This is a genomic window from Saprospira sp. CCB-QB6 (assembly GCF_028464065.1).
In the GTDB taxonomy this organism is placed as follows: domain Bacteria; phylum Bacteroidota; class Bacteroidia; order Chitinophagales; family Saprospiraceae; genus Saprospira.
Genome location: NZ_CP116808.1, coordinates 1038086 through 1095270, shown reverse-complemented (window position 1 = coordinate 1095270; position 57185 = coordinate 1038086). Strand labels below are relative to the sequence as shown.

General features: G+C 45.2%; 51 protein-coding genes and 1 tRNA gene (2 of these 52 running past the window's edge). 30 read left to right on the top strand and 22 right to left on the bottom strand.

Translation table 11 applies throughout. The features are described from left to right. Together PPO43_RS04200 and PPO43_RS04195 are read left to right on the top strand one after the other, a co-directional pair. Nucleotides 1-321, top strand: partial view of a RelA/SpoT family protein gene (locus PPO43_RS04200; protein ID WP_272620558.1) — the end only. The gene continues 1977 nt to the left of window position 1, outside the view; the window shows 321 of its 2298 coding nt (coding positions 1978-2298); its start codon lies off the left edge, out of view; it ends in the stop codon at nt 319-321. A 3-nt stretch (nt 322-324) separates the two neighbouring features. Continuing rightward, a complete protein-coding gene (locus PPO43_RS04195) occupies nt 325-1455 on the top strand; it encodes an aminotransferase class I/II-fold pyridoxal phosphate-dependent enzyme (RefSeq protein WP_272620557.1) in 1131 nt (376 codons plus the stop codon). 578 nt (nt 1456-2033) lie between these two features. Here the strand turns inward: PPO43_RS04195 and PPO43_RS04190 are convergent. From PPO43_RS04190 to PPO43_RS04160, 7 genes are all read right to left on the bottom strand, one after another. Next, nucleotides 2034-2729, bottom strand: coding sequence for a response regulator transcription factor (locus tag PPO43_RS04190; protein ID WP_272620556.1), 696 nt, complete (start codon nt 2727-2729; stop codon nt 2034-2036). Continuing rightward, a complete protein-coding gene (locus PPO43_RS04185) occupies nt 2713-3459 on the bottom strand; it encodes a sensor histidine kinase (RefSeq protein WP_272620555.1) in 747 nt (248 codons plus the stop codon). The genes PPO43_RS04190 and PPO43_RS04185 overlap by 17 nt, the downstream gene beginning before the upstream one ends. After that, the gene (locus tag PPO43_RS04180; RefSeq protein ID WP_272620554.1) at nt 3435-4079 is read right to left on the bottom strand and encodes a hypothetical protein; all 645 of its coding nucleotides are present in this window, start codon (nt 4077-4079) and stop codon (nt 3435-3437) included. The genes PPO43_RS04185 and PPO43_RS04180 overlap by 25 nt, the downstream gene beginning before the upstream one ends. A 104-nt stretch (nt 4080-4183) precedes the next feature. Then, nucleotides 4184-4993: a hypothetical protein gene (locus PPO43_RS04175; RefSeq protein ID WP_272620553.1), complete on the bottom strand. Its 810-nt coding sequence runs from the start codon at nt 4991-4993 to the stop codon at nt 4184-4186. 531 nt (nt 4994-5524) lie between these two features. Beyond that, on the bottom strand, nt 5525-6610 hold the full coding sequence (locus PPO43_RS04170) for an OmpA family protein (RefSeq protein WP_272620552.1): 1086 nt from the start codon (nt 6608-6610) through the stop codon (nt 5525-5527). Nucleotides 6611-6901: 291 nt separating this feature from the next. Next, complete coding sequence (locus PPO43_RS04165) at nt 6902-7570, bottom strand: spermidine synthase (RefSeq protein ID WP_272620551.1); 669 nt, start codon at nt 7568-7570, stop codon at nt 6902-6904. Continuing rightward, nucleotides 7561-8760 carry a putative sugar nucleotidyl transferase gene (locus PPO43_RS04160; protein WP_272620550.1) on the bottom strand — a complete coding sequence of 400 codons (1200 nt, stop codon included), beginning with the start codon at nt 8758-8760 and terminating at the stop codon, nt 7561-7563. The genes PPO43_RS04165 and PPO43_RS04160 overlap by 10 nt, the downstream gene beginning before the upstream one ends. A 123-nt stretch (nt 8761-8883) precedes the next feature. Between PPO43_RS04160 and PPO43_RS04155 the strand changes: the two genes are divergently transcribed. After that, entirely contained in the window at nt 8884-9363 is a 480-nt protein-coding gene (locus tag PPO43_RS04155) for a 2'-5' RNA ligase family protein (protein WP_272620549.1), read from the top strand. 164 nt (nt 9364-9527) lie between these two features. Here the strand turns inward: PPO43_RS04155 and msrB are convergent, their stop codons facing one another. After that, the gene (gene msrB / locus PPO43_RS04150) at nt 9528-9923 is read right to left on the bottom strand and encodes a peptide-methionine (R)-S-oxide reductase MsrB (protein WP_272620548.1); all 396 of its coding nucleotides are present in this window, start codon (nt 9921-9923) and stop codon (nt 9528-9530) included. Between the two features lie 815 nt (nt 9924-10738). Between msrB and metK the strand changes: the two genes are divergently transcribed. Beyond that, nucleotides 10739-11992 (top strand): methionine adenosyltransferase, encoded by a 1254-nt coding sequence (gene metK / locus PPO43_RS04145; RefSeq protein ID WP_272620547.1) that lies wholly within the window; start codon nt 10739-10741, stop codon nt 11990-11992. A 283-nt stretch (nt 11993-12275) separates the two neighbouring features. Here metK and PPO43_RS04140 read toward each other — a convergent pair whose 3' ends face one another. Next, nucleotides 12276-13325, bottom strand: a complete 1050-nt coding sequence (locus PPO43_RS04140) for a hypothetical protein (RefSeq protein ID WP_272620546.1) — start codon at nt 13323-13325, stop codon at nt 12276-12278. Nucleotides 13326-13574: 249 nt separating this feature from the next. Here PPO43_RS04140 and PPO43_RS04135 point away from each other — a divergent pair, with 249 nt between their 5' ends. Next, nucleotides 13575-14912: a flavin-containing monooxygenase gene (locus PPO43_RS04135; protein ID WP_272620545.1), complete on the top strand. Its 1338-nt coding sequence runs from the start codon at nt 13575-13577 to the stop codon at nt 14910-14912. On the opposite strand, the gene PPO43_RS04130 is transcribed toward PPO43_RS04135, so the two are convergent. The 4 genes from PPO43_RS04130 to PPO43_RS04115 all read right to left on the bottom strand — a co-directional run bounded on the left by PPO43_RS04130 (nt 14875) and on the right by PPO43_RS04115 (nt 17903). Beyond that, complete coding sequence (locus PPO43_RS04130) at nt 14875-15360, bottom strand: hypothetical protein (protein WP_272620544.1); 486 nt, start codon at nt 15358-15360, stop codon at nt 14875-14877. The genes PPO43_RS04135 and PPO43_RS04130 overlap by 38 nt on opposite strands. Before the next feature lie 183 nt (nt 15361-15543). After that, nucleotides 15544-17031, bottom strand: coding sequence for a glyceraldehyde-3-phosphate dehydrogenase (locus tag PPO43_RS04125; protein ID WP_272620543.1), 1488 nt, complete (start codon nt 17029-17031; stop codon nt 15544-15546). A 280-nt stretch (nt 17032-17311) separates the two neighbouring features. Continuing rightward, complete coding sequence (locus PPO43_RS04120) at nt 17312-17758, bottom strand: hypothetical protein (RefSeq protein WP_272620542.1); 447 nt, start codon at nt 17756-17758, stop codon at nt 17312-17314. Further along, nucleotides 17730-17903, bottom strand: coding sequence for a DUF2256 domain-containing protein (locus tag PPO43_RS04115; RefSeq protein ID WP_272620541.1), 174 nt, complete (start codon nt 17901-17903; stop codon nt 17730-17732). The genes PPO43_RS04120 and PPO43_RS04115 overlap by 29 nt, the downstream gene beginning before the upstream one ends. Before the next feature lie 295 nt (nt 17904-18198). Here PPO43_RS04115 and bshA point away from each other — a divergent pair, with 295 nt between their 5' ends. After that, on the top strand, nt 18199-19350 hold the full coding sequence (bshA, locus tag PPO43_RS04110; protein WP_272620540.1) for an N-acetyl-alpha-D-glucosaminyl L-malate synthase BshA: 1152 nt from the start codon (nt 18199-18201) through the stop codon (nt 19348-19350). On the opposite strand, the gene PPO43_RS04105 is transcribed toward bshA, so the two are convergent. Beyond that, on the bottom strand, nt 19347-19727 hold the full coding sequence (locus tag PPO43_RS04105) for a DUF1573 domain-containing protein (protein ID WP_272620539.1): 381 nt from the start codon (nt 19725-19727) through the stop codon (nt 19347-19349). The two genes, bshA and PPO43_RS04105, sit on opposite strands and share 4 nt — an antisense overlap. 34 nt (nt 19728-19761) lie before the next feature. Between PPO43_RS04105 and PPO43_RS04100 the strand changes: the two genes are divergently transcribed. From PPO43_RS04100 to PPO43_RS04055, 10 genes are all read left to right on the top strand, one after another. Then, nucleotides 19762-20493: a peptidylprolyl isomerase gene (locus PPO43_RS04100; protein WP_272620538.1), complete on the top strand. Its 732-nt coding sequence runs from the start codon at nt 19762-19764 to the stop codon at nt 20491-20493. 101 nt (nt 20494-20594) lie between these two features. Continuing rightward, nucleotides 20595-21416 carry an SDR family oxidoreductase gene (locus tag PPO43_RS04095; protein WP_272620537.1) on the top strand — a complete coding sequence of 274 codons (822 nt, stop codon included), beginning with the start codon at nt 20595-20597 and terminating at the stop codon, nt 21414-21416. A gap of 434 nt (nt 21417-21850) precedes the next feature. Then, nucleotides 21851-22390 (top strand): GNAT family N-acetyltransferase, encoded by a 540-nt coding sequence (locus PPO43_RS04090; protein WP_272620536.1) that lies wholly within the window; start codon nt 21851-21853, stop codon nt 22388-22390. A gap of 102 nt (nt 22391-22492) precedes the next feature. Beyond that, a complete protein-coding gene (locus PPO43_RS04085; protein ID WP_272620535.1) occupies nt 22493-22858 on the top strand; it encodes a hypothetical protein in 366 nt (121 codons plus the stop codon). Then, nucleotides 22855-24000, top strand: coding sequence for a DUF6575 domain-containing protein (locus tag PPO43_RS04080; protein ID WP_336298914.1), 1146 nt, complete (start codon nt 22855-22857; stop codon nt 23998-24000). Before PPO43_RS04085 ends, PPO43_RS04080 begins: the two co-directional genes overlap by 4 nt. A gap of 431 nt (nt 24001-24431) precedes the next feature. Further along, nucleotides 24432-24920, top strand: a complete 489-nt coding sequence (gene rimP / locus PPO43_RS04075) for a ribosome assembly cofactor RimP (protein ID WP_272620533.1) — start codon at nt 24432-24434, stop codon at nt 24918-24920. A gap of 16 nt (nt 24921-24936) precedes the next feature. Further along, nucleotides 24937-26247: a transcription termination factor NusA gene (nusA, locus tag PPO43_RS04070; protein WP_272620532.1), complete on the top strand. Its 1311-nt coding sequence runs from the start codon at nt 24937-24939 to the stop codon at nt 26245-26247. A gap of 297 nt (nt 26248-26544) precedes the next feature. Beyond that, nucleotides 26545-29559, top strand: coding sequence for a translation initiation factor IF-2 (infB, locus tag PPO43_RS04065; protein ID WP_272620531.1), 3015 nt, complete (start codon nt 26545-26547; stop codon nt 29557-29559). Between the two features lie 104 nt (nt 29560-29663). Continuing rightward, nucleotides 29664-30530 (top strand): glycosyltransferase family 2 protein, encoded by an 867-nt coding sequence (locus PPO43_RS04060; RefSeq protein ID WP_272620530.1) that lies wholly within the window; start codon nt 29664-29666, stop codon nt 30528-30530. Nucleotides 30531-30532: 2 nt separating this feature from the next. Next, nucleotides 30533-31288 (top strand): glycosyltransferase family 2 protein, encoded by a 756-nt coding sequence (locus tag PPO43_RS04055; RefSeq protein ID WP_272620529.1) that lies wholly within the window; start codon nt 30533-30535, stop codon nt 31286-31288. A gap of 164 nt (nt 31289-31452) precedes the next feature. Here PPO43_RS04055 and recO read toward each other — a convergent pair whose 3' ends face one another. Continuing rightward, nucleotides 31453-32169 carry a DNA repair protein RecO gene (recO, locus tag PPO43_RS04050; RefSeq protein ID WP_272620528.1) on the bottom strand — a complete coding sequence of 239 codons (717 nt, stop codon included), beginning with the start codon at nt 32167-32169 and terminating at the stop codon, nt 31453-31455. Between the two features lie 457 nt (nt 32170-32626). Between recO and PPO43_RS04045 the strand changes: the two genes are divergently transcribed. The 6 genes from PPO43_RS04045 to PPO43_RS04020 all read left to right on the top strand — a co-directional run bounded on the left by PPO43_RS04045 (nt 32627) and on the right by PPO43_RS04020 (nt 39110). Next, nucleotides 32627-33283 (top strand): hypothetical protein, encoded by a 657-nt coding sequence (locus PPO43_RS04045; protein ID WP_272620527.1) that lies wholly within the window; start codon nt 32627-32629, stop codon nt 33281-33283. Nucleotides 33284-33294: 11 nt separating this feature from the next. Next, a complete protein-coding gene (locus PPO43_RS04040) occupies nt 33295-33858 on the top strand; it encodes a hypothetical protein (protein WP_272620526.1) in 564 nt (187 codons plus the stop codon). 152 nt (nt 33859-34010) lie between these two features. Further along, nucleotides 34011-34670: a zinc ribbon domain-containing protein gene (locus PPO43_RS04035; RefSeq protein ID WP_272620525.1), complete on the top strand. Its 660-nt coding sequence runs from the start codon at nt 34011-34013 to the stop codon at nt 34668-34670. Between the two features lie 205 nt (nt 34671-34875). Then, the gene (locus tag PPO43_RS04030) at nt 34876-36744 is read left to right on the top strand and encodes a M61 family metallopeptidase (RefSeq protein ID WP_272620524.1); all 1869 of its coding nucleotides are present in this window, start codon (nt 34876-34878) and stop codon (nt 36742-36744) included. A gap of 285 nt (nt 36745-37029) precedes the next feature. Beyond that, nucleotides 37030-37425: a RidA family protein gene (locus tag PPO43_RS04025; protein ID WP_272620523.1), complete on the top strand. Its 396-nt coding sequence runs from the start codon at nt 37030-37032 to the stop codon at nt 37423-37425. A 296-nt stretch (nt 37426-37721) separates the two neighbouring features. Further along, nucleotides 37722-39110, top strand: coding sequence for a dipeptidase (locus PPO43_RS04020; protein ID WP_272620522.1), 1389 nt, complete (start codon nt 37722-37724; stop codon nt 39108-39110). A gap of 276 nt (nt 39111-39386) precedes the next feature. On the opposite strand, the gene PPO43_RS04015 is transcribed toward PPO43_RS04020, so the two are convergent. The 5 genes from PPO43_RS04015 to PPO43_RS03995 all read right to left on the bottom strand — a co-directional run bounded on the left by PPO43_RS04015 (nt 39387) and on the right by PPO43_RS03995 (nt 42839). After that, entirely contained in the window at nt 39387-40385 is a 999-nt protein-coding gene (locus PPO43_RS04015) for a CobW family GTP-binding protein (protein ID WP_272620521.1), read from the bottom strand. A 77-nt stretch (nt 40386-40462) separates the two neighbouring features. Next, nucleotides 40463-40702: a Fe-S cluster assembly protein IscX gene (gene iscX, locus PPO43_RS04010; protein WP_270100047.1), complete on the bottom strand. Its 240-nt coding sequence runs from the start codon at nt 40700-40702 to the stop codon at nt 40463-40465. 12 nt (nt 40703-40714) lie between these two features. Continuing rightward, entirely contained in the window at nt 40715-41053 is a 339-nt protein-coding gene (locus PPO43_RS04005) for a 2Fe-2S iron-sulfur cluster-binding protein (RefSeq protein ID WP_272620519.1), read from the bottom strand. A 307-nt stretch (nt 41054-41360) separates the two neighbouring features. Further along, complete coding sequence (locus tag PPO43_RS04000; protein WP_272620518.1) at nt 41361-42362, bottom strand: succinylglutamate desuccinylase/aspartoacylase domain-containing protein; 1002 nt, start codon at nt 42360-42362, stop codon at nt 41361-41363. 21 nt (nt 42363-42383) lie between these two features. Continuing rightward, nucleotides 42384-42839, bottom strand: coding sequence for a hypothetical protein (locus tag PPO43_RS03995; RefSeq protein WP_272620516.1), 456 nt, complete (start codon nt 42837-42839; stop codon nt 42384-42386). A gap of 79 nt (nt 42840-42918) precedes the next feature. Between PPO43_RS03995 and PPO43_RS03990 the strand changes: the two genes are divergently transcribed. Both PPO43_RS03990 and PPO43_RS03985 read left to right on the top strand, forming a co-directional pair. Further along, on the top strand, nt 42919-43587 hold the full coding sequence (locus PPO43_RS03990) for a hypothetical protein (RefSeq protein ID WP_272620515.1): 669 nt from the start codon (nt 42919-42921) through the stop codon (nt 43585-43587). Between the two features lie 82 nt (nt 43588-43669). Then, nucleotides 43670-43746: transfer RNA gene (locus PPO43_RS03985), tRNA-Arg, on the top strand. Nucleotides 43747-43965: 219 nt separating this feature from the next. Here the strand turns inward: PPO43_RS03985 and PPO43_RS03980 are convergent. Further along, the gene (locus PPO43_RS03980) at nt 43966-44922 is read right to left on the bottom strand and encodes a DUF6089 family protein (RefSeq protein WP_272620514.1); all 957 of its coding nucleotides are present in this window, start codon (nt 44920-44922) and stop codon (nt 43966-43968) included. A gap of 322 nt (nt 44923-45244) precedes the next feature. Between PPO43_RS03980 and PPO43_RS03975 the strand changes: the two genes are divergently transcribed. The 4 genes from PPO43_RS03975 to PPO43_RS03960 all read left to right on the top strand — a co-directional run bounded on the left by PPO43_RS03975 (nt 45245) and on the right by PPO43_RS03960 (nt 54080). Continuing rightward, nucleotides 45245-46567: an HTTM domain-containing protein gene (locus tag PPO43_RS03975; protein WP_272620513.1), complete on the top strand. Its 1323-nt coding sequence runs from the start codon at nt 45245-45247 to the stop codon at nt 46565-46567. 464 nt (nt 46568-47031) lie between these two features. After that, nucleotides 47032-49491: a TonB-dependent receptor gene (locus PPO43_RS03970; protein WP_272620512.1), complete on the top strand. Its 2460-nt coding sequence runs from the start codon at nt 47032-47034 to the stop codon at nt 49489-49491. Nucleotides 49492-49735: 244 nt separating this feature from the next. Next, entirely contained in the window at nt 49736-51220 is a 1485-nt protein-coding gene (locus PPO43_RS03965) for an Ig-like domain-containing protein (RefSeq protein WP_272620511.1), read from the top strand. Nucleotides 51221-51371: 151 nt separating this feature from the next. Continuing rightward, a complete protein-coding gene (locus PPO43_RS03960; protein WP_272620509.1) occupies nt 51372-54080 on the top strand; it encodes a D-alanine--D-alanine ligase family protein in 2709 nt (902 codons plus the stop codon). Nucleotides 54081-55337: 1257 nt separating this feature from the next. Here the strand turns inward: PPO43_RS03960 and PPO43_RS03955 are convergent. Next, on the bottom strand, nt 55338-56246 hold the full coding sequence (locus PPO43_RS03955; protein ID WP_272620508.1) for a PASTA domain-containing protein: 909 nt from the start codon (nt 56244-56246) through the stop codon (nt 55338-55340). 156 nt (nt 56247-56402) lie between these two features. Between PPO43_RS03955 and ruvX the strand changes: the two genes are divergently transcribed. Further along, nucleotides 56403-56813 carry a Holliday junction resolvase RuvX gene (ruvX, locus tag PPO43_RS03950; RefSeq protein ID WP_272620507.1) on the top strand — a complete coding sequence of 137 codons (411 nt, stop codon included), beginning with the start codon at nt 56403-56405 and terminating at the stop codon, nt 56811-56813. 39 nt (nt 56814-56852) lie between these two features. Beyond that, nucleotides 56853-57185 carry the 5' portion of a peptide deformylase gene (gene def / locus PPO43_RS03945; protein WP_272620506.1) on the top strand. 225 nt of this gene lie beyond the right edge of the window, so 333 of the gene's 558 nt are visible here — the first part of the coding sequence; the start codon lies at nt 56853-56855; its stop codon lies beyond the right edge, outside the window.

Sequence of the window (57185 nt, the reverse complement as noted above, 5' to 3'; positions counted from 1 at the left end):
ACGACCTGTCCCAATGCCGAGCATATGCAGGCTACTTATGGCTATCGGATTAAAAAGGCGGAATGGATAGAGTCTGGGGAAACCTCTTTTGTAGCCGATCTCTTGATTACAGGTATGGATGATATGGGCGTAGTGCAGCAGTTGTCCAATATTATTACCAATGAGTTGGGCGTGAATATGCGCTCGTTTTCTATGGAGGGCCTTGAGGGTCATTTTGAGGGCCGAATTAGTTTGATGGTACAGAATAAGGACCAGCTCAAGCAAATCATTATGTCGATTAAAAACTTGGATGCGGTAAATACTGTGGCCAGAATTGAGTAAGTCATGAAGCATGAAGAACGGCTGCAAGAACGCCTTGCCGCCTATGCTAAGCGGGGGATGCAGCGCAGCTTGCGTTATCAGCCAGACCTAATTAGCTTTAGCTCGAATGATTATTTGGGGCTGGCCAAGAATCCTCAGCTATTAGCTGCTTTGGGGCAAGAAAAATATGAGCAAATGGGAGCCACGGGCTCTCGTTTGCTTTCTGGCCATCACCCCGCTATGGAGGAGTTGGAGCAGCAGCTGGCCCAATTTCATGAAGCAGAAACGGCTTTGCTTTTCAATACAGGCTATTTGGGCAATTTGGGCCTGGTCTCAGCGCTTTTGCAGCGGGGCGATACCTTATATTATGATGCCTTGGCCCATGCGAGTCTGCATGATGCCCTGAAGTTGGCCAAGGGGGAAGCTTTTGCCTTTGCCCATAATGATATAAAGGACTTGGAGCGGCAGTTGGCCCAAGATCGAGCTGGATTGCGCTACATTTGGGTCGAATCGCTTTATTCTATGGATGGCGATCAGGCGCCTTTGTTGGCTCTTGTCGATTTAGCCGAGCGTTATGAGGCGGCCCTTTTGGTAGATGAGGCGCATGCAACGGCTTGTTTTGGTCCTAATGGGGGCGGTTTGGTTCAGGACTTAGGTTTGAGTCAGCGCATTTTTGCTCGTCTGCATACTTTTGGCAAGGCGATTGGCGCGCATGGGGCTGTGATTTTGGGCAGCCCAAGTCTGCGTAATTATCTAATCAATTTTGCACGTCCCTTGATTTATAGCACGGCCATGTCTCTGCCCCAAATTGGGCATTTGTCCTTGGTTTATCGCTATTTGGAGCAGGAGGGAGCGCGCTTGCGAGCCGAACTTAGGCAGCGGCTAGAGCATTACTTAGCATTAAGAGAAAAACTATCTCTATCCGATTATCTGACGGCTAATCAGGGGCCGATTCAGGCTATTTTTTGGCCTGGAAATGCAGAGGTCATGGCCCTTTCTGCGCATTTGATGGGGGCGGGCTTTGACCTGCGCCCAATCCGATATCCTACGGTGGCTAGGGGACAAGAACGCCTGCGCATTTGCCTACGGGCAGATATGGATGTAGAGGATATTTCGGCTTTGTTGCAGGCTTTGGCGGCTTATGTTCGGCCTTAGTGCTTGGGATAGTCCTTTTTAGTTCTAGGCTATTTTATTGAGGGAGGATGAGGGGCCTCCGCTGCGGCTTCGCCTTGCGGCGCTACGCTTTGGGGCTCGCAGTTCTGCTCGGCCCTGCGGCGGCTTTGCCGCCTGGGTCTGGCCCTTCGGGCCACCCCGCCGCATCGCTAGGCCGTTCTGGCCCTTGGGGCCAGAGGCGGCTTCGCCGCCTAATTGGTCTGGGGAAAATTGTAGCAAGTGGCCAGCCAGCCCGAGGGATTCCGTAAGGAATCCTGTAGAGGGGTGGGTGGGCGGGGACATATTGAAGCAGGCCGAGCGAAGCGAGGCCTACCGCTTAAAAGGGGCAGACAAAAGGCCGAAGCAGAAAGAATTAAGTGAAAACAAAAGTGGAGCGGCCCAGCGCTGCGCAGCGGTGGCCGCAGGCCAGACCGAGCTTTTGAGCGCAGCGAAAAAGCGAAGGGCCGAGCGATGAGCGAGCCGCGCAGCATAGCGGCGGCCAAGCCGGGCATTCTGCCTGGCTTGGCCGCGGGCCCCAAAATAAAAACAAGAGGGGAAAAAAGAAATAATGCTTGGGAAGGTTAATTCATCCGAATACAGTCGCTAGGTTTAATTAGGCCTTGTTCTATGGCATAGACGACAAGGCCAACGGCATTTTTAGAGCCTGTTTTAGAGAGTAAATTGCTTTTATGGGCCTCAATGGTTTTGACCGTTAGGCAGAGTTTTTCGGCAATTTCTTTGGTGGTATATTGTTGAGCGATGAGTTGGAGGACCTCCAATTCTCGGGGGCTAATTGCTGTAGTGGGGTCGAGTTGTAGTTTGGGTGATTTGGCTGTAATTTGGGCGCGTAGGGATTGCATTTGTTCGGAGGTAAAATAGTGGCCTTTTTTGTGGACCTCCTCCATAATTTCGACCAGTTGTTCCTTATCAATTTCTTTGGGTAAGAAGGCGTGGGCGCCTAGGCTCATCATTTGGCCAATGTAAGCTGTTTTATAGTAAGAAGTTAGGACAATAATTTTTGCGGTGAACTGCTGTTTGTTCAATTGTTCGAGGACCCAGAGGCCGTCGCCATCTTTCATGCGCATATCGAGGAGGATAATATCAACCTCTTGAAAGCTAGGGAGCTTTGTTTTTTCGATAAATTCTTGGCCGCTATTGGCGGTTAGGCTGACGGTGCAGGGAAGCGGAGAGAATTTTTCTAGATATTCGGTGAGTAGTTGGACCACTAGAGAGTCGTCATCGGTAATTGCAATGTTGATATTAGTGAGTTGGCTCATAGTTGAGGAAAATAAAAGTAGTTCCGTGTGGATAATGGGGTTTAAACTTAAATTGGCCATTGAGTATTTGGCTGCGCATAGCGATATTCTTTAGGCCGAGGCCAGCTTGTTTATTTGGGCTAAAGCCTTGGCCATCATCTTGGATGAGGAGGACCAAATAGTTGTTTCGGTAGCGATAATAAATATCTATACGGCTAGCCTTGGCGTGTTTATCAATATTGGTAATAAGTTCTTGAAAGATGCGGAAGAGTTGGAGTTTTGCTTCTTTAGAAAGCTCCTTATTATTACCGGCATTGAGGTTAGATATAATTTTATATTTCTGTCGAAAGGGTTCGATAAAGTCGAGGAAAATTGTTTCCATATTCACTTGATCGATCATGGGGGGGCTCAGGTCGTGAGAGAGGCCTCTAGCTTTTTGGATACTTGTTTTAAGCATTTGGTTAATTTGGGGATTAAAGTTAGAGAGCTTAATGCGGTAGAGTTGGGCGATAAGGTCGTCATGTAATTCTTCGGCAATTCGGGCGCGTTCTCTTTCTTGGATTTCTACGGTAGCGGAGGCGAGGGCTTTTTGGTGGTTAATTTCGAGTCGGTGTTTTTCTTCTTCGGCGGCTTTAATTCTTTTGAGGTGGATGCGGAGGAAGAAGAAAAAGAGAAAGAGGAGGAAGCCAAGGAGGAGGGTTCCTACGGCAAGGAGGATAAAAATGGTCAAGGCGTCTTGCTGCGTACCCATCCGTAATAAATTAAGGCGATATAGAATAATTGAAGGCAGATAGCTCTGATCGTCCAGAAGCCAGAGACTAAAGTAAGGCTTTCGCTAATTAGGTATTTAGTGGCGAGGGCCAGAAAGGCGTCTAGGCTAAAAAAGAGGAGGATACTGGCGTTGAGAAGAATACTAGATTTTTTGCTGGGTTTTAGTCCACTGACTAGTAAGTAGAAGTAGAATAAGCTAGCCAGCATAATGGCGATCGAGTAGGGGAGTCGGTCATAATATCTTAGTTGCTGATAGTAGGGGGCTGGCAAGCTGAAGATGAGGAAGGGGAGGAGGCCGAGGCTTGCGGTCAGTAGTATTTGTATAGGGGGGCGTTTAAATAGGTAGTGGTTATAATATATATTGAGGAAAGAAAAGTGAATAAAAAAAGAGAGGATAAACATAAAGAAGACGCTTTCCTGTCGGTAGAAGCCGATATAACTGGCTAGGCCTTCTGTGCTGAGCAGGGCTAGTAGGTAAATGCTGAGCCAGGTTTTTTCATTGTATCTCTTTCCGAAAAGTTGAACTAAGCAGCCGATGCTAAGAATTAGAATAGCCGAAATGGCGATTAGTCGACCGACTAACTGTATAAACTCCATCATAAGTAAATAGCCCCAATTTGATTGGGGCTAATGTACTTAAAATCTAAACGTAGTTAGATAGACTGGGGGAAAAGTTTGGGGAGGGATTACAGAGTTCTGGGGATTTAGGAAAGCAAGGGGAAATTAGTTATTGCGCTATATGGGGGGCAGGGGGTACTAATATCTGCGGTACGATTGGCTAAGACAAAGTTAATTTCTTCGCTAGAATCTTTTTTGGGGTCGTATTGGGCCAAAAAGACATCGATGGCGTTGCGGTAGTTGTCGTTGGGAGTGTTTTTGAGGGCAAAAAAGAGGAAGACTTCTTGGCAATTCTCTTGATTAAAAAGAAACTCGAAGTCTTGGAAGGGGATTTCAAAAGCTTGGACTACTTGTTCGGCCTGTGCTAATTCTTCGAACCATTGGGGGGCATACATCAGCCATCGGAAGCCTGGAATAACGGCATCTACATGGTTGCGTAGGTTTTGGTGAAACTGGGCAAATTCTTCAGGCGTCTTCAATTGATCAATGATTTGGTTAAAGCTTGCTTTGATTAGCTCTTTTTGTTTATTAGTAGAGGTGTTGGGTTCATCATCAAGTACTTGGAGGAGCTTTTGAATCAGTTGGAGTAGTTCGTTCGGTTTATGTTGTTTTAGGGGAGGCTGTTGTGGTGGAAGACTAGGTTTAATGTATTTTTTTTCAAAAATAGTTTGGCCGAGGATATATTCTTGGGCTTGGTCGTGGTATTCATCAATGAGGTAGAAGCAGGGTTCATTATTTTTATTGGCTAAATAGAGGTGAACACAAGTTGATTGCTTATTCCATTGTTCAAACTCCTCTTTACTAACACATAATCCACTGCCAGCTTGTAAAAATTGAAAGCCTTTGGAGCTATTTCGGATATCGTTCCAAGCTTGGATATATTCTTTTATCTGCATAATTAACGATTAAAAGGATGAAATATCAGTATTTTTAATAACAAGGGTGGCTTGTCCATGAATGTATTGAATGCGTTTTCTGGTGTAGCAGCCATTGATAAATAGGTGAATATATTGGCTGATTGTTGTTTTACAATATCGATTACTCTGAGAAAGGTCTATACATTTATTGGGGCCTAGAGGAATAAATACATCTTCTGTATTGCCTTTTTGGGAGCCAACAATAGTAAGTCTATGTTCAGATTGATTATCTATTAGATAGACTTTGGTTTGTAATTGTATAACTTTTTGGAGCTGTTTAATATAGCTTTGGAGGGAACAAAAAAGAGAGTATATAATTCTTTTGGGAGTAGGTTGCATAACAAAAGGGTTGAAGTAATAGGGATTTGCTTATGTCACAAATATATTCAGAGAGGAGCTAGTTTTTGTTAGGGTTTCCCCTAGTCTTTTTGTTTTTAGGGGTTTCCCTAAAACAAAAAAGCAGCTATTCCAAGACTGGAATAGCTGCTTTGGGTTGATTAGCAGAAGGGGTTATTCTGTACAGATAGCTTCTGCTTCTACGCGTCGGTTTTCAATACCGCCCTCTTCTAGGCCTTGTAGTGGTTGGCGACCACCATAGAACAAGATTTCAATTCGATCTCGTTCAATTCCCATTTTTACTAGTTCTAGTTTAACGGCCATTGCTCGTTCTCTAGAGAGTTGAAGGTTGCGAAGGTCATCTCCAAAAATATCTGTATGTCCGTGTAAGCGAATCATTGCTGTGGGATAGTTCTCGAGATACTGGCGAAGTGTTTTGATATCTTGCATCGCTCGAACTCGTCCATTAAAGTTTACATCATCTTCTTTAAAGGAAATAGATGGAAGAATCACTCTTTTATTACAACGAATATCGGCTAAGTCTGTCATTGCTTGAGGACGGTAGTCGATAGGCTCTGCCATGTGGCTGCTGCCGTTATTTGGTTCTGGAGTGTTATCTTCTGTTGTGGTGGCTAGTGGCTGACTAGTCGTTTGAGGTTGTAGGTAAGTGAAGGTAGACTCAAAGCGTTGGGTGTTCTTTTGGGCCTCGTTTTCTTTTCCGAGCAGAGGGCTCTGAGCCGTTTTTATAAGAATATCAAAACAGTTGAAACGATCATTGTCCATATCACCATCAGCTCCTTCAATAAGGTCTAGCATACGGATATAATGAGGAATGCGAGCAAAGTGCATTTCGCAGGTGACCACATCACCTCTCTTCATTTCGTATTCGATTTCTGGAATATCTTTGAGAATATCAACCTTAACTTCGTTATTGACGCGGATATCAGTGATTTCCATAAGTTTGAACTGGACCTCAATACCGCGCATACGTGGAGGTGTACGGAGGTACCAAGCATTGGGGTGTGAGCCGCTGTAAAAGGCGACATTATTATCTTCTTCAACAACAAAGCGGAAGTAAATTACTGTGCGCTTCTCCCTGTATTCAATCTTATCAATCTGATAATTGGAATTGAACTTACGGTACTTTGGCAGGTAATCAAAAAACTTGTCGTTGGCCTTTAGCTCTGCATTGCTTCCTAAAAGTAGCAGGCTACAGATAAACAACAAGCTAAAAAGTGAGTGGTTGTACAGTGCTTTCATATTCCCTAAAATATTAAGTGTATCTAGTTTTTATCTTTGCTTTTGCTTTGGTTTAGAATGACTTGAGGCCTGTTTAGCCAATGAATATCGTGAAAATTAACAGTTTTGGAAAATTAATTCTTATCAGCTTGCTTATCTCTGCCTTGTTAGCCTATCTGTCTTTGGATTTTATCGAAATTTTATTTTAATATAAATAAAAATAAGCAATAAAAGCCTAATTGCAAAGGGCTTAAACTAGCCTAATAATTTTTTAATCTGTTGCTAGGTAAAATACCTAATGTTTGTGACAATTTATTTGGGCAAATTAAATAGGAGTTGATTTTTCCCTATTTGAAGACTATGCATTTTGGGAAACACTTGCTGAAATTGTTCCAAAAATGCTGAATGGCCCTTTTGATCGGACATACTATTATATATTATACGTCCATTAGGAGCTAAATGTTCCTGTATACTCAGTAGAAAATCCTTTGTTCTGAACTGCTCAGGGGCTTGATTATCAATGAATAAGTCTATGAGTATTAGCTCAAACTTGTCTGCATTTTCTTGCAAAAATGCAATGGCATCAGTCTGTTTTAAGCTAATGTTAGCCGCCAATTCAGGCAAAATATATTGCTTGGTCCACTTAATAATTACAGGATCTATTTCAATGCCTAAGTAGTTGGCATTGAGCCCTCTATTCTCTAAAAGTTGACAGACACTCCCCATGGCAAAACCTAAAATAAGTACTGATTTTAGTCCTTTTTTTTCAGGTTCTAGATAGTCAAATGCAAGCCGAAAGTTGTGGTAAAGGTCTTGGTAAGAGTAAATTGCATGCTCAGTACTCAACATATATCGCCCTTCTCTATACTGAAGCTCTAAAGGGCCACTAATCGAACTTTCTTCCTGCTCTAACCGAAAACTATAAAAGTAGCTCGCTAATTTTTTAAGTAAATTAGGTTTTCTTGTGACAGCTACTCCCATTTTCGATAATTTTGAGTTCGGACAAAAAGCTGCTCAAAAAGCTGGCTTTCATTTGCATCAAAGGGAATGTTTCTACGCTGCATCATGCGCTCCGCGGTTTGCATGGCTTTGTCAAGGCTGTAGGTTTGCCAGTTGCCTTTGCTTCCCCAAGCAAAGGAGGGAATAAATTTTTCTGGAAAATCAGCTCCATAAAGATTGGCCGAAAAGCCTACTGTGCTGGCCGTATTAAGCATGCTGTTAATGCCTGTTTTGCTATGATCGCCCATAAGCAGCCCACAAAATTGTAAATCAGTTTGCTCAAATTGTTCTTGGGCATAGTTCCATACTTTTACTTTGCCATAATTGTTTTTGAGGTTGGAGCTATTTGTATCTGCCCCCAAATTGCACCATTCCCCCAAAACGGCATTGCCCAAAAAGCCATCATGTCCCTTGTTGGAGTAGCCAAATACATTGACATTGCTGATTTCTCCACCCATCTTAGCATGAGGACCCAAAGTTGTCGCGCCATAAACTTTTGTGCCCATTTTTAAGGCAGCTCCCTCGTTTAAAGCAATTGGTCCACGTAACATACAACCTTCTAAAACTTGGGCCTCTGGACCAATATATATAGGTCCCGTTTGTGTATTCAAAATACTGCCTTCTACATAGGCCGTTGGATGAATATACAGCTGATCTTCTGGCCCAATCAAACGATTGCTGGCCGAAAGTTTTTTCCCTTCGCCCTTCAAGCGCTCAAAGTCTTGCCGAAGCTGATAATCATTGAGCTGAAAGAGATCCCATGGGCCTTTTAACTCGACTAAGTCCGCCCGGTATTCTTGCTGAACTAAGGGCTCTAATAACTGTCCAGCCAAATATTGTTGGGCCGCTAAGCTACCTAACCGTAATGCAATAGATTGCCCCTGAGCATCAGCTAGACTTTCGCCCGCCTGTAGCTGCCCAATGGCCGCAATCAAATCTGCAGAGGGAAGAATGGTAGCCCGAATCAATAAGTTTTCTTCCTCAACTTGGCAGGGATATTTTTGGGCCAAATAAGGAGCCGTAAAATGAGAAACCTGTCCGCCAAGCAAAGCTTGCCATTTTTCCGCTAAGCTATCTATACCTAAACGAAATGCCCCAATCGGACGGCTATAACTAAATGGGCGTAGCCGCATACGGCTGGTCTCTGTACTAAATAAAATGATGTTGAGCATATAAATCCCTGTATTTGAGCGTGCAAAATTGCCGCAAATTTAAACAAAACTCTTTAAGGACCGAAGCTAGCCCCAAAATTCCCTAATAAGTTTGTATCTTCCTTTCCCTAATCTCTATTTGCTATGCTTTCTCTTTGGTTAATCCCCAATCATCAGGCTTATCAGGAACTGGCCCAACTCATTACGGGCCTATATAGCCTAGATGATTCTCCGCGCTTTTGTCCCCACCTGACGCTTTTGTCGGGCTTGTCGGAGCCCGCCGAGCAGCTAGCTCCAAAATTAGCCGCTTGGGCCGAGGCTATTTTGCCCATTTCGCTAGATTTTCATCCCTGTGGCGAGCTAGAGGCACATTATCGCTGTCTATTCCTCAATAAACAAGCAAATTCCAAAATTGACCAGCTTCGAGCAGAGGCCCAAACGCTTTTTGAACATCTGGAGCTGCACCCTTTTGTCCCTCAACTCAGTTTTTTATATGGAGCCTTGCCCATTTTTAAGGAGGAGGCCAAGGACCAAAGCATTCCTCTGCATTTTGACCGCCTGCAGCTGGTGCATACGGCTCCTCGGCCCAATGAATGGGAGTTGTTAGCCGAAATTAAGTTATAAAATGATTGGGGGCTGCCCCTCCCTTCGGTCGGGTCGGGCCATTGCGCAGCTCGCTGATCGCTCGGCCCTGCAGCGCTTTCAGCGCTTTGGTCTGCCGCCTAGGGCGGCCCTGCTACAGCCCCTCAGCCTGCGGCGGCTTTGCCGCCTGTAGGTCGCCAAGGACCTTATTCTTTTGGGCTAAAGTTCAGGCTAGCCGAATTGATACAATAGCGAACTCCCGTGGGGGCTGGCCCATCATTAAAAATATGGCCCAAATGCGATTCGCACTGCGGGCAAAGCAGCTCGATGCGTTGCATACCATGGCTATAATCGGGCCGTTGGATGATATTGGCGCTGGCTAGCTCGGTCCAGAAGCTGGGCCAACCACAGCCCGAATGATATTTTTGTTGGGCATCAAAAAGGGGCCAATTGCAGGCTTTGCAGCTATATTGGCCAGGGCGTTCTTCTTGGTAGTAGGCTCCTGTAAAAGGGCGTTCGGTTCCTGCCTGCCGCAAAATGCGGTATTCTTCTGGCTGAAGTAGGGCTCTCCATTCAGCCTCGGTTTTTTCTACTTTTTTCATGGCGTTTTTTTCCTTAAACAGTCTTTTCTGCTTTTGGTTGGCCCAAAGCGGTATTCCTCGCTTCGCTCGTCATCCGTACTGATGACCCGCCCACCCACCCCTCTACGGGATTCCTTGCGGAATCCCTCGGGCTGTCTGGGCAAAATTGGTCCAATCCAAAGCGGGCTAAAGCCCGCTTTATATTAAATAGGCGATAGCCTGCCGCTTTTATGCAGGCTAGGGCCTGCATCGGCTGAGGGATGGAAAAGGGTGGCCGTAGGCCAGACCGAGCCAGCTTGCTGGCGAAGGGCCGAGCGAATAGCGAGCCCTGACACAGCCCGACCCGAGCCGCAGGCGAGGGGCAGCCCCCAAAAAAGAAACTAATGATAGTGTTTTACAGCTTAAGCCACAAATTGTATGTGGTATTCATAATTACAGCCGTTTTCTATGCAATTTTCATCAAGGGGAAGTGATTTTCGGGGCATTTAGTTGTAGAAGCTGTTTAAAATTTTGTCTTTCCCCTTTTTGCTGCAGAAACAGGATTTTGGACCCCAATTGTTAAAAATGAAAATAATGTAACAAAATGAAAAAGGGCAAAAGTTAGGGCTGGCTGCTAGCTGAGTAGGTCTAGCTGCTAGTTGGGTAGGATTCAGCCAATCTTTGACGCCTTATAGCTTGGCGCTTGTCTCTCAGCTTTTTTTCTAGCAAAATAGGGGTGGGTTTAACTTCCTTTGTAGAAATTTATATCTTTGCTGCATTTATGAAGCGAAGGCCGCCCAAAAGATCAATTTGGCCCTTTGCATATTTTTTGAACAACTTTAAATTAGCGAGAAATAATGCCATATTTGTTCACATCAGAGTCGGTCTCTGAGGGGCATCCCGATAAAGTAGCCGACCAAATCTCAGATGCTATCCTAGATGCTTTTTTGGCCAATGATCCTAGTTCTAAGGTAGCCTGTGAAAGCTTTGTGACCACAGGTTTGGTGGTTGTGGGCGGTGAAGTTCGCTCAGAAGCTTATGTAGATATCCAAAAAGCGATTCGCAAAACATTGCATAAAATCGGTTATACCAAGGCTGAATATCAATTTGATTACAACTCTTGCGGAATCATGTCTGCAATCCACGAACAATCTGCCGATATCGCGCAGGGCGTAGATGTGGGCCGTGAAGAAGAAGAGCAGGGCGCCGGTGACCAAGGAATGATGTTCGGTTTTGCTACCAACGAAACCGATAACTACATGCCTTTGGCCCTAGATCTTTCTCACCGTTTGTTGAGAGAGTTGGCGGCTATTCGCAAGGCGGGTAAAGAAATGACTTACCTCCGTCCCGATGCCAAGTCTCAGGTAACTATCGAGTACAATGACGATCATCAGCCTATCCGCATCAACACTATCGTTTTGTCTACACAGCATGACGATTTTGCAGAAGAAAAAGCGATGCGCAATCAAATCCAAAAGGATGTTATCGAAACCTTGATTCCTCGCGTAAAAGCTAGCTTGCCCGAGCGCATCCAAGCTCTTTTTGATGACAACATCATCTATCACGTCAACCCCACAGGGAAGTTCGTAATTGGTGGTCCTCATGGTGATGCTGGCTTGACTGGCCGCAAGATCATTGTAGATACTTATGGTGGAAAAGGTGCTCATGGTGGAGGCGCTTTCTCTGGTAAAGATCCTTCAAAAGTAGACCGTTCTGCTGCTTACGCAACTCGCCATATCGCCAAAAACTTGGTGGCTGCTGGTGTTGCTGATCAAGCACTCGTTCAGGTCGCTTACGCTATTGGTGTAGCGGAGCCCGTAGGTCTTTTTGTAGACACTTATGGCACGGCCAAAGTAGATATGAACGATGGGGAAATCGCTAAAACGCTTTCTACTTTGTTCGACCTTCGCCCTTCTGCCGTAATCCGCAACCTCGGCCTACGCAACCCTATCTATTCTGAAACTGCTGCTTATGGTCACATGGGCCGCCCTTCAGAAATGAAAGAGGTGGAAGTATTGACGCCTCAAGGTTGGGAAAAACGCGAAGTGGAAACTTTCACTTGGGAGCGTTTGGACCGCGTAGAAGATATCAAAAAGGCTTTTGGTCTTTAGGATAAACTTCCTATTTCGCTAGAAATAATAATAACCAATTCTATAATTAGGGTTGGTTATTTTTTTATGCCTTGGGGCCCGCGGCCGGCTAGCCTTCGGCTAGGGCGGCCGCCGCTATGCTGCGGGGCTCACTATTCGCTCGGCCCTTCGCCAGCTTGCTGGCTCGGTCTGGCCTACGGCCACCCCTCCGCAGCGCTGGGCCAGTCGCTTCGCTCCTCTAAACGCAAAATTGGACCAAAAAAAAGGGAGCCTAAGCTCCCTTTTACATCAAACCGAAAAATGATTATTTCGGAATATTATCGCAGCTGATGTAGCTACCATAAGGCACTTGGCCCTGGATCACTCCACCAAACTCAATTTCTGTATGGTATTTTCCACCCACATAACGCTGCTTGAGCGTATAGCCATGAAGCATGCAACTTCCGTCTTTATTTTTCTGAACAAAAGCACCTTTACACCAACGGTAAAAAGGCTTAGATGTTCGTTGGTTCATGTAAGGGGTCCAATCATTAGACTCTAGGTGAAAGTAGAGTAGGGGAGTACCGTCTTTTTCACAAAGCTCGGTCAAGTATTTTTTAGACAAAGCGCGGAGGTTGCTGTTTTTATCCATAGCCCCTTTTTTAGGCACTTGTACTTTGGCAGCCGCAGCATTGAGCTCTTCTAGTTCTTTGGCTTTCTCTTTTTCTAAGCGGATATTGATTTTAGCTTCAACGGCTTTAGCTTTGGCTAAAGAACTTTCTGCCTCAAAAAGATTTTGAGCTTTGGTTACAGTTGCTGCTCCAGCAGCAATAACCATAACTTCTGCACCAGGACGGTTTAGGTAAAGAATCCAGCTTTCGTCTTCAAAAAGAAGTTTGCGAACAGTGGCCTTATCTAGTTCTTGGTAACGGAAAGCCTTGTTCGTTTCAGGATTTTTAATGATACCACTAAGTCCAACAATAGCATAAAGTTTATCTCCAGCTTCCACCCAATCACTAGATTCAGGAAGTTCTGAGTATTGAAGGAGCTTACGATCCTCTAAGGGAGATGTTAATTCAGCATAAGTTGCGCTAGGGTGTTGCATAGCTTTCGCTGCACCAGTCACTTCTTCTGCCAGCTCACCTTGCTCAGTGGCCCAGTGTAGATAGCCAACAACAACTTGATAGCCTTTTTTTTCATACAGTGCTCGACGCTCTTCTGCTGGCAGACTATTGATGTCTACAGCTTGTTCTGTTTGGGCCTTCACACCTGCAACACCTGCTTTTGCCTTGTTTTTTAGGCGATTCATCAATTGAGCCTCTGCAGGTTGATAGAGGAACAACAAAAATAGAGGGAGAAATAAAAATCTATACATTAGATTAAGTTTTAGGTAAAAAAAATAGCCTCATAAAGATAGCTATTTCCTTGATGACAATTCTTAATGTTTTGTTACCTAAAAGGCATGATTTTTTTCAAAAAGCTTTCTATTACGATTTTTTCAATTCCTTAGATTTTTTTAACAGCAGAAATTTTCATTTTTTTTTGAAAACCGTTATCTATTGGCCGAAAGTCTATTATAGCGCAGATGCCTAGCATTTTACGCTTTCACTAAAACGATATATTTGTGCCCAATCGCAAGAATAATGTATACGGCCCCAAGCCCCTCGAGCAAACAGAAGAAAAATATGCTATCATTGGTGCCGGCCCTTCGGGGATTTCTGCGGCCAAAGCACTTAAGGAACAAGGAATTCCTTTTGATGGCTTTGAGCTAGGTGTAGATGTTGGCGGATTATGGAATATTAATAATCCCAATAGTATTGTCTACGAGTCTGCTCACCTGATTTCTTCTAAAAAGCAAACGGAGTTTAAGGATTTCCCAATGCCCGAACACTGGCCCGATTACCCTTCTCATCGAGAAATGTATAGCTATTTTCAGGCTTATGCTAAGGAGTTTGATCTCTACCCGCACTACTCTTTTCAAACAAAGGTGCTTAAGACCGAAAGAAAAGGAGAAAGCTGGGAAATTACGGTAGAGCAAAATGGCCAAAGCTCTACACATCTATACAAGGGACTCATTATCGCCAATGGAATGTTGGCCCAGCCAAGCTACCCTAAGTTTAAAGGAGAGTTCTCGGGCGAAATTTGGCACTCTTCGCAATATAAGAATGCCGCCATTTTTGAAGATAAACGAGTACTCATTATTGGAGCGGGAAATAGCGGTTGCGATATTGCCGTGGATGCTGCTCACCGTTCACCAAAAGTAGATGTCTCTGTCCGTAGAGGCTACTATTTTGTGCCCAAGTATATTATGGGTAAACCCTCCGATACCTTGGGAGGAAAATGGCGCCTGCCTCGCCCCTTACAACAATGGATTGGAGGAAAACTTCTCAAGTGGGTAGTTGGCGATCTCCAAAATTTTGGATTCCCAGCCCCAGACCATAAGGTTTATGAGTCTCGGCCCGTAATGAATACCCTTATCTTACAACATATTGGCCAAGGCGATATTACTATCCGTGGCGATGTCGAAAAGTTTGAGGGACAAATAGTCTATTTTAAAGATGGTCAAAAAGAAGAGTATGATATGCTCATGCTAGCCACTGGCTACAAACTAGATTACCCGTTTATTGATAAAAAAGAGCTAAACTGGCAAGGCCGAGCCCCCGAACTCTATCTCAATATGTTTCATCCCGAATATGATAATCTCTTCGTTCTGGGAATGGTGGAAGCTGTTGGGCTAGGCTGGGAAGGTCGCGCAGAACAAGCTCGACTAGTCGCAAACTTTATTACTGGACTTAATCAAGCTTGTCCTGAAGCGCTCGAGTTTAAAAAGAAAAAGACTGGTCCAAATCCCGATATGACCGCAGGTTATACCTACCTTAAACAAGATAATATGCCTTTCTGCGTAGATACCAGTACTTATCGCTCTATTCTAGAGAAAGAGGCTGCAGCCCTACCTCAATAAGTTGCAGATAATGCAGCCCATCTATATATATACAAAGGTATAGCTGATTACCCCTTTCTAATATACTATAGATATAAGCATCCTCATAAGCAGGAAGTAAAAGCCGAAAGCTCTGCCAGCTTTCGGCTTTTTTTTGTTCGAGCAGGGCCTCGCTTTGGTCCAAATCCTTGGCCCAGTAGCCAGCCCGAAAATTTTGGCTCAAAGCCAAAATGTACCGCTCTTGGACACCCCAAGCTAGCTGTTCCAACTGGAGCCCTTTATCTATCGAACTATTCGAAAGGAAAAATTGACCCGATCTATAGTAATAACTTCCTTGGGGAGCCAAATAAAAAATACTATCATGCGCTAAAACTAATTGCCCTCCTTCTTCAGGCAAAGGCTGCAACTGTGCCCAAAGCGGAAAACTCCAAAGGCAGATAAAACAAGAGAAAATATAAGGATACATCATTTTGGGGGACTAAGATGAAGAATAATTGGGGAGTATTTATCTGGCTTGTTTTGTTATGTATGACTAAGTTAGCTTAGTGTTCTTGTATTTACAAGTATTTACAACGTTAGTTTGCTCTAAAGCACAAAAAAAGGACTGCCGATTTCGACAGTCCTTGAGATATCTTTCCTACTAGATTTAGGCCTAGTAGTAGTGGTAGCGACGTACTTGGCTCACATATTTGGCTAGACGAAGCACTTGGCGAGTATAACCATATTCGTTATCATACCAAACATAAATGGTAATGGTTTTGCCATCTGCAGAAATTTTGCTGGCAGGAGCATCATAAACCGAACAAGCTTGAGCACCAATTACATCCGCAGAAACAAATTCTTTAGAGGTAGAGTACTGAATTTGCTCAAAAAGATCACCATGCAAAGACGCATGACGCATCGCTTGATTGAGCTCATCTAGACTGATGGCCTTGTCTAAGTTGAGGGTCATAATCGCCACAGAACCATCGGGAATAGGTACGCGTACAGATGAACCCGTAATTTTACCCGTCAAAGCAGGCAATACTTCTTTTAAGGCAGAACTTGCTCCAGAAGAAGTAATGACCATATTGGTTGCCGCTCCACGTCCACGACGCTCTTTTTTGTGGTAGTTGTCCAACAAATTCTGAGAGCTCGTATAAGCATGGATGGTTTCCATATGGCCTTTTTCAATCCCAAAATTGTCATTGAGGACCTTGAGCACAGGCGCAATGGCATTGGTGGTACAAGAAGCCGCACAAACTACTTTGTCTTCCTCACTATTAAGGTCCAAATCGTTTTGATTAATCCCGTAAACCACATTTTTAATGCCTTTGGCAGGCGCAGTAAAGAGAACGCGATCAACACCAGGACGAAGATGACGGCTCAAGCCCTCACGATCCTTCCAAGCTCCAGTACTATCAATAACTAGGGCCTCGTTGATGCCATACTCTCGGTAGTCAATATCTTCGGGCTGTCCCGCATAGATAATCTGTACCTTACAGCTATTGATAATTAACTGATTTTCCTCATGCAAAACCTGTACGGTTCCTCTCAATTTGCCATGCACAGAATCTTTGCGCAAAAGAGAAGCACGCTTGTTCAATTCTGCTACCAAATCACCTCCTTTACGAGGACGCAATACAATAGCACGAAGACGAAGCTGCTCTCCACGCCCCATCATTTCAGTAAGAATGCGAACTGCCAAACGACCAATGCGACCAAAACCGTAAACAACCACATCTTTAGGGCTAACATTTTGAGCATCTTTAGCCGCCTGACCTACAAAATCTTTTAGCTGATCCGCTACAAAATCTTCTAGACTTAGCCCTTCGTTTTGCTCTAAACTTAGCCATTGAGTAGCCAATTTTCCAATGTCAATCTTAGACGGAGCTAGATCCAATTTGGCAATCGCCTCCGTAATCGCCAAACTCATCTGAGCTGTAATCGGCTTCTTTACGTAGTTTTTGGCAAAAAGGTGGTCGTTAATAATTTGACTGGGGCGACTATCATAAATATCTCGACGGAAAAGGACAATCTCAATGGAGCGATCAAAGCGAAGTTCTCCAACTAAACGCTGAAGTTCTAAAGCCGTTTTTTCATTTTCGCGCCATTTGCTCAAATGCTCCTCAAAAGGGGCAGCAGTGGTTTTGATATCCATAGGTTCTGCAAGTAAATTGATTCGATGAAATCCTTTTTTTGGTCCAAGAAGAACCAACTTAAAGGCTTAAATTGCTGCCAAAGGTCGCTTTTTCCTAGCTATAATATAGCTTATGCTGTTTCAAGAAAATGTTAAGTTTCAATATCAGCACTAATTTTTGGGGGCCTCCGCTGCGGCTTCGCCTTGCGGCGCTATGCTTTGGGGCTCGCTGCTCGCTCGGCCCTGCGGGCCACCCCGCCGCATCGCTAGGCCAAATGAAAGCTCTGCGCTTCGGCCATTTTTAGAGAAAGCCATAATGCAGCATAATTTTACTCCAGAGCGCCTGTCCTATTTTTGGGCGGGCCAACAAACTTTGATAGCCTTTTTCTGTCCAGCGGAGGCCCTCTTCTTCAAAGCTTAGCTCTAGGCATTTTTGGCCCTTTTGATAAAAGAGAAGGCGGCAGCCATGGTCCAAACACTCTAACTGAGAGAAGGTGCATTGTCGGCGTTTGAAATTTAGGCCAAAAATCTGCCGTTCCAAGATAATTTCTTCTTGGTCCAATCTTAATTGGAGTTGAAAGGAGCGGCTGAGTTGCCAAAGTCCAAAGGCAATAAGTCCCCAGCCAAAAATCCCCATTTTGAGTAAGCGGCTGAGGTAGCTGCCGCCCAAAAGCAAAAGTAAAAGCAGGATATAAAATCCCCATTGTTGGCTAATGATTCTATCCTGAAGTTGTAGGCGTTTTTCCATGACGACAAGCTTTAGAGCAATATTTGACAGATTCCCAGTTGTTGGCCCATTTCTTCCGCCAGTTGAAGGGGCGGCCGCAATGTATGCAAATTTTAGAGGGAAGCTGCTCTTTTTTCCAGGGCTTTTTTCTCTGCTCTTTCTTCATATTTTTGGGGTTTAAACAGCTAGCGGGACCAAAGGGTTGCGTTTAGGCGGCGCAGCCGCCTTGGCCTAGCGATGTGCAGCAGTGGCCGTCAGGCCAGACCCAGGCGGCAAAGCCGCCGCAGGGCCGAGCGAGCAGCGAGCTGCGGAACGTAGCGCCGCAAGGCGAAGCCGCAGCGGAGGCCCCAAAAAATGCACAATCTTAGGCTTAAACAAGACTTAAAAACCTTTTTGGGCTTTTGATTATTATAAGTCGGGTCTTATCTTGAGGCCAAAGCATACAGAACAGAAGCGACATTATGAAAATAGGAATAGTTTGTTATCCTACCTATGGAGGTAGCGGTGTGGTTGCCACAGAATTGGGCAAGGGGCTAGCCGATAAAGGCCATAAAGTTCATTTTATTACTTATGCGCCGCCGGCTCGCTTAGATGGATTTCATGAGAATATCGTCTATAATGAGGTCCGCTTTGCTGATTATCCGCTTTTTGATTATCCGCCTTATGAGACGGCTTTGGCCTCTAAGTTAGTGGATGTGGTCAAATATGATGAGTTGGATGTTTTGCATGTGCATTATGCGGTGCCGCATGCTTCGGTGGCTTATATGGCCAAGAAAATATTGCTGCAAGAAGGGATTTATATTCCGACTGTGACTACCTTGCATGGGACTGATATTACGCTGGTGGGCAAACAACCTGTTTATGCGCCTGTGGTGAGTTTTGCGATCAATAAATCGGATGGGGTAACGGCGGTATCGGATAGTTTGCGGCAGGATACCTATGCGAATTTTGAGATAGAACAAGATATTGAAGTCATCTATAATTTTATTGACTTTGATCGCTTTAAACGCTCGAATAAAGAGCATTTTCGCAAAGCTATTGCCCCACATGGCGAGAAGATTTTGATTCATATCTCGAATTTCCGCAAAGTGAAGCGGGTAGAAGATGTGATCAAGATTTTTGCGCAGGTTCGGGCCGAATTACCTGCTAAACTACTTTTGGTGGGGGATGGTCCAGAGCGGCAAAAATTGGAGCAGTTGTGTAGAGAGTTGGGCCTTTGTGCAGACATTCGCTTTTTGGGTAAACAAGATGCCGTGGAAGAGCTTTTGGCCGTTTCTGATCTCTTTATTATGCCTTCGGCTAGTGAGAGTTTTGGGCTTTCGGCCCTAGAAGCTATGGCCTGTGAGGTGCCCGTGATTTCGACTAATGTGGGGGGCTTGCCCGAGGTGAATCTGCATGGCGTGACGGGCTTTTGTTCAGAACTAGGGGAGGTGGATGAAATGGCGGCCAATGCGCTCAAATTGCTTAAAGATGAAGCCTTGCACCAAGCATTTCAGAAAGCGGCTCTAGAACATGCCAAAAAGTTTTCTATGGAAAATATTTTGCCCCAATATGAGGCCTACTATGAGAAGGTAATTCAGCGTTCGGTTTATCCCAAAGAGGCTTTGGACTAATCCTGTTTTAGGCGCAACCAATAAGCGGGATGATTTTCCGCATTACTATATATGATAGCCATCAAATCAAAAGGCTTTTTTGGACCTTTATACTGAATAAAAAAGCGGCGGCGGCCATCTTGAGGAAGAGGAATCTGATGATAGGGCCGCAAGGTCAAACAATCGCAACTTAGGGCGATGCTATCAATTTGTAGCATCGCCTTTCCTTTGTTTTCAATCAAGATCTCAAAATTGGCGCCTTGCTCATCCCAGCTTTCAGCCACTAATTCCGCATAGGGCTGTTCGGGCGCCGGACCATCCACCAGCTGGATGCTCTGGGCCAGCAGCGAAAACGGAAGAGATAGAAAAAAGCTAAATAGAAATAATTTGCTTTGCATTTGCCTTTAGTATTTTAGGGCCAAAATACCGTTAATGATACAGAAACTATACCCGCTTAGCCTCCTCCTCTTGCTTTTTTGTGCCTGCCATCGCCCTTTAGAGATTGAGGACCGCTCTAGCCCTAAGGTTGCTGCGATAGATAGCAGCTTGCTCATTCCAGCCCCTGACCCTTTCTCTTCTCTAGTGGCTCTAGAAACGCCTTATGGCGAGATGAAGATCGAACTCTATTTTGAGCCCAGCGGCCATAGAGAAAATATGCTGCAGTTGATTCGCCAAAATTTTTACGATAGCCTGCTTTTCCATCGCGTGATCGAAGGCTTTATGATTCAAGGGGGAGATCCCAGTTCTAGACAAGCCCAAAAAGGGCAACGTTTGGGCTGGGGCGGCAATGGCCAATTGTTAAAGGCTGAAATCCTTCCGCAATATCCCCATATAAAAGGGGCTTTGGCTGCGGCTCGCCAAGGCGATGAGCTCAATCCCGAAAAAAAGTCTTCGGCCAGCCAGTTTTATATTGTGCAAGGCAGCCAAGTTCGGATGGAGCAACTGGACCAAAATGAGCGCAAATTTGATATGGTTTATAGCCCCGCCAACCGAGAACGTTACAAATATTTAGGCGGCAGCCCCCAATTAGATATGAATTATACGGTCTTTGGGCGGGTCTATGAAGGCCTCAACATCATTGATAGCATTGCCGCTCAAGCCAAAGACCAATATAGCCGCCCTCAAGAAGATATCTGGATGAAGTTCCGAATCCTCAAAGACTAAGCTTTGCTTTGCGCAAAAAGGCCAATCAATATTTTGTGAACTGCCAAAAAATGGTCAAATTCAAGCCGCTCAGCAAGAGCAACACCAATAAATCAATTCGAATGAGTTATTTTAAGAATAAAACCGTCTTCATTACAGGCGGTAGCCGAGGAATCGGCAAAGCAATTGGCCTCCGCTTGGCCAAAGAAGGCGCCAACATCGTTGTAGCAGCCAAAACTACAGAACCCCACCCCAAATTAGAGGGAACCATTTATACCGCCGCCGAAGAAATGACGGCCGCTGGCGGAAAAGGCCTAGCCGTTTATCTAGATGTACGCAGCGAGGAGCTGGTCCAAGAAGCCGTAGATAAGGCGGTGGCCGAGTTTGGTGGCATCGATATCCTCATCAATAACGCCAGCGCAATCAGCCTAACGCCCACGGAGCACACTAGCCTCAAACGCTATGACTTGATGCACTCCGTGAATGTGAGAGGAACCTTTTTGGTCAGCAAAACTTGCTTGCCCCACCTCAAAAAATCAGCAAATGGCCATATTCTCAACCTATCGCCACCCTTGAATATGGACCCCAAATGGTTCGCGAATCACGTGGCCTATACCATGACCAAATACGGCATGAGTATGTGCGTTTTGGGCATGTCAGAAGAGTTTAAGGATGACAAAATTGCCGTGAATGCTCTTTGGCCCAGAACCACCATCGCCACAGCTGCCGTGCGCAATCTTTTGGGCGGAGAGGCTATGGTCAGCCAAAGCCGCACGCCCGAAATCGTGGCCGATGCCGCTTATTTCATCTTGCAACGCCCCGCCGCAGAATGTACGGGCAACTTCTTCCTCGATGATGAAGTCTTGATGTTCGAAGGCGTTCAGGATCTTAGCCAATATGCCGTAGATAGCAGCCAAAAATTGATGCCCGACCTCTTTATCTAATGTTTTGGGCCTAATAGCATAGCAAAAGGAGTAGTAATTTTTTACTGCTCCTTTTTTGTTTTTTGGGGCCTCCCGCCTTCGGCGGGCGCTACGTTTCGCAGCTCGCTATTCGCTCGGCCCTGCGGCCTGACGGCCTTGGTCTGCGGCTGCGCCGCACTGCTGCACATCGCTAGGCCTGCGGCGGCTTCGCCGCCTGCTAAATCGCCTAAAGGCCTTGATCTCTGTCAACTAGCTTACCTAAGTTTAGCTAAGGGGTTATTGCAGAGCAGGTCCTTATCCAAAGGCCCTCTTTAGAGGGCTGTCTAAAAAAGCTAGCCTAGGGGCTTGTCCCTAGGCGCAGAGATAATAGATGAGGAGATATATGTCCCTAGGCCGCAAGAAAGGCGCAGACACAAAATTTTAAACCCTATCTTGGACCAATAAAAACAATCAAAATGAAAAACTATCTTTTTCGCTCTGCCCGCTTGGGCTTTCGTGCTTGGACCGCTGCCGATCTGCCTGAATTTGCAAAAATGAATGCCGATATAGAGGTCATGGCACATTTTCCCAGTCCGCTAACAGAAGAAGAAACGGCGGCCTTTCTGCGGCGGCTACAGGCGCATCAGGAGAAATATGGCTACTGTTATTTTGCCACGGACATTTTAGAGAGCGGAGAGTTTATAGGCTTCATCGGCTTAGCCTATCAGGATTATGAGAGCGTCTACACACCTGCGGTAGATATTGGTTGGCGCTTGAAAAAAGCGGCCTGGGGGCAGGGCTTTGCGACAGAAGGGGCCAAAAAATGCCTGGAATTTGCCTTTGAGGAGCTAGAAATAGAGCAGCTGATTGCCGTTTGCACCCTAGACAACCAAAAGTCCGAGCAAGTCATGAAAAAAATTGGCCTACAAAAGTTGGGGGAGTTTAAGCACCCTAAGCTAAAAGACTATCCAGAGTATGAAGATTGCCTTTGTTATGGGGGAAGTAAAAGGTTTTAGGGAGGATCCTTTTGTGGAGACTCGTTTTTTGAAAAAAAATTTGGTTGTAATTGTCCTAAGTTGTAATTTTTGGAATTAACTGATAAATTAAATGCATTGATAATGAGTTACAAAGAAAAATTACCTGAAGATTGCCCGCCCCCTGATGCTAATGCTGTTAATGGAAAAACTTTTTATAGACTAGGTCATTCTAGTTCGATAGTGGAAAAAGATTTTTTCTCGCATCGAAAATTGTTTCCTAATAAGAAATTCAATACAACAGAGTGTATAGCTTGTTCTTTATCAGTTTTTAGTGAGAAATTCAGATGTGATAATCTTAAAAAACTACCTGCACATAAAAAAAAGGTAGTATTTAGTGTAGAACTTTTTCCAAAAGATGGTTTAATTAAACAAACTGGAAGATATAAAGAACATCACTCATGGTGGATGAGTACTCTTTTTAACATTGAATCTTCAAAAGTATTATGAGCTTGCTGTATTTGAAAATATTAGATGTGCTTGTATACTATGATGTTCCACAGGTCTTTACTGCTAAAGATCTTTTTCAAAGTAAGTATATATGCATGATCATAGAAGAATCTCCTGAGATAAAATATCTAGGGATTAAAATTTCTAATGAACGTTATATAAAATTATTACAAGGAGAACTTGATTTAAGAATTATTTTTGAGAAACCTGAAGTTAAAGAGTGGTATGATGTAATTTGCGAAGAAGAAAACCTACATAATTTTTCAGCTACTAGACATGGCTGGGATATGATACCTGAATCATATTTACCTGATGAAGGTTTTTTTATAGAAGAAGAGTCTTGGGTAGTAGAAGGTAGCCAGCTGATTAAGGAGTCTATAGAGAGTGAGTCAACAGTTATTCATTTAGCCTTTTCTGATTCAACTAATTCGAATAGTCTGAATGCAGCATTATTGGGGGAATATATGATACTATTCCAAAAGTTGATTGAATATCTTTATAAACTAGCAGTTGGTAATGATAAATCAAAAGATGTAGATAAGAACTATGTACTAAGAATTTTTGATACTTCTAAAGGTTCTTTTAAAGTGCATATGAAGGGGGATGGGGAAAAAGATAAAAATTTATTTGGTAATAATGAGCTCGAACGTTCATTGGTTAAGCTAGATGAAATAACAGAAGATATTCAATCAAATGAGGAAATTATCAAATTATTTACTCAATACAGAGGACGTTCCATCGGGGCCTACAAAAAGCTGATTGAAAAGATGCTAGAGGAAAGTATTAGAATTAAATATGAGTGGTATTCGTTAACTGAAAGAAAAATCTATAGCAGGGAAATAAAAAGGTCTTATGCTGAGCGTGTTAAAGCAATTTTAGACGAAAAGGAAGAACTAAGTAGAATAGAGGTTGAGTTTAAGGGCGTTTTTAAACAAGTAGATGTAGATAAAGGTACTTGGCGTTTATCTGATACAGAAAGTAATAAAGAATTTAATGGATTTGCTGACTCTAGTATTTTAAAAGGTGCTGAAATTGATTCAACTAAATATATTTTTAAGTGTGAGGAAATTACAGAGCAAAAAATTATTTCTACAAAAAGTTCAACTAAATATAAGTTGATAGAGTATGTGAATTTATTGTAGGATGTCAGTTATGGGATAAAATATTTTTAATATGAGTTGTTTCTCGTCCTACAGGCCCGAAGGGCCGCAGGCCTAGCGATGTGCAGCAGTGGCCGTAGGCCAGACCGAGCCAGCGAAGCTGGCGAAGGGCCGAGCGAACAGCGAGCTGCGGAACGTAGCGCCGACGAGCGAAGCGAGGCGGAGGCCCCAAAAAAACAGTAAGCAACATAAAGAGAAGAAAACCTTTAAATCATCTTTGCTGATAGGCCCCAAAACAGTAGAAATTGAGGGAGTATAAAAGAGGGGAGAGGAGGTGGAAAAATTGGGGGCTGGGCTAACAAATCTGGAGAAAGTCCGAAAAGCTAAAGATAAATGCTTATATTTGTGGCAGCAAAACGCATTGAGCGAGGGAACCGTGAAAACGTTCCCTCTTTTTATTATAAAGAAGTCAGATGCCAACAATTACGGAAAAGCTAGCCGATTTGATAGCGGCTTATTTTGCAGAAGAGGGTCGAGAGGCTTTATTTCTGGTAGAGATTGAGTATAAGGGCGAGAACAAAGTGCAGGTTTTTATTGACAGTGACAATGGGGTCAATTTTGGAGATTGTGCGCGATTGAGTCGTCATTTGGAAGCTCAGATAGAGGAGAATGGTTGGTTGGGAGAGAAATACACCTTGGATGTGTCTTCTCCGGGCCTAGATCGTCCGTTAAAGCTACATCGTCAGTATGTGAAGAACATAGGGCGGGAGTTATCGGTAGAGATTGAGGGAGAGCACAAGCATGCAAAGGGGAAGTTAGAAGAAGTGACGGAGGAGCATATTGTATTGACTTATAGTGAGAAAGTGAAATTGGAGGGGCGGAAGAAGAAAGAGTTGGTCGAGATGCGTCAGGAGATTCCCTTTGAGCGTATTAAGAAGGCGTTAGTTAAGATTACATTTTAAAAATTATACATAAGGTATGATCAATTTGATTGATTCCTTTTCGGAGTTTAAAAATATGAAGAGCATTGATCGCCCAACGATGGTGCGGGTGCTCGAGGATGTATTCAGAACCCTTATTCGCAAAAAATATGGGGCCGATGATAACTTTGATATCATTGTGAGCACCATTGAGGGGGATTTAGAGATTTGGCGCAAGCGCGAGATCGTTCCCGATGGCGAGGTAGAGGATGATCGTTATCATATTGCGATTAGCGATGCGGTAAAGATTGAGGAGGATTATGAGGTAGGTGAGGAGTGTTATGAAAAAGTGGGGGTAGCTGATTTTGGTCGTCGTGCGATCATGGCGGCTCGTCAGACCTTAATTTCAAGAATTTTGGAACTAGAGAAGGACAAGGTATATCAGATGTATGCCGATCGGATCGGGGACCTTATTTTTGGGGAGGTAGCACAGACCTTGAAGCGGGAATTTGTTATTGTGGATGAGGCTACGGGAGCGGAGTTGATGTTGCCTAAGTCGGAAACTATTCGCGGCGATTATTTCCGTAAGGGAGATATGGTTCGTGCGGTAGTGGATCGGGTAGAGAACAAAAACAACAACCCGATGGTTATCCTTTCGCGTACGGCGAGCAGCTTTTTGGAGCGTTTGTTAGAGCAGGAGGTGCCAGAGATTGAGGATGGATTGATTACGGTGCGTAAGATTGTTCGTGCGCCTGGTGATAGAGCCAAGGTAGCGGTAGAGTCTTATGACGAGCGAATTGACCCTGTAGGGGCTTGTGTAGGGATGAAAGGTTCTAGAATTCACGGAATTGTTCGGGAGTTGCGGAACGAAAACATAGACATTATCAATTATACTAGCAATGAAGCCTTATTGATTCAGCGGGCGTTGACGCCAGCGCGGATCAGTTCGGTAGAATTGGACTTGGACAATCGCAAAGCTTCTGTCTTTTTGGAAGCGGCTGAAATTTCTAAGGCGATTGGAAAGAAGGGGGTCAATATCAAATTGGCTAGCCGTTTAGTAGATTACAACATTGACGTCTTTAGAGAAGGCGCCTTTGATACAGATGCCGACTTTGATGTAGAACTCGATGAGTTTAGAGATGAGATTGAAGATTGGGTCATTGATGAATTGAAGAATATTGGTTGTGATACAGCCAGAAATGTACTCAATCTAAGTTTGGACGAGCTCTTGCGTCGCACAGATTTGGAAGAGGAGACCATTAAGGAAATCATTGTCGTCCTTAAAGCAGAGTTTGATGATAGTGGCAAAGATTTGCCCGATGAAGCTATTGAGGAAGAGGAATCTTCTGAGGAGGATAGCGCAGAATAACTGCTGCCTTTGACGGGCCTAAGTATAAGCTCAGTTAGTACTTCTTGTACTTAGGCCTTTTTTTAGCTGGACTCCAGTGATTCTAGTGTTTAGTAGGTAGTGAAAACCCAAAAAAACGCTAGTATCACGACTCTTGATTCGAGACTAGAAAAGCAAGGGCCCTAGGCTTTTCGGAGAATAAAGAAGGGGCCAAAAGGCATTTTTCCTAATGTTATGGGAATGCTCTCAAATATATTGACTATATTTGTACCGATTTTTTAAAATCACGATTTTTACGCAATTAGCTAAATACACGGAATGTCAAAAAGGTTAGTAAAAGTAGCTGCCGAGCTAAATATTGGAACAAATACTATCGTTGAGTATCTGAACGATAATGGGTATGAGGTGGTTAACCGCCCCACAGCCAAGGTTTCAGACGAGATGTACGATAAGTTGTTGGCCCGTTTCAACAAATCTGCCGCCATTAAGGAAGAGGCGGACAAGATTACTATTGGCAGCCGCTTAGAGAAGGAGAAGAAGGAGGAGGAGAAAAGAAAGAAAGAAAAAGAGCGCCAGTTGGCCAAGGCTAAGCAAGAAGTTAAGCCGGTTAAGAAAGTTGAAATTACTACACCCAAAGAAGAGACTCCCGTTGTAAAGCAAAGCGAGCTTTCTGAGAAAAAGGAAGAAACCAAGGATGACGAAGTGGTTTCTAATATGCCTAAAGGGCCAAAAATTTTGGGCAAAATCAACTTAGATGAGCAGTCTCGCTCTGGCCGCCGAAAAGGAGGCAAGAAAACTACTGCTAAGAAAGAAGAGGCGCCCAAAAAAGAAGAGCCTACTCCTAAGCTAGAGGAACAACCTAAGGAAGTAAAAGAAACTCCCAAGAAGGAAGAAGCCCCTAAAGCAAAGGAAGAGCCTAAGCAGGAGACGCCTAAAAAGGAAGAAACCAAATCACCAAAAGTGGTAGAAGAAAAACAAGTTGTAGCGCCAGAAGTTGAACAAAAAACTACTGAGCAGCCAGAAGCAACTACAGAGAAAAAAGATGGAGTCGATATCAAGATGGAGGCTCCTCAACTTAAAGGCTTGAAGATCTTAGGTAAGATTAACATCGAAGATCCTCGCCGCAAACGGAAGAAGAAACGTAACCGCAAGAAAATTGGCGGTACAGATGAGAAGAAGCCTCAGGAGAAACAAGAGGCTAAAAAAGGCGAAGAGAAGAAAGACGAGAATCAAAATAGCAACAACGACAATAAAAAACGTAAGCGCACTAAGATCTCTACAAATCAAGCTGAAAACGATAATCGCAATAATAGAAATAACGATAATCGTGGAGGCAACTCTACTAATAATGATCGCCAGTCTTCTAATAGCAATAAGAAACGCAAGAAGAAAGGAAAACGTCGCGAGATCTCTGATAAGGAGGTCGATGACAAACTAAAACAAACCATGCAGCGCTTGCATGGTGGAGGCAAAAAAGGAGGACGACGTTCTACCCGTGCCTCTCGTGATGAGAAGAAGGAAGCCATGCGCCAACGTATGGAAGAAGAGATGGAGGAACCACAAGTACTACAGGTGACAGAGTTTATCTCTGTATCTGAACTTGCTGGCCTGCTCAATGTTACTCCTGCCGATATCATCATGATGTGTATGCAAATTGGACAGTTCGTTTCGATTAACCAACGTCTAGATGCAGAAATCATCGAGCTAATTGCTACAGAATATGATTATGAAGTAGAATTTATCTCTGCTGAAGATCAAATCGATATTGAAGAGGAGGAGGAAGAAGACGATCCCGCAGATCTTAAACCTCGTTCACCCATTGTTACTGTAATGGGGCACGTAGACCACGGTAAAACATCACTTTTGGACCGTATCCGTAAAGCTAATGTTGCTGAAGGAGAAGCTGGAGGAATTACTCAGCATATCGGTGCCTATGAAGTGAAGGTGAAAGATATGGGAAGCATTACCTTCCTTGATACTCCTGGTCACGAAGCCTTTACCGCTATGCGTGCCCGTGGTGCAAAAGTAACCGATGTTGCTGTAATTATCATCGCTGCAGATGATAACATCATGCCACAGACTAAAGAGGCGATTAGTCACGCCCAAGCCGCCGAAGTACCTATCATTTTTGCTATTAACAAGATTGATAAGGAAGGCGCACAACCCGAGAAAATTAAGCAAGAATTGGCTTCTATGAACCTACTCGTTGAAGAATGGGGCGGTACTTACCAAAGCCAAGATATCTCAGCTAAGAAAGGCCTTAATGTGGATTTACTCCTAGAGAAAATCTTGTTGGAGTCTGAAATGCTAGAACTTAAAGCAAACCCTGACCGCCGAGCTGTTGGTGCTATCCTTGAAGCCTCTCTAGAAAAAGGCCGTGGATATGTAGCCAAAGTATTGGTGCAAACAGGTACACTTGCTATTGGTGATCCTATCATTGCTGGTCAATACCATGGCCGTGTGAAAGCGATGTTTGACGAAAGAGGTAAACGAGTGAAAAAGGCTGGCCCTTCTACTCCCGTTCTCGTTCTTGGTCTCGATGGTGCCCCTCAAGCAGGGGAGAAGCTTCAAGTATTGGAGTCTGAGCGTAAGGTGAAAGAATTGGCCAACAAACGTGGCCAAATTATCCGCCAGCAACAGATTCGCGCTACCCGCCGTATTACCCTAGATGATATCACGCGTCGACTAAAAGTTGGAAACTTCCAAGAGTTGAACTTGATCGTGAAAGGAGATATGGACGGTTCTGTAGAGGCACTTTCTGACTCTTTGCTCAAACTTTCTACCGAGCAAATTCAAACTAATATTATCTATAAAGCCGTAGGTCAAATTACTGAGTCTGATGTAAACCTAGCCGCCGCTTCGGATGCCATTATTATCGGTTTCCAAGTGCGTCCTAACCCATCTGCTCGCCGCCTATCTGAACAAGAAGGAGTAGAAATTAAGACCTATTCTATCATCTACGATGCAATCGAAGAGGTGAAGTCTGCCCTAGAAGGTATGCTAGAACCTAAGCAAGTAGAAGAAACAATCGGTTCTGTAGCTATCCAAACTGTATTTAGCATTTCTAAGGTAGGTAAAGTAGCCGGTTGTATGGTACAATCTGGTAAAGTGACCCGCAATAGCTATATCCGCGTGATTCGCGACGGTATCGTGATCTTCCCTAAAAAAGAAGGACAACATGGCGAACTTAGCTCACTCAAACGCTTTAAGGATAGTGTCGCTGAAGTTAAAAATGGCTTCGAATGTGGTCTAACCATCCGCAATTTTGATGGTATCCAAGAAGGCGATGAAATCGAAGTTTACGAAATTAAAGAAGTGAAGCAAACGCTCTAAGCCGCTTGACTCAATAATAGAAAAGACCTCTTCTAGCAACTGCTATTAGAGGTCTTTTTTTTGTACCTTTGCCCCATTAAAGGACCAATTTAATCCTAAAGTTTATGAAAGTAACTGGCATTAGCTTCGTCAGAAATGCTGTTAAGTTTGATTACCCCATCCTCGAAGCCATCCGATCAATCCTCCCGCTCTGCGATGAGTTTATCCTTCTTTTTGGCAATTCAGAAGATGGAACAGAGGAATTGTTGGCCCAAATTAAAGACCCCAAACTCAAAATTATTCCCTCTGTCTGGGATGATAGCCTGCGCGAAGGCGGCAAAGTCTTGGCCGTAGAAACAAATAAAGCCTTAGATGCCGTTAGCCCCGATAGCGATTGGGTATTTTACCTCCAAGGCGATGAAGTACTACACGAGAAGTTTATCCCTACGGTTCGCCAAGCCATGGAAAAATATCTTAATGATAAAGAGGTGGAAGGCCTACTCTTTAATTATCAACATTTTTGGGGCTCCTACGATTATGTGGCCGACTCCCGAAAATGGTACCGCAGAGAAATCCGAGTGGTCCGAAATGATAAAAATATTCGCTCCTATAAAGATGCCCAAGGCTTCAGAACCAAAGAGGACGAAAAACTAAAGGTCAAGCTCATCCCCGCCGATATTTATCACTACGGTTGGGTGCGCCCCCCCGAAAAACAGGTCCAAAAACGCCTTTCTTCTAACCGCTTCTGGCATTCCGATGAATGGATTGAGAAGAATATGCAAAAGGAAGGAGAATACGATTATTCCGAAATCGATTCGGTAAAACGCTTTGAAGGAAGCGCCCCAAAAGTGATGGAGGAACGCCTCAAACGCCTAAACTGGGAGTTTTCACCCAATCCCCCAAAACTCTCTCTCAAAGAACGCCTCTCTAGAACGATCGAAAATATGACGGGAAAAAGAGTGGGTGAGTACCAAAATTATAAAATCATCTAATTATGCGCCCGCTTACTGTACTGATTCCCACCTTCAACGAAGCCGATAACCTCCGAGAGTTATTGCCTTTGGTCAGCTGGGCCGATGAGGTGCTGGTCGTCGATTCTTTTAGTACGGATGATACTTTAGCCGTGGCCGAAAAAGCCGGCGCCCGAATTATTCAAAGAGAATACGGTAACTCGGCTAGCCAAAAAAATTGGGCCATTCCCCAAGCCAAAAATGAATGGATTTTTCTGCTGGATGCCGATGAACGCCCTAGCGAAAATCTAACGGCCGAAATCAAGGCCATCATGAGCCAAGCTGAAGATCCCCAAGGACCTATTGCCTACTGGATGGGCCGCGATAACCATTTTATGGGACAGGCGGTCCGCTTTTCAGGCTGGCAAAATGATGCCGTGATCCGCTTTTTTAAACGCGATCTTTGCAGCTATGAGGAAAAAGAGGTGCATGCCGAAATTATTACCAAGGGAAAAGTCGCTTGGCTAAAAGGCCGCCTACTGCACTATACATTTAAAAGTATGCGCCATTTTATGGCCAAAATGGAGCGCTACGCCCATTGGTCCGCTGGCGATTACGCCAGCAAAACCCCCAAAGTGGGCTTTTTCCACCTCTACCTCAAACCCGCTTTCCGCTTCTTCAAACACTACATCATCCAACAGGGCTTCCGCGATGGCAAAGTGGGCTTTATCGTCTGCAAATTACTGGCCTGGGGCGTTTTCATGCGCTATGTTATCCTACTCGAAAAAAGGGGACATTAGTGGTTTTGGGGCCTCCGCCTCCCTTTGGTCGTCGGCGCTACGTTGCGCAGCTCGCTATTCGCTCGGCCCTTCAGCCCTTCGGGCTTTGGTCTGGCCCTTTGGGCCACTGCTGCACATCGCTAGGCCAAAAAAGAGGCCCTTTGGGCCTTGAGTAAAAGCGCAATTTAGCCCATAATCTGTTTGAGGACCTCCCAACTTTTGAGCTGAAAATTGGGCAAATGATAGCGATAAAATAAAATCATTTGCTCAATAAAATGTTGCCGCTTGAGGCGGTTGAGCTTTATTTCTGCTAATTGATGCCGATCTAAACGAAGGAGTTGGTCCAAAATCTGGCTGCTTTCCTCATCAAAATGGTAGGCGTGCAGCGGCTGTTCATGCACAAATTCTCCCTCTTTATAATCGAAAATGGGGGCGGAGCTAGGGCTGGGACAAAAGCCCAATTCTGCCGCAAAATGCACCATAAAATGCAGGTGTAAATTGGCCCAAGCAGGGCTGTTTTTTTGGTCCAATTGATTGAAGTAAACCCACAAAAAATTGTAAAGCTCTTCTTGCGGTCCCTCTTCTTGTAGGCCTTTTTGGGCAACTTCTACCATAAAAAGGGCCATATTAGAGCGGGCAATATCAAAGGGAATGATTTGGTAGATATAGCTGGGCCGAATTTCCTTGACCTTATTTAGGTCTCGTTCTTCATTGTGATAAACCACTAGCTCTACCCAAGACATAGGGCGTAAAAGTGCCTTGGTAATTTTGGCTTTGGGCTTGCGCACGCCATGGACCATATAAGAGCGGCGGCCAAGTTCGCGGCTAAATAGATCGCAGATGACGCTGCTTTCGCTATAATCTACGGTGCGTAGCACTAGGCCTTCAATTTGTTTGAGCATAAGTGGTAATTTGGTCCAAAAGGAGATAATTTGCGTTTAGCAGGCGCGCAGCGCCGCAGGTAATAGCCAAATTTAAGCGCACTCACTTTTATAGTTTGCAGCAATTTCCCGCTAGTCGGCCCTATTTTTCTCGGTCATAGCGAAGGCTATGTCCTTAAAAAATAGCTGGCCTAGCCAAAAATTCATAGCAAACTATGGCCAAAGCAGCGCGATTAAATCTGGCTGAGGGATGGACAGCAGTGGCCCGTAGGGCCAGACCGAGGCGCTTTGCGCCGAAGGGCCGAGCGAATAGCGAGCTGCGAAACAGCCCGACCCGACCATAGGGAGGGGCAGCCCCAAAACTAGATCAAAATAAAGTTATAAAATGGGGGACAGACAAAAAAATAAAAAAAAAGCAGTCCTGCGCCCAAGCTTTCGTATCTTTGCGGCACTTAACGAAAATAATAAATCGAAAAATATGTTATCCTTCATTCAATTTTTCACTTTTCAGCGACAGCTGATTTTGTTTTTTGCTTGTTTGGCCTTGACCATAGGACTTTGGCCCACAGTGGGTTTTGCTTGGGCTTGGATGCCTTTATTGGTGGTTATTATCTTGTTGGTCAAGCATTTTTTGATTGGTACGGTGAATGCGGCGGCCATGAAAATGCAGATTGGCGATACGGAGGGAGCGGAAAAAGTGTTGGCCTATACGTTTAAGCCAGAATGGTTGCAATTTGGTTATCATGGGATGTACTACTTCATCCGTTCGGGTTTGGCCTTGCAAAAAGGAGAGACCAAAAAATGTGAAAAATTGGCCAATCAGGCATTAGGTTTAGATTTGCCGGATGATATTCGGGGGATGCTTTATTTGCAGCTCATTAATGTGCAGGGAATGTATGCGCAAAAAATGACCACAGAAACGCAGCGTCGTCCTTATGTGATGAAAATGAAAGACTATTTGGAGACGGCCAAAAAATTGAACATTAATAATCCTCAGGTTAAAGAAAACATACAGGAAATTGATTTAATGTTGAAAGGGCAGCATCAGATGCAGCGTCAGGCCATGAAAGGTGGCCGTGGCGGCATGAAAGGGCAGATGCAGAGTTATATGAAAAGAGGGGGAAAACGCCGTTAAAAAGAGAACTTATGTTTTTTAATCCAAGATTGCGTTTTATCCTCATCTTCTCGCTTATTGCGGCGGGGATCGTGGCCATGTTATTAAATTTGGGGCCAACGATTAGTATTTTGACTTGGGGATTTGCCATTTTGTTGCTTTTGGGCTATTTTTTATTTGGGCATATCAATGGAGCTCTTTTTGCGCTCAAGGCGGGTAAAATTGAGCAGGCAGAAAAGTATTTGGCGGCCACTCATAAGGTAGATTGGTTATTGGCTTCTCATCGGGCCTATTACTTTTTTTGTCAGGGTTTGATAGCTATTTACAAGAGCCAAGAAAAGGAGATAGAACCAGAAAAGCGCCTTGCACTTTTGGAAAAAGGCGAGCAGCAATTGTTGCAGGCCATAGATTTGGGCATGCGTAGAAAGGCTGAAAAGGCCATGTCTTATCTCAATTTGGCCCATATTGCTTATTATCGAGCAGATAAGGCCAAGGCTGAAAAATATGCCCAATTATTAGCAGAACATTTAACTGAAGACCTGCACCTCAAGAAAGGTTATGAGGATTTGCAGTTGGCGATCGCTAAAATGTCCTAAGAAAAATTATGGCGCAAAGCTGTATACATTGTCCGGCCCAATTGCCTGCCCGCAGTCGGTTTTGTCCGATCTGCGGGGGGCTACAGTGGCCCATAGATTTTGAAGATTTGGCCCGGCTGCCGCAGCAGCTCAAAGGGGCCTTTTTCTTATATATGCAGCAAGAAGGGCAAGCTTTGGGTTTAGCAGTGGCTGCTTGGGGACAAGAAGATAGCTTCCGCTTGCGTTATTTAGAAGAGCATTTGCTGCAATTGGCCTATTGGATAGAGCAGCAGGATCCAGCTCAACAGCAGCAGCTTAGGGCCATCAGTGAAGAAATAGATTGGCAGTTTAGAACTTGGGCCGAGGCTTATTTCTTACAAGAGGGGCGAGCATTTTTACCGAGGGCCTTGCCACAAAGTCTGCTGAGTTATCAGCAGATGCAAAGAGGCGAAAGCTGTAATTTGCGGACATTAATAGCCAATTATTTGCAAACCGATAAATTGCCTTATGCCCATAGCTGGCAGGCGTTAGATTGGCCCAAAAAAATAAAGACAGCCAGCCGTAAATTTTTCTCGGCAGCCGCTCAAGAAGAACTGCTCTTTTTTCTAGATCCCTCAATGCGACAATTGGGGCGAAGAGGATTTATTTTAACGCACAAAGGCTTGTATTGGCGGCAGTCGATGAGCCAAGGACGCCGTGTTCAATTTAGTTTGCAGCGGAAACTAGAACTAAAAAAACAAGTTCTATACATAGATGGGCAAGTCTTTGACTTTCAGTTAGAACTCAACCTCAATACCTACTTTCTATTTAAACGCATGGCTGTTCTGCAGTAAAAGAAGTTAACTTTGGTTTATTAATTGCCTAGGCTAGCTAATTGAAATAGAACTCAGTCTAAAAAACTAAAGCTTTAGGCGAAAAACAGAAGGGATATAGCCCAATTTTAGTATTTTATTTGGCTTTTCATCCCCTCGATTAACAGACCACTAACATATCTAATTTTGTATGGATGGATCATTCATCCACTAAAAACAAATCTTTATGAACAAGCTCTTTACTGCCCTTTTGCTCTTTTGGAGCTTGGGCCTAATGGCACAAGATGATGATATTTATAAGTATGAAGTAGACCTCAATGAAGTGATTGCGGATCAAGTAAAGGTAAGCCTACAGGTGCCTAGCTCGGTTCCCGAAGATGAGGTGACTTTCTACTTTCCCCGAATTATTCCTGGAACTTACGAAATTCACGATTATGGCCAGTTTATCAATAACTTAGAGGCCTTTGATAGTAAGGGTAAAAAGTTGAAGGTCAATCGTATTGATAAAAATACCTGGAGAATCAAAAAGGCGCGTCGCCTAGAAAAAATTACCTATTTGGTTGAGGATATTTGGGATGCTAAACTGAAAGAACCTCTTTTTGAGCCCGCTTGTACTAACTTTGAGGCAGGCAAGGTGTTTTTCATCAATAATAATGGACTCTTTGGCTTTTTTGAGAACAAGGAAAAGCTCAAGTTTGAATTGACGTTTAACCGCCCCAACGACTTTTACGCAAGTACTTCTTTGCGCAGAACTGGTGGCGATTTCGATACGGATATTTTCCGTGCCTCAGATTATGGCGACCTCGTCGATGCGCCCATTCTCTATAGCAATCCCGATACGGTTAATTTTAAATTGGGCTATGGAGATATCCAAATTTCAGTCTACTCGCCCAACAAAAAAGCTACGGCTAAAGACATTGCCGAGAAAATCCGCCCAATGCTAGAAGCTCAAAATAAATACTTGGGCAATATGCTTCCCGTTGATCGCTACCATTTTCTCATTTACCTTTCGCCCAATGGCTATCCCTCAGGTTCTATTGGCGCTCTAGAACATCCTCGTTCTTCTATGTTCTGCCTTGCCGAGGAAAAAGTAGACCGCATTGGCGAGCTGGTGGTAAATATCGCTTCTCACGAGTTTTTCCATATCGTAACGCCACTCTACATCCAATCAGAGGAGATTTACAATTTTAATTATATCGACCCCAAAATGTCTAAGCACCTTTGGCTTTATGAAGGGGTGGTCGAATATATGGCCCACCATATGCAATGTCGATATGGCTTAAAAACGCAGGAGGAGTTTATGGATAAGCTCTGCGAGAAAGTGCAAACCTCTACCCGCTACAAAGCTGGTATTCCTCTAGCCGAAATGAGTAAAAAATGTTTGGATAAGGAGTTTAATAGCCAATACAACAATATTTACTACAAAGGCGCACTGACCGCTATGTGTCTAGATTTAGAGTTGATCCGCCTCTCGGAAGGACAATATGATTTGACTATGCTTTTGCGTGATCTTTCCGCTTATTATGGCCAAGATAATCCCTTCCAAGATGTAGAACTCTACGATAAGATTATCGAAATTACAGGCTTTCCCCAACTGCAAAAATTCTTTGATAAGTATGTGGAAGGTATCGAAATGCTGGACTATAACAAGTTCTTAAAACCCTATGGCGTTGAGTATTTTAAAGAGGCCGATGTACTAGAAATGTCTCCTCTTGGTGGGCTCGAAAATGGCGCACTTCGCACGGATACTCTTGGCCGTTTCTATATGGCTAAGGCCGAAAAACTCGATGAGTTTGGAAGCAAATATATGGGCCTCAAAAATGGCGATGTCATCCTCTCTTGGAATGACAAAAGCTTTACCCCAAAAACAGCTTCGGCTATCCTCTTTACCTATATGCAGGGCCTAAAAGTGGGCGATCCCCTCGAAATTCGCATTTTGCGCCCCGATGATGAAGGCAACTACAAAGAAATGAGCTTGGAAACTGAAATTACCGAGATCAACATGAAGAAAAAACACGTCTTCAAAATCAAAAAGACGAAAACAGCAGAAGAAGAAAAACGCTTTAAGCGTTGGCTCGAACCACAAATTAGATAGAAAAGGGAGGACTTCGGTCCTCTTTTTTTATGCTTTGGGGCCCGCGGCCACCCTTTAATTAGGGTGGCCGCTAAATTCATGAGGGGTTCAACCCTCATTTATAAATCATCGCAAAGCGATACCTTTGTTGCGCTGGGTTTTAAAAGCCTATTGGGCCAAGTCTTCGCTCGCAGGCGGCGAAGCCGCCTCTTGGACCCCAAAACTTGCCTCCTAGAGCTTCCAAAAACTTTTGCAGGCTGCCCCAACTTCCTTATCTTTCGCATCCACATAACGACAAACAACAAAATGAAAAAAATTATCCATACAGATCAAGCGCCTGCCGCAGTAGGCCCCTATAGCCAAGCTGTTGCCGCCAATGGTTTTTTGTTCCTCTCTGGACAAATTGCTATTGATCCCAGCAGCCAAGAACTCAAAGTGAATGGCAGCATTGAAGAGGAAACAGAGCAGGTCATGAACAACCTTTTAGCCGTTTTGGCTGAAGCGGGCCTTGGCCCAGAACATCTGGTTAAATGTAGCATTTTCATGAAGGATATGAATGATTATGCGGCGATCAATGAGGTTTATGCTCGCTATTTTGAAGGCATTGCGCCTCCCGCTAGAGAGGCCGTTCAAGTTAGCTGCTTGCCTAAAGATGTGCGTGTAGAGGTTTCTGCTTTTGCGGCTTATCCGCAAGAAAAATAAGCAAGGGAAGGGCTTCAATTAGGATTTTGGTCCAATTGCAGGGGACAGGGCGCGAAGCGCCCGCAGGCTGAGGGATGGATAGCAGTGGCCGAAGGCCAGACCAAGCAAAATGAGCGCAGCGAAATTTTGCGCAGGGCCGAGCGATCAGCGAGCTGCGACACAGCCCGACCCGACCGATAATTCATGAGGGTTTTAACCCTCATTTTGTATCGCTTCGCAAAGCGATACCGCTTTGCGCTGGGTTTTAACCCGGCGGAAGGGGCAGCCCCAAAAAAATAGAAAAACAACAACAACTTATGTCTGTAAAACAATTTATTGAAAGTGATAAGGACCGTTTGTTAGAGGAGTTGATGGCTCTTTTGCGGATTCCTTCAATTAGTGCCGATTCAAACTATAAAAAAGATATGCTTTCGGCAGCGGAGTTTTTGAAAATCAAGTTGCTAGAGGCGGGAGTAGACAGTGTGGAAATTTGTCCCACAGCAGGACATCCCATCGTTTATGCCGAGAAAATTATGGACCCTAGCTGGCCTACTGTTTTGGTCTATGGCCATTATGATGTGCAGCCGCCCGATCCGATTGAGCTTTGGGAATCTGGACCTTTTGAGCCCATTATCAAAACCACCGATCGTCATCCTGAGGGGGCTATTTTTGCCCGCGGTGCCTGTGATGATAAGGGGCAGATGTATATGCATGTCAAGGCTTTTGAGTATATGATGCGGGAGCAAAAAATGTATTGCAATGTCAAGTTTATGCTAGAGGGCGAAGAGGAAGTTGGCTCGCCGAATTTGGGCCTTTTTATGCGTGAAAATCAGGAGCGTTTGGCTTGTGATGTCATCCTCATTTCGGATACTTCTATGCTGGGCAATGAAAGTCCTTCTATGACTTCGGGTTTGCGTGGATTGAGCTATGTGGAAGTGGAGGTTACGGGCCCAAATCGCGATTTGCATTCGGGCACTTATGGTGGCGCTGTGGCCAATCCCATCAATGTATTGGCCAAAATGATCGGTTCTTTGCAAGATGAGGAGGGCCGAATTACCGTAGAGGGCTTTTATGATGATGTTTTGGAGGTTTCTGCCGAAGAGCGGGAAGCTATGGCCAAGGCGCCTTTCGATTTGGCTGATTATAAGGCCAAATTGGGCATTGATGATGTGGCTGGAGAGGCTGGTTTTTCAACTATGGAGCGGGCTTCTATTCGCCCAACCCTCGATGTGAACGGCATTTGGGGCGGTTATACTGGAGAAGGGGCCAAAACGGTTTTGCCTTCAAAAGCTTATGCCAAAATTTCTATGCGCTTGGTGCCCAATCAAAGTTCTGAGCAAATTACGGCCCTATTTAAAAAGCATTTTGAGGCCCTTGCACCTGCATCGGTCAAGGTGGTGGTGACTCCTCATCATGGTGGAGAGCCTGTTTTGACGCCCACCGATGGCATTGAGTTTCAGGCAGCGGCCAAGGCTTATGAGCAAACCTTTGGTAAGCGCCCCATTCCCCTCAGAGCGGGCGGAAGTATTCCAATTGTGGCCCTTTTTGAGGAGATTTTAGGCGCTAAAACGGTCATGATGGGCTTTGGTCTAGACACCGACGCGATCCACTCGCCCAATGAGCATTTTGGGGTATTCAATTACTTTAAAGGAATTGAAACCTTGCCTTATTTCTATGAGCATTTCCGTACGATGAAGGAGGCCTAGTACTTTTTTTGGGGCTGCCCCTTCCGCCGGGTTAAAACCCAGCGCAAAGCGGTATCGCTTTGCGAAGCGATACAAAATGAGGGTTAAAACCCTCATGAATTATCGGTCGGGTCGCTCCACTTCGCAGCTCGCAGGTTTGCTCGGCCCTGCAGCGCTTTCAGCGCTTTGGTCTGCCGCCTTCGGCGGCCCTGCTTCGGCAGCTCAGCCTGCGGGCGCTTCGCGCCCTGCTCCACGCAAAAGAAAGGCCCCGAACATCGAGTTCTGGGCCTTATCTATTTAAAAGCTAGTCTCTAGGGCCAGCAATTGTTTCAGGCTTTTTTCTAGGATATCCTTGCGCAGATTTTTGCCAATAAAGACAATTCGGCTTTGGCGGGGTTTGCCTTCGGGCCAATCATCGCCCAATTGGAGGGCAAAAGATTTTCGGACTGATTGCAGGACCATCTTTTTATCTTGCCATTGCACCCAAAGCACGCCCTTCACTCGATAAATGCCTTCTCCTTGTAGCATGAGCAGCACTTGTAACCAATGCCGAAGCTTGAGCAGATCAAAGGGCTGATCAAAAACAAAGCTATGCGTAACCAATTCGCCTTGCTCATGATGATGGTGGTGGTGACTGCCATGGCTGCAAGTTTTGGGTTGATGTTGGGCTCTGAGCTTTTCTTCTACGGTAGCAAAAGCATAAGCTTGTAGGTCCAGAAGATTGCGTTCTGTTTTGCCATAATCGGCCTCAATGATTTCGGCTAAGGGATTGAGCTTTTTAAGGCCCGCTTTGGTTTCGGCCAATTGTTCTGCGGAAACGCTAGACTTTTTATTGAGCAAAATGAGGTCGGCAAAGGCGAGTTGGCGTTTGGCTTCTTCTCTTTCGGCTAGGCTGTCTAGGGTATATTGCGCATCGGCTAGGCAGATGACGGCATCTAGTTGAAAATAGGCTTGGACCGAGGCATCGGCCACAAAGGCGGCGGCGATGGCATCGGGTTCGGCTATGCCTGTGGTTTCAATAACGAGCTGGTCAAATTCGTAATTTCCGTTGAGGAGTTTGGCCAGGGTATCGACCAATTCATCATTTAGGCTGCAGCAAATACAGCCATTAGAGAGTTCGAAGATTTGGTCTTCTCCACGGACCACCAAATCTTGGTCAATGCCTAATTCGCCAAATTCATTTTCAATAATGGCCAACTTCTTATTGGGGTAGCGTTGGATGAGTTCGTTGAGCAGGGTCGTTTTTCCGCTGCCCAAAAAGCCAGTAATGATGGTAACAGGAATGCGTTTATCCATAATAGTATCTTTTTGTCAATCAGAGGAGTTTATACATGGCAAAAAAGGCCACAGCAATTTGCTGTGGCCTTTTTGTTTTATTGGTTGTCTCTCCATTCATAGACCCATTTGGCTTGGATTTGCTCGAGGTGGCCCTCGTTACAATCTTCGCGTTTGCCCACAAAATTGGGTAGGTCTAGCACCCATTCGATCAGGTCGGTAAAGCGGATGCGATAAATTTTGGATTCGGTAAAATCGTCGCCAAACTTATCATAAAGGCCCATGGCGATATCCTCATAATCGGTCCAATGGATAGGAAGGTCTAGTTCAAAACTCATGAGATCTTATATTTAGTGTTCGTGTCCAATAATGCGAGATTGGTCAGGGACCAAGACCTCAATAACGGCATCTTCTTCTTGGATGATGCATTGGCAGGCGAGTCTAGACTCAATACGTGGGTCGAGAGCTCTATCAATAAAGTCCTCTTCTCGGTCTGAGATTTCGGGTAGGCTATCTTCGCCTTCTTCAATATAAACGTGGCAGGTACTACAGGCGCAGACGCGGCCACAGTTATGGTTAATATGAATGTCGTTATCATCAGCCAATTCGGAGATATTATCGCCTAGGCTGGCTTCTAGTTCCTTAGGTGGAATATTGGGGTCTTCAAAAATGAATTTTACAATAGCCATATTGTATCGGATCAGATATTTTTTAGTTGCATGAAATGCCAAGCGGTTGGGATGGGCGGCGGAGCCGCCTCGGCCTTTAGGCAATTGGCCTAGCGATGTGTAGCAGTGGCCGAAGGCCAGACCAAAGCGCTTTAGCGCTGCAGGGCCGAGCAAACCTGCGAGCTGCGAAACGTAGCGCCTGCCAGCTTGCTGGCCGCGGGCCCCAAAAAATAGCCATGAATAAAACAATTGGCCGTTTCCGTCTTGGGCCGCAAAGTTAACAAGACTAAATCAAAATAGTTGTTTTCTTTGGACAAACTTGCAGATTCTAGGCATTGAGGATTGTTTTGGGGATTTTTCGGCCCAATTTAGGGGCAGACTGGTCCATATCTTCAATGATAAAAAAGCCGTCGTTGCCTTGTTTTTGGTAAAGCGGCATGAGGATGAGGCCATCGAGGGGGGAATAGATGGGGCCATTTTTGTCTTCGGCCAGCAATTCTCCTTTGTAGATGGGGTCAAAATTGCGATAAATTTTATCGCTACGCATCTTAAAGTTATCGCCTTGGTGGATGCGGTGGCAGTAGGCGAGTCGGCCTTCTTTGGGCAGGCCTTGGTTTTCTTCGCTAAGGCGGAGTTCGTGTTTCATTTCGATATCTTCGGCATAGAAGCCGCCCATAGCGGTAAAGCATTGGATGATCGCCGAAACGGCATGGCCGACAGAGGAGAGGCTATCGTGTTGGCCGGCTTCAAAGCAGATGCAAGTCAGTTGATGTTGGGGAAAATTTTCTTGGCGAAAATAGTGAAGGATCGTACCTTCTAGTCCGTCGAGAAATCCGTGTAGGAGCGGAGCGTGAATATTGAGGCCCAGCGCTCTAGAATTTTCATCGGTAGAGGGGATGAGGAACATCCCGCCCTTGGCGGTAGTGGTGTGCAAATCGAGCAAAACAACCTGTTCGTCCTGATGTTGGTCCATCAGTTCTTGGATGGTTTCGAGCAGCCCTTTGAGTTCTTTTTCCTCTTGAGATTGGAGTTCATCAAAGGAGCTATTTTTGATTCGTTCGACCCGTTCATTGGTCCAGATTCGGTTAAAGTCCTCATCAATAAATCGTTGGCCAGAGGCGATAGCGGCTAGGTTGCCTCTTAGGGCGACGATACGGCCGCGATAGTCGAAATCTGCTTTATTTTGGTACTCTTGATCAATGCGTTGAAAGAGTTCTTGAACGGCATAATAGCCAGCGGGTTCGTTGCCATGAACCTGGGTGAGAATAAGCAACAGCGGCCCTTTTTCAGAGCCGCTGCGTTCGCCCAGAATGCGCGAAATTTGAGTCATAACGTTAATATTTTTCGGGCATTAACTGCCTTCGTAGTAATCAGCTTCTGTGAGGATATACATGAGGCGGAGGGGGTCTTCGCTATTGAGTTTGAGTTTTCCTTTGAGCGTGATGGGTTTATCTATGCGATAGATAATGGGCGTTTTGGCGTCGATTTCGATCACAGATTCGGGCCCAGCTCCGCCACAAAAAAAGCAAGAGCTATAGGGAAAGGCCGAGAGGGTCATGCGGCCACCACTCAGGTCGGCGGGAATCACATACCCTTTGAGAACGATCTCTTTTCCGTCTAATTTTTTGATACTTTTATTGAATACGGGGGTGTAAATTACCGTCCCGCTCTCGATGTCAATTTTTGACTTATATTTCACTTTGCTCAAGACCTTCCAGAAATGCAAGCCATCAGAGGGGTTTTGGGCCAAAAGTCCAGAACCTAAGCTGGCAAATAGAAAGCTGAATATCAGTGCTAAGGATTTCATTTTATAGTAGTTTTAAGTTCCGTCTGCGGAAGTTTACAAAAGTAATGATTTATTCCTAGATTTAAAATCCAGTATTGCTTTGCCAAAATCCATTCCCAAAATTATGCAGATAGAAGAACTCATAGCCTTGCTCAATCAGGATCCCATCGCCCTTTTCTTTTATTTTTTGCTGCTGCCTTTTGTGGCTTTATTGCTCAATATTGTCTCGGGCCCATCGCCAGAAGCCAGCTCCTACGGCTATCTGTATTCTTTAGTGGTTTACGGAACAGCCATTCCCGCTTTGGTTTCAATTATATTTTGGGCCTATAGCATTATGTTGAACCAAAAAAACCTCTTAGAGTTGAGTTTCAGTATCTATTATTTGCCGCTGATTTCGGCAATTGCAGTCGTCACTATTTTAAGAAAAAAGGGACTAAAAATGAAATGGCTGCCTTGGTTTGGCGAGTTATACGAGCTGCTTTTGGTGGCGGCCTCCGCTTTGGGGCTCTTACTCCTCTTGATGCACAAAATGGTGCTTCCTTTTCAAGAACTTTGGCAAATTGGTCTTTCTTTTCTGCTCTTCTTTTTGGCCTTCAAATTTTTGTGGGAGTACAGTCAGCAGGTTTTTCGCTCTTCTGTTTTTTTTGGGGCCCGCGGCCAGCAAGCTGGCCGCCGCTATGCTTCGCGGCTCGCAGGTCTGCTCGGCCCTGCGGCGCATAGCGCCACTGGTCTGGCCTTCGGCCACCGCTACGCAGCGCTGGGCCAATAGGGCCTGGCCAAGTTCCCAACTCAAAAAAATGATTAAAATATTTGGCCGTTTGATTAAAAGTTGGCATATTTGCGCTGCAGTTGGCTCCATAGCTCAACTGGATAGAGCATCTGCCTTCTAAGCAGACGGTTACAGGTTCGAGTCCTGTTGGGGTCACCAAAGCAGCTAGTTTTTACTAGCTGCTTTTTTTTGTTTTAACCTATATATCAAGGACTTATCTACCATTCTTGCGCATTACTGCTGCATGGAAAAAAGGCCCAAATTCGCCTTGTTTTTAGGGAATGTTATACCCAAGTTATACCGAGATGGGGAATGAAAAAAGCCGAGCAGGCCTTCACCTACTCAGCTTTTCTATTTCAAACAAATCGCTTACTTAGCCTACCAAACGGGGCAACCATAACGGCGACCACCACCCAACGAGCCACCATCAAAGAAGTAGCTAAAACGAAGCGCGATTGTATAATAAGAGTCATTATCCTTGGGGTCTCCTCTTTGCTCACCTGGAGCAGAGACATAGCCATTGACCAATCCAGGGTCAATCTCTACAGAGCGACGAGCCAAAGCCGCAGCCAAAGCCGCTTGCTCAGGCGCAAAATTCGCATAAAAAACTTGGGGATCTACATAGTCCACAGAAACATCATCAATATAATCTGTGAAAGTTAGACGGTGGTTCACCTCAAAAGAAAGCGCCCACTGATCGTTATAATTCCATTTTACCCCAAAACCCAATGGCACATTGAACTGAGTTAAGGCATAAGGCGTACGACCATCTACCAAACCTTGGCCCTCTGTAGATAGCGGCTGTAGGTCTACCCATTGTCCATTGTATTGCGCCTGTGGATTAAAGTTGAAAATACCCACGCCAATAAATCCATAAGGAGAAATTACGCTATAACTCTGGTATCCACCTCCTAGCTCAAAGTTGTAGGGAATGATTTCCCCAGCAATAGAGGCCTCAAATACATGCGAACGGAAACTGAGGTTGCGGTAATACCGATACCAAGCTTGGTCGGCATCTCGAGTCTCTCCACTAAAGCCACTCCCCGCAAGCGCATCATCTCCAGCCAACTGCAAGTAGTTGATATCCGCACGAGCAGAAAAATAAGGGCCAATATTCCAACGGCCAAAAACACCAATTAAAGGGCGGATGGCCTTGAGGTCTGTATCCCGAATGAATGGGCGACCAATTTCACTTTGCCCCCCAAGGTCACCTAAAAATTGAGAGGTCCCAATCTGAAGACCAATTTCATAAGGGAAAGGCGGCTGATAACCGGCTTGAGCTTTTAATAGCCCAAAGCTAAACATCAAACAAAAGCTAAGTAGTCCTATGCGCATGCTACTAACAGTATGTAGAGGTGAAGAAATGGTAATGTTATGTCTTGATATTTGTCTGTGCCCGCCAAGATACCAACTTTTGTTGGGCTCTCCTGACTTTGTAGAGAAAAACCAAATATGTTAATTTATCCTTAAAAATAAGAGGAATTAGGTTTTGATTTTATGGAAAACGCCAATAAAAGCGCTCCTAGTATTTCAAGGATTGCGAAATATTCAGCTTTCTCTATTTTTAGCGGGAAGATAGGACTTTCCCCTCTTTTTCTGACGACTCCATAATTTTAGCCCGTATTAGCCTACCTTTGCGCCCAAAAAATTGGTCCTTATGAACTTACTCGCTCAGCCTAAAAGTATTGCGCCTCTCCTTAGTTTCCGAATCATTTTCGGCCTTTTGGCCGCTATACTCTCCGCGAGAATGCTGCTGCTCGGCTGGGTCGACAAATTCTATATCCAACCCCAGTTTGCTTTCCGACTTTGGGGCTGCCAAAACTTGCCCGAACTCCCCGCAGCAGGACTCTACAGCTGTTTTGTCCTCATGATTCTCGCTGGCCTAGGCATCGCTTTGGGCTATAAATATAAACTTTCGGCTGGGATTTTTTTTAGTTGCTTTACCTATGTCGAGCTTTTAGACCTTACCCATTATCTCAATCACTATTACCTCATCTCTCTCTTGGCCCTACTGATTTGGATATTGCCCGCTCATCGCGCCTTTTCTCTCGATCATCCCATCTCTCCTGAATTGGTCAAAGTTCCCGCTTTGTACATTTGGACGCCCCGCCTGCTTTTTGTGCTGGTCTATTTTTTTGCGGGCCTAGCCAAACTCCAAAGCGATTGGCTTTTTTTAGCTCAACCTTTGCGCATTTGGCTGGGTCAACAATCCGATTTCCCCCTTTTTGGGCCAATCCTCGCTAGTAGCTGGCTGCCACCCTTTTTTGCCTACTTTGGCGCCGCTTTCGACCTGAGTGTGGGCTTTTTCCTCCTTTGGTCCAAAAGCCGAAAATGGGCCTATTGCTTCGTTATCGCCTTCCATCTCGCCACCGCCACACTTTTCCATATTGGCATTTTTCCCTACCTTATGATGGCCTGCACCACAATTTTCTTTTCTAGCCAATTTCATGAAAAAATAATTACTACCTTTGCGGCTGTATTTAATTTGACTTTGTCTAAATTAAAACTAGAGTTCGTTCTTCCTGCTTTTCAGCGCTATTTTCTCTTGTTTTTTCTGCTTTTTCAGGCGCTTTTTCCGCTGCGGCATCATCTCTATTCGGGCAATGTGCTTTGGCACGAACAGGGCTTTCGCTTTGCTTGGATGGTCATGCTGGTTGAAAAAAGAGGCTACGCCCAATTTAAGGTCGTAGATGGACAAACGGGACAAATGAGTTGGGTCAATAATTTGGACCATCTCAATGAAAAACAAGAAATTATGATGGCCTATCAACCCGATATGCTCTTGCAGTTTGCGCATTATTTGGCCAATTATTACCAACAGGAACAAGGCTATCAAGCCCCGCAGGTTTACCTAGATGCTCAAGTGAGTCTCAATGGTCGCCTGAGCCAACGCTTAGTTGATCCCAAGGTCGATCTGGCCCAAGAAAAAGCCTACCTTTGGGCCAAACCCAATTGGATTTTAGCTTTTCAAGGGGATTGATTTGGGGCTTCCCCGCCGCCGAAGGCGGCGGGGCGCTATGCTGCGGGGCTCGCAATTCTGCTCGGCCCTGCAGTCAGGCTTTGCCTGCCTTTGGTCTGGCCCTTCGGGCCACCCGCTCCGCAGCGCTAAGCCGCTCCTCGTTTTATTTTACTTTTGGCCATTTGCTTCGGCCGTTAATTTTATGAGGGCTTTGGCCCTCATTCATCTAGCATTGCGAAGCAATACCATTCTGGCTGTAGGTTTTAACCTGCAGCCAAAAAGGGCCGAAGGCCCGCAGGCTGAGGGATGGACAGCAGTGGCCGCAGGCCAGACCCAGCTTTTGAGCGCAGCGAAAAAGCGCAGGGCCGAGCGATCAGCGAGCTGCGACACAGCCCGACCCGCCTACTGGCGGGGCAGCCCCCAAAAAACGAAATAATAAACAGCAAGCGCTTTTATATTAAGTTCATTTAAAACAAAAGGAGTTTATGCGACTTTATGGCTATCTCTTTTTCTTCTTGCTTCCTTTTTTAGCGGGAGCGCAACCGGCTCTTCAGGGCCAATTGACAGATAGTTTGGGCCAAGCAATTGCTGGAGCCGAGCTGTTTTTGGTCCAAAAAATGGCCTTGACCAAAAGTGATGCCCAGGGCTTTTTCCGTTTCGATAGTTTGGCGGCTGGCCCCTATCAATTGGATGTTTATGCGGAGGGCTTTCAGGGCCGATCTTTAGTGCTGCAACTGCCTATAGATACGCTTTTGCAAGTTGTTTTGCAGCCTTTTGAGCGTGAGGGCCCCACGGTTTATGTGCAGGCGGAAGAGGGAAATTATGGTTTGCAGCAATTTCGGGCGGTAGATTGGGACAAAATGCTGATTGGGGCCGCTAAAAAGTCGTCCATTATCAAGGCGAGCAAGTTGCAGGGCAATTTGGCCGCCAACAATAGCCGTCAAGTTTATGCAAAAATTGCGGGATTGAACATTTGGGAGAATGATAATTCAGGCATTCAGCTGAATATTGGTGGCCGTGGGCTGAGTCCCAACCGCAGTTCTAACTTCAACACCCGCCAAAATGGCTATGATATTAGTGCAGATGCTTTGGGTTATCCAGAGTCTTATTATACGCCTCCCGTTTTGGCTTTAGAAGGGATTGAATTGATTCGGGGAGCCGCTTCATTGCAGTATGGGACGCAGTTTGGCGGTTTGCTCAACTTTAGAATGAAGCGGGGAAATAAGGATTATAAATTACTTTGGAATAGCCAACAAACGGGCGGTTCTTTTGGCTTTTATTCTAGCTTTAATAGCTTGGAGGGCCGAAAAGGGAAGCTGCGTTATTATGCCTTTCATCAATATAAACGAGGCGATGGCTGGCGGCCAAGCTCTGCTTTTGAGCAACATACGGCCTATTTGGGCTTGCATTATCAGTGGAACGAAAAGTTGAGTTTGTCTTTGGAGCAAACCTATATGTCTTATGTGGCACAGCAGCCTGGAGGCTTGACCGATTTAGAGTTTCGGCAAAATCCCCGACAAGCTAAGCGTCCCCGCAATTGGTTTCGGGTAAATTGGGCCATTACGGCTTTAGACATCAATTATCGATTGGCCAAAAATACCAAGCTTAATTTTCGACAGTTTGCGCTTTTTGCGGGCCGTCAATCTTTGGGCAATTTGGAAGCCATCAATCGGGTAGATTATGGTGGTCCAAGACAGCTGATTAAAGGCCAATATCAAAACTTTGGACAAGAAAGTCGGATCATGCACCGCTATAAGATTGGGGCCAAAAAAATGGGCGTTCTTTTAGGAGGTGTTCGCCTCTACAAAGGCTTTACCACCCAAGCCCAAGGCCTAGCCAATGCAGATAGTACGGGCAGTCGAGCCGATTTTACCTTTTTGGAGCCCGCTAAAGGCATCCTCAATTCGGACTATAATTTTCCCAGTTTTAACTTTGCCGCCTTTGCGGAGAACTTCTTTAGTTTGGGCAAGGGCTGGAGTATTACGCCCGGTTTGCGTTACGAATACATTCAAACTCAGGCCGATGGTTATTATCAAGATCTTTTGGTGCAGCCTAGTGCAGAAGGAGCAGACACCTTGCGCAATGAAGCGATTTATGAGCAGCGAGGACGCAATCGCTCTGTTTTTTTGATGGGGATTGGGTTGAGTTATCGGCCCAAGGACCAATTAGAGATTTACAGCAATATTTCACAGAACTATCGGGCCATTAACTTTAATGATTTGCGTTTGGTCAACCCCAATCAAGTGATTGATCCCGATTTGCAGGATGAAAGTGGTTTTAATGCCGATTTAGGTTTTCGGGGACGTTGGAAACGGCATCTCCGCTTTGATTTTTCTTTGTTTTATTTGGCCTATCAAGATCGAATTGGGAATATTTCTACCAGTCGGCCCGATCCTGAAAATCCAGATCTTATACAGCTCATTTCTTATCGCTCCAATATTGGAAATGCTCGCGTTTTGGGCCTAGAAAGCCTGATAGAGTGGGATATTCTGCGCTTATTCAAAAGTATCAAAGAAGATAAGGGGCTTTTATTCTTTAATAACTTTTCCATTTTGGATGGGCGCTATACACAAACGGCCAATACTTTTGCGCAAGGCAAATTGTTGGAACTGGTTCCGCCCATTAGCTGGCGTCTCGGCCTACAGGCTTATCTAGGAAACTATAAAGCCAGTCTACAATATGCTTATACAGGCAGCCATTTTAGCGATGCTAGTAATGCCGAACTAGTGGCCAATGCGGTTTTGGGCCGCATTCCCGCCTATGGCGTTTGGGATGCCAGCTTTAGTTATCAATATAAAGCCCTGCGCTTAGGATTGAATGTAAATAACCTATTGAACAAAGCTTATTTCAGCCGAAGAGCATCTGCCTATCCAGGTCCAGGTATCTTGCCCGCAGAAGGGCGCTCCATTCAGTTGAGCTTGGGCTGGCAGTTGGGACTAAAGTAGTACTAACCCGTCACGAATTGATAAATAAATGTAAACTATTTAGCTTGAATAGTTGCTGCTAGAGAAAAGTGCAGATTTTTTTTAAAAAAAGGAACTAATTTTTGATGGTAGTTTACTGATTGTAAATCAGTTGATTGTGTGCCGTGGTTTCTTTCTTGAATGTTTGTTTAATTAGGTCTTGGCATATTTTTAGGCTTAGGCGGCTGCCAGAACAAACTACTTAATTAACATTCAACATTTCAAAATGAAATTTTTAAATTATTTAGGACTTTTTAGTCTGCTTTTTCTTGCCTTGACTTCTTGTAAAAAAGATGAGGATAACAATAATGACAACCAAGATGCAACTAACCAAATGCTAGTCATTGAAAATGGTGCTCAAACCATGTTGATGGATGGCAGTTTGACTTATACGGCTATTTTGCTAGATACAGAAGGTAATCGTACAGCAGCTAGCAATGTTAGCTGGTCGAGTACGAATACAGATGTAGCAACTATTGCTAGTAATGGTAGCGTAACTGTGGCTGCTGCAGGTGTAACAACAATTCAGGCTTCTGTAACTATTGGAGGAAGTACCCTAACTAGTTCTGCACCTCTAGCTGTTCAAACGCCAGCGCTTTTTGCTGTGGCTCCTGCAGCTGTTTTAGTAGATACTGATTTTCCAAATATTCAGATGGAAACTGTTTATTTTGGAACCTCTTCTCCAAGTTATAGCTACCAGTCTAGCGATAATACTGTAGCTACAGTAAGTGCTTCTGGCGAATTGAATTTTATTGGTGCAGGAAGCTGTATCATCACAGTAACGGCTTCAGGCATCGATGGTAATCCCGTAGTAGAGGTTCCTGTAACAGTATTGGCTCCTCCTGTAATTGAATTGCCCGTACAACGTGTGGTAGTTAGCCCAGCTAGCCAAGTAATCCTCAAAACAGAAACTGCTCAATATACAGCTAAGGCCTACGATATGGATGGCAATGAAAAAACAGTGACATTCAATTGGACTGTGGCCGATCCTTCTATCGCAAGTATTGATGCTAGCGGAAACATTACTCCTTTGACTATTGGAAGTACTAAGGTTTATGCTATGGCTCAAGGTGTTGTAGGGGAAGCTCAATTAGAAATTAGCCCAAATAAAGTAATTACTTTGGACCCCTTAACTGCTTCTGTTGCAGCAGGTAATACCCAGCAGTATAGCGCTACTAAATATGACGTAGTCCGTAGCAATGGCGAATTGGTCCTCACCAACCCTCAAGCAACATCTAATGTAAATTGGGAAATCCCCACTTTCGGTTTTCCCATTTTTGATGTAGCTACCATTGATAATAATGGTTTGGCCACTGTAAAATCTTCTGCAAATCCCGGAATGTCTACCTTCGTTTTGGCTACAGATGCTAATGACTCAGAGGTGTTTCCTGGCGTAAGTATGCTCTCTGTTGCTATTGCTTCTTCTTGTAACTGCGGTACAGCTGATGCAAACGCTGCTGGGCTTAATCTCACTAGCTCTTCTAATGTTACTGTTGGATTTGGACAAACAGCGCAAATCTCTGCCGAGGTGGTAGATGCTGCTGGAGCCCCTCTTTCTAATGCTACAATTACATATTGTTCAGACAATATTCAAGTGGCCGATGTAGATGCTAGCGGAGAAATTTCTGGAACTTCTTTCACTGGAGGAACCGCTAATATCACGGTTTGCCATGGCAACTTTAGCCAAACCGTTACCGTAACGGTACAGTAATATAACTTAATATCAAAGTTTGTTCTAGGCCTCGACAATTTTGTCGAGGCCTTTTGCTATTCCCCCTCTAATACTCTCCTCCTTCTACTCTCCAAACTCTCTAAAAAATCTGCTACCTTTGCGCGCATCATTATAAATCCGCCTTGCGCCTATGTTAACTATTGGAATCTTTCTGGCCGGCCCTTCCCGCGAACGCGAAATCGCCTTTGCAGGCGGCCGAACCGTCTACGATAATCTAAATAAACAACTCTTTCGGCCTATCCCTATTTTTGTCGATAGCTTTGGCCAACTTTGCCTACTCGATTGGGAGTATCTCTATAAAGGCAGTATCCGCGACTTTTATCCCCCCGTGCAGGCCCTACCACCTAGCCCACATCATTTTCAAATTTATGTGGAAAGTCTCGGTCTCTCTAAACAAGCTTCTAAGGAATTACTCGGCCAAATTGGTCGCCCAATTAGCTTTAGCGAATTACCCGAACTAATTGATTTTGCCTTCCTTAGCCTACATGGCGAATGGGGCGAAGATGGCCAACTCCAAGGCATGTTAGAGGCCCTAGGCATCCCCTATAGTGGCTCTGGCATTCGAGCAAGTAGTCTGGGCATGGACAAAAGTTTCCAAAAGAAGATGATGCAGGCTGGCGGTTTCGAAAGCCCCCCCATCCAACAAATCTGGGCCAAAGACTGGAGCGGCCAACTGCCCAATATGGAGCAGCTCAAAAAGGAAATGGGCTTCCCCCTAGTCGTTCGCCCCTCTAATCAAGGCTCTTCTATCGGTGTGAGTATTGTCGATCAACCCGAAGACCTTATCGCCGCCCTAGAAGATGCCTTCTTTGGTCTCGAAATTAGCGCCCAAGATTGGCAGCAAATGAATAGAGAGGAACAGATCCAATGGATGCGCAAATTACTTGATATCCGATCTGGCTTAGGGTTCCCGCTAGAAGTACAAGGCCCCAAAAAAGATAAACAATTGCTCTACCATCCCGAGCAATTACTGGCCCTACTCGATAAGGAATTAGGGCAGGGACATAGCCCCAAACTCCACCTACAAAGCCAATACCGAGAAGAAAGCGTTTTACTTGAAGGCTTTATCGAAGGCCGAGAGTTTTCCTGTGTCGTGATCCAAGATGAAGACGGCCAACCGATCGCTCTGCCCCCCACCGAGATTATCAAAGGCAAAGAGCTCTTTGACTACCGTTCTAAGTATCTGGCCGGACTCTCTCGCAAGTTGACGCCTATCGATTTGCCCGAGGAACAAATTCAAGCGATCCGACAAGAGTGCGAACGCCTTTTCCGCTTCCTAGAGTTTGATGTCTATGCCCGAATTGATGGTTTTATCCAAGCCGATGGCCGCATTATTCTCAATGACCCGAATACCACTTCGGGTATGCTGCCTTCTTCTTTCTTTTTCCATCAAGCCGCCGAAATTGGCCTCAATCCCTCGCATTTTCTCAGCTTTATTATCCACCGATCGCTCTTGGCCCGCAGCCGAAAATGCCTGCGCCCCAATAACTACGGCCAATTATTGGCCCAATTGGAAAGCGAGATGCAACGCCTAGAAGGAGAGGTTTCCGAACTCCAAAAGGTGGCCGTCATCCTTGGCGGATATTCTTCCGAGCGCCATATTTCGGTAGAAAGTGGCCGCAATATTTATGAAAAGTTGGCCAGCTCGGCCAATTACCTGCCCTTTCCCGTTTTCCTTACGGGCAAGGCCGATGACCAACAGCTCTATGAGCTGCCCATCAACCTTTTGCTCAAGGATAATGCAGATGATATTCGCGATAAGTTGCTGAATTATAAGGTGCATCCCATTATCCAACAGATTCGCCAAGAAACGGCCCATATTGCTCAGCAGTTTTCTGGCCGCAGTAGCCGCCTTGATCCCCGCCCACTCTCTTTTGATGCCCTAGCGGAAGAGACCCGCCTGGCCTTTATCGCTTTGCATGGCCGCCCCGGTGAGGATGGCGCCCTCCAAAGAGAATTGGCCCAAAGAGGGATCGCTTTTAATGGCTCCGAGGCCGATTCTGCCGCCTTGACGATCGATAAATATCAAAGTCTACAAAAGCTGAAAGCCGCAGGCCTACCCGTTACCGAACAAATCCTCTTGAGCAAAAGCGATTATCTGGCCCAAACTCAAGCCTGCCTCAAAGAAGCTGGCGAAAAGCTGGGCTGGCCCCTGATCGCCAAGCCCGTAGATGATGGCTGTAGCTCTGCCGTGAAAAAGATCAAAAATGAGGCAGAACTGGAGGCCTTTCTGGCCGCCCTTTTCCGCGAGGAAGAAGCCCTGCCCCAAATTGCCCAAGATCGCCTAGCTATTCTACCCAAAGAGGAGTTTCCCCAAAAGGAATATGCCCTCTTAGAGCAGCTGGTTGAGCAAAAAGATGCCCTGCACTTTCTAGAAGTGACGGTGGGCCTACTTTGCCATCACGAGGCTGATGGAAGCATCCGCTATGAGGTCTTTGAACCTTCCGAAACCCTAGCCTCTGGCGAGATTTTATCGCTGGAAGAGAAATTTTTGGCTGGAGAAGGTCAAAATATTACCCCCGCCCGCCTAGCTGTTGGCGAACTCGAATACGCGCCCCTGGCGGCCCAAATCAAAGCAGATTTGGAGCAGGCCGCACGCATTTTGGGCGTTACGGGCTATGCCCGAATCGATGCTTTTGTCCGCATTTATGCCGATGGCCGTGCCGAAACCCTCGTCATCGAGGTCAATTCTTTGCCCGGCATGACGCCCGCTACCTGCATCTTCCACCAAACGGCAATCAATGGCTATCAACCCTTCGATTTTATTCGCCATATTCTGACCTTTGGCCAAGAACGAGAAGCTCAAAAGCAATTGCAGCATTCCAATAAAGAGAATTAATCTGTTTTGGGGCCTCCGCTGCGGCCTACGGCCTTGCGGCGCTACGTTCCGCAGCTCGCTATTCGCTCGGCCCTGCGCGGGCTTAGGCCCGCTTGGTCTGGCCTGACGGCCACTGCTGCACATCGCTAGGCCATTTGGCCTTCGGCCATCTCCAATGAGGTCTGTAGGTTGAAACCTACAGCCAGACAACAAAAAACAGCCTAGATCCATAGCGTGGAGGGTTGAAACCCTCCACAGCTTTTAACAGCCCTCTGAATTGCTGCATTTATGATTTAGGCAGCCTAGAAGATGTTTGTTTATGGAGGGTTTTAACCCTGCATACTATATTAAAATGCATTCGTTAATTGGCTGTAGGTTTCAACCTACAGCTATGGCCCTGCGGCCTTTAGGCTGCAGGATTCTTGGCCCAAGAATACAAGGGTTTTCAATATTTTGTTTTTAAGCGAGCCTAGCTGATCTGTAGTAGGGGCGGTCCAGAAAAAAAAGATAGGGCCTTAGACAGCTATCCCACGTTAATCGGAAAAATCCAAACGCCATGGGGAATTTCCCCAGGCTAATCGGAAAAATCCAAACGCCATGGGGAATTTCCCCACGCTAATCGGAAAAATCCAAACGCCATGGGGAATTTCCCCACGTTAATCGGAAAAATCCAAACGCCATGGGGAATTTCCCCACGCTAATCGGAAAAATCCAAACGCCATGGGGAATTTCCCCACACTAATCGGAAAAATCCAAACGCCTTGGGGATTTTCCCCAGGCTAATCGGAAAAATCCAAACGCCATGGGGAATTTCCCCACGCTAATTTGCCGCCTCCGATCGCCATGGGGAATTTCCCCATGCTAATTTGCCGCCTCCGATCGCCATGGGGAATTTCCCCATGCTAATTTGCCGCCTCCGATTGGCTTGGGGGAATCCCCAAGGGGGATGAGCAGCTAAACTTTGGTCCAAATCAACAGAAAAAGGGCAATGCTCTTTTGCCTTTAGTCATTATTGGAGGGGATAGAGCAGCAATCCCGCTTCCAGTCTGGGCGAAGCCCAGAGCATCGGCTGAGGGATGGACAGCAGTGGCCCGCAGGGCCAGACCGAGGCGCTTTGCGCCGAAGGGCCGAGCGAATAGCGAGCTGCGAAACAGCCCGACCCGACCGCAGGGAGGGGCAGCCCCAAAAAAACAGCCTTCTAGTCTAAAAACTAGAAGGCTATTTTGCTGCTATATGTAGCTAATCAGAAAAGAAGATTAGCGGGAGAGGAGGATTGTTTTAGCCGCCGATTCCGCCAAAATCATCATCAAAAGTATCTCCGCTATTGGGAGCATCTTCTTGGTTCATTTCGTTGCAAACTTCGGGTTTTTCGGCAGAGAGCCAGATGTCGATTCCTGCGCCCATGCTTGCTTTAGAGGCAGCAGAGGGCGATTGGCGGACCACATAGGCATTCATGGTATCAATGATATTGGGGCCATAGCTCACGGTGCCAATATAAAAAGCATTGGCTTTGATTGAGAATTCGGCCTCGGAGAAAATCATGCAACTGAGGTCGGGAATCGTTTTTTTGCCACTATCCTTTCCTTTATAGAGTTCGAGATCAATCTTATCGCCTTGTTTGAGTTGATAAGGTTGTTTGGGGCGGCGTTCGCCCTTACTAGGATCGGCCTCCTTAAAGATGAGAATTTTATCTTTGGTGTAGGCGGCGGCCACGGTATTTTCTCCACCTCCATCGACATACTTGAGTTGGCCAATTTTGAGGCCGAGGGCTCTAAATTTCTTCTCGACAAAATTGAGGGGGCGGCCAATGATCTCATTATAATAGATATTGACGGGGGGCGCACTATTGGAGTTGACCGTTAGGTAAATGCTGCGGTTGGGTTTAACGCGGCTATTGGCTTCGGGCGATTGTTTGAGGATAATGCCGGGGTTTCTCTTGGCATCATAAATTGTGTCGGTCACCACTAGGCGAAGCTTTCGGCTTTTGAGTTGGCGCTCGGCATTTTTGACCGAAAGGCCTTTGATATCGGGTACCTCGATGGACTCATTGTGTCGAGTATAAGAGGGCAAAATAACCCAAAAGAGGAGGACAAAGCTCAGCAAGGCGATGCCGATCATCATCCCAATATTCTTGAGAAATACCTTAGAACTAAGGAAGTAGTATAGAAATTTAAAGAAAGATTTCATGAGAATGAGGACTTAGGTGGTTTAAATCAGGCTCAAAAATAGAACTAATTTTTGGTCCAGTCCAACTTTTTCGTTTCTTGTTTATGGAGCAGAAGAATCTGCCAGCCAACCAAAGCCCTAGAAAATTGTTTTAGGAAAAATACTTATCTTGGCGGCATGGCAAGAATAATGGCATTAGATTACGGAAAAAGACGCTCGGGCTTGGCGACAACCGACCCCCTGCAGTTGATTGCTTCTCCCCTTTGCACGGTAGCAACAGAGGAGTTGTATGACTATCTCTGCAACTATTTGCAAGAGGAAGAGGTAGATGCTTTGGTAGTTGGGCAAGTGCTGCAAAAAGATGGGCAGCCTGTACCGCAGGAAGCTCAGATTTTGGAGTTTATTGCGAAGCTGCAAAAGCGTTTTCCCAATTTAAAGGTGCATCGCCAAGATGAACATTTCACCTCTCAGATGGCCAAAGAGGTCATTCGCTTTTCGGTCAAGAAGAAGAAAAAACGCCAAGAAAAAGGCCTAGTAGACCAAGTGAGTGCTGCCATTATTTTACAAGAATATATGGGATTTCTTTAAGGGGCCTTATTGCCCCAATTGATTGATGTACAAAATAGTATGAAACTAGCAATTTATGCCTACGGGCATCCTGTCTTGCGCAAAGAGTGCGAGGAAATAGAAAATAACTCTAAGGGCTTAGAAGAGCTGATCGAAAATATGTGGGAGACCATGTATCATGCAGGTGGCATGGGCATTGCAGCCCCTCAGGTGGGCCAAAGTCTCCGCCTTTTTTTGGTCGACACCCTTCAACTCGATGAAGAAAAGAATGGGGAAAAAGGCCTTAAAGAGGTATTTATTAACCCGATTATTATTGAAGAAGCGGGTAAGCCTTGGACCTATGAAGAGGGCTGCCTCAGCATCCCTGATATTCATGGAAAAGTAAAACGCAAA

Excerpts from the sequence above, each read along its gene's own strand:
- PPO43_RS03995 (WP_272620516.1), bottom strand. The coding sequence starts at position 42,839 with ATGAAATCCTTAGCACTGATATTCAGCTTTCTATTTGCCAGCTTAGGT.
- PPO43_RS04125 (WP_272620543.1), bottom strand. The coding sequence starts at position 17,031 with ATGGATATCAAAACCACTGCTGCCCCTTTTGAGGAGCATTTGAGCAAA.
- PPO43_RS04035 (WP_272620525.1), top strand. The coding sequence starts at position 34,011 with ATGCAGCAAGAAGGGCAAGCTTTGGGTTTAGCAGTGGCTGCTTGGGGA.
- msrB (WP_272620548.1), bottom strand. The coding sequence starts at position 9,923 with ATGAAAAAAGTAGAAAAAACCGAGGCTGAATGGAGAGCCCTACTTCAG.
- PPO43_RS04155 (WP_272620549.1), top strand. The coding sequence starts at position 8,884 with ATGCTTTCTCTTTGGTTAATCCCCAATCATCAGGCTTATCAGGAACTG.
- PPO43_RS03980 (WP_272620514.1), bottom strand. The coding sequence starts at position 44,922 with ATGCGCATAGGACTACTTAGCTTTTGTTTGATGTTTAGCTTTGGGCTA.
- PPO43_RS04045 (WP_272620527.1), top strand. The coding sequence starts at position 32,627 with ATGTTATCCTTCATTCAATTTTTCACTTTTCAGCGACAGCTGATTTTG.
- PPO43_RS04190 (WP_272620556.1), bottom strand. The coding sequence starts at position 2,729 with ATGAGCCAACTCACTAATATCAACATTGCAATTACCGATGACGACTCT.
- PPO43_RS04005 (WP_272620519.1), bottom strand. The coding sequence starts at position 41,053 with ATGGCTATTGTAAAATTCATTTTTGAAGACCCCAATATTCCACCTAAG.
- PPO43_RS04140 (WP_272620546.1), bottom strand. The coding sequence starts at position 13,325 with ATGTATAGATTTTTATTTCTCCCTCTATTTTTGTTGTTCCTCTATCAA.
- PPO43_RS04185 (WP_272620555.1), bottom strand. The coding sequence starts at position 3,459 with ATGGGTACGCAGCAAGACGCCTTGACCATTTTTATCCTCCTTGCCGTA.
- bshA (WP_272620540.1), top strand. The coding sequence starts at position 18,199 with ATGAAAATAGGAATAGTTTGTTATCCTACCTATGGAGGTAGCGGTGTG.
- PPO43_RS04180 (WP_272620554.1), bottom strand. The coding sequence starts at position 4,079 with ATGATGGAGTTTATACAGTTAGTCGGTCGACTAATCGCCATTTCGGCT.
- PPO43_RS03970 (WP_272620512.1), top strand. The coding sequence starts at position 47,032 with ATGCGACTTTATGGCTATCTCTTTTTCTTCTTGCTTCCTTTTTTAGCG.
- PPO43_RS04040 (WP_272620526.1), top strand. The coding sequence starts at position 33,295 with ATGTTTTTTAATCCAAGATTGCGTTTTATCCTCATCTTCTCGCTTATT.
- infB (WP_272620531.1), top strand. The coding sequence starts at position 26,545 with ATGTCAAAAAGGTTAGTAAAAGTAGCTGCCGAGCTAAATATTGGAACA.
- PPO43_RS03975 (WP_272620513.1), top strand. The coding sequence starts at position 45,245 with ATGAACTTACTCGCTCAGCCTAAAAGTATTGCGCCTCTCCTTAGTTTC.
- PPO43_RS04055 (WP_272620529.1), top strand. The coding sequence starts at position 30,533 with ATGCGCCCGCTTACTGTACTGATTCCCACCTTCAACGAAGCCGATAAC.
- PPO43_RS04100 (WP_272620538.1), top strand. The coding sequence starts at position 19,762 with ATGATACAGAAACTATACCCGCTTAGCCTCCTCCTCTTGCTTTTTTGT.
- PPO43_RS04000 (WP_272620518.1), bottom strand. The coding sequence starts at position 42,362 with ATGACTCAAATTTCGCGCATTCTGGGCGAACGCAGCGGCTCTGAAAAA.
- PPO43_RS04115 (WP_272620541.1), bottom strand. The coding sequence starts at position 17,903 with ATGAAGAAAGAGCAGAGAAAAAAGCCCTGGAAAAAAGAGCAGCTTCCC.
- PPO43_RS04170 (WP_272620552.1), bottom strand. The coding sequence starts at position 6,610 with ATGAAAGCACTGTACAACCACTCACTTTTTAGCTTGTTGTTTATCTGT.
- PPO43_RS03960 (WP_272620509.1), top strand. The coding sequence starts at position 51,372 with ATGTTAACTATTGGAATCTTTCTGGCCGGCCCTTCCCGCGAACGCGAA.
- PPO43_RS04030 (WP_272620524.1), top strand. The coding sequence starts at position 34,876 with ATGAACAAGCTCTTTACTGCCCTTTTGCTCTTTTGGAGCTTGGGCCTA.
- PPO43_RS04090 (WP_272620536.1), top strand. The coding sequence starts at position 21,851 with ATGAAAAACTATCTTTTTCGCTCTGCCCGCTTGGGCTTTCGTGCTTGG.
- PPO43_RS04160 (WP_272620550.1), bottom strand. The coding sequence starts at position 8,760 with ATGCTCAACATCATTTTATTTAGTACAGAGACCAGCCGTATGCGGCTA.
- PPO43_RS04130 (WP_272620544.1), bottom strand. The coding sequence starts at position 15,360 with ATGATGTATCCTTATATTTTCTCTTGTTTTATCTGCCTTTGGAGTTTT.
- PPO43_RS03955 (WP_272620508.1), bottom strand. The coding sequence starts at position 56,246 with ATGAAATCTTTCTTTAAATTTCTATACTACTTCCTTAGTTCTAAGGTA.
- PPO43_RS04015 (WP_272620521.1), bottom strand. The coding sequence starts at position 40,385 with ATGGATAAACGCATTCCTGTTACCATCATTACTGGCTTTTTGGGCAGC.
- PPO43_RS04095 (WP_272620537.1), top strand. The coding sequence starts at position 20,595 with ATGAGTTATTTTAAGAATAAAACCGTCTTCATTACAGGCGGTAGCCGA.
- recO (WP_272620528.1), bottom strand. The coding sequence starts at position 32,169 with ATGCTCAAACAAATTGAAGGCCTAGTGCTACGCACCGTAGATTATAGC.
- PPO43_RS04080 (WP_336298914.1), top strand. The coding sequence starts at position 22,855 with ATGAGCTTGCTGTATTTGAAAATATTAGATGTGCTTGTATACTATGAT.
- PPO43_RS03965 (WP_272620511.1), top strand. The coding sequence starts at position 49,736 with ATGAAATTTTTAAATTATTTAGGACTTTTTAGTCTGCTTTTTCTTGCC.
- PPO43_RS04195 (WP_272620557.1), top strand. The coding sequence starts at position 325 with ATGAAGCATGAAGAACGGCTGCAAGAACGCCTTGCCGCCTATGCTAAG.
- nusA (WP_272620532.1), top strand. The coding sequence starts at position 24,937 with ATGATCAATTTGATTGATTCCTTTTCGGAGTTTAAAAATATGAAGAGC.
- metK (WP_272620547.1), top strand. The coding sequence starts at position 10,739 with ATGCCATATTTGTTCACATCAGAGTCGGTCTCTGAGGGGCATCCCGAT.
- PPO43_RS04060 (WP_272620530.1), top strand. The coding sequence starts at position 29,664 with ATGAAAGTAACTGGCATTAGCTTCGTCAGAAATGCTGTTAAGTTTGAT.
- PPO43_RS04085 (WP_272620535.1), top strand. The coding sequence starts at position 22,493 with ATGAGTTACAAAGAAAAATTACCTGAAGATTGCCCGCCCCCTGATGCT.
- PPO43_RS04020 (WP_272620522.1), top strand. The coding sequence starts at position 37,722 with ATGTCTGTAAAACAATTTATTGAAAGTGATAAGGACCGTTTGTTAGAG.
- PPO43_RS04175 (WP_272620553.1), bottom strand. The coding sequence starts at position 4,993 with ATGCAGATAAAAGAATATATCCAAGCTTGGAACGATATCCGAAATAGC.
- ruvX (WP_272620507.1), top strand. The coding sequence starts at position 56,403 with ATGGCAAGAATAATGGCATTAGATTACGGAAAAAGACGCTCGGGCTTG.
- PPO43_RS04165 (WP_272620551.1), bottom strand. The coding sequence starts at position 7,570 with ATGGGAGTAGCTGTCACAAGAAAACCTAATTTACTTAAAAAATTAGCG.
- PPO43_RS04105 (WP_272620539.1), bottom strand. The coding sequence starts at position 19,727 with ATGCAAAGCAAATTATTTCTATTTAGCTTTTTTCTATCTCTTCCGTTT.
- PPO43_RS04025 (WP_272620523.1), top strand. The coding sequence starts at position 37,030 with ATGAAAAAAATTATCCATACAGATCAAGCGCCTGCCGCAGTAGGCCCC.
- PPO43_RS04120 (WP_272620542.1), bottom strand. The coding sequence starts at position 17,758 with ATGGAAAAACGCCTACAACTTCAGGATAGAATCATTAGCCAACAATGG.
- rimP (WP_272620533.1), top strand. The coding sequence starts at position 24,432 with ATGCCAACAATTACGGAAAAGCTAGCCGATTTGATAGCGGCTTATTTT.
- iscX (WP_270100047.1), bottom strand. The coding sequence starts at position 40,702 with ATGAGTTTTGAACTAGACCTTCCTATCCATTGGACCGATTATGAGGAT.